The sequence below is a fragment of the Oceanobacillus limi genome, assembly GCF_900111445.1.
Lineage (GTDB): Bacteria > Bacillota > Bacilli > Bacillales > Amphibacillaceae > Ornithinibacillus > Ornithinibacillus limi.
This window is the reverse complement of record NZ_FOHE01000023.1, coordinates 1-57,296: the sequence shown is the minus strand read 5'-3', so window position 1 is coordinate 57,296 and position 57,296 is coordinate 1. Positions and strand designations below refer to the sequence as shown.

Sequence of the window (57,296 nt, the reverse complement as noted above, 5' to 3'; positions counted from 1 at the left end):
GAGGGAGCTTTCATCCATTCGGATCAAGGATTTCACTATACAAACCCTACCTATCAAAAAATGGTTAAGAAATATGGTTTAGGACAATCCATGTCAAGGCGAGGAAACTGTTGGGATAACGCCCCACAAGAATCATTTTTTGGGCATTTCAAAGATGAAGCATATATTAAACCTTGTGAAACACTAAATGAGTTAAAGCGTGAAATTAAGAGTTATATGACTTATTACAACAATTACAGATATCAATGGAATCTAAAAAAGATGACCCCTGTACAATACAGGAATCACCTTTCCAGTGTAGCATAGTCTTTTTTTTTAAAAGTCCTTTACAAAGGGTACATATTATTTAGGACGATTCTCTTTTTCATTAATTCTTCTTTTTTATTTTTGCTTAAAAAATGGATAGAAACGGTCATCCTCTTGTACACTAATCCACTTAACTGTTGTAAATTTCTCTATTGCCCATTCACCGCCGAATCTTCCTACTCCAGATCCCTTTTCACCACCAAAAGCAACATGTGCTTCTTCATTAACAGATTGATCGTTTACATGGATCATACCTGTTTCAATTTGTTTAGCAACCTTTACTCCATGATTTAAATCCTTGCTAAATACGGCACCACTTAAACCATATGGAGAATCATTGGCAATGCGAATCGCATCTTGTTCATCTTCCGCTTTAATAACAGAGGACACAGGACCAAACATTTCGTTTTGGGCAACAGGCATATCATTCGTAACATCACTTAGAATGGTAGGGTGTAATACATTCCCTTCAGCTTGTCCACCTATTACAACTTTGGCACCTTTTGCTTTGCTTGTTTCAATTTCTTTTTGAATCCTTTCTACTTCACTACTATTTATTAACGGGCCGACTGCAGTTTCAGGATCTGCTGGATCTCCCGCCTTCAACTGGCTAACTTTATCCTTAAATTTACCAACGAATTTGTCATAAACATTAGCATCTACTACAACCCGATTTAAAGACATACAAATTTGTCCTTGGTGTAAGTATGCACCAAACGCAGCGGCTTCAGCTGCACGGTCAAGATCAGCATCATTTAATACAATGAGAACATTATTTCCACCCAATTCTAATGCAACATCTTTTAATGTACGTCCAGCTATTTCCCCAATTCGACGTCCAACCTCTGTTGAGCCAGTAAATGAAACTAGCTTCGGAATCGGATGTTCTACAATATCATCGCCGATTTCAGAACCTTTCCCAACAATTACACTAAGTACTCCTTTAGGAAGTCCTGCTTGTTCAAAGATTTCAGCAATTAGAAACCCAGAAGTAACTGGTGTTGCAGATGCTGGCTTCAATAGTACGCTATTACCAGTTGCAAGTGCAGGCGCAACAGAACGCATCGTTAATATTAAAGGAAAGTTCCACGGACATATTACTGTTACGACACCTTTAGCAGAACGATAAATTCGATTTTCCTTACCAGGTACATTCGAAGGTAAGATTGATCCCGTCATTCGGTATGGAAAGGAAGAAGCTTCTTTTAGTGTATTAACAGTCCCTCCCCATTCAATTTCCGCTTTCACCCTTGTACTACCTGATTCTTTTATTAACCAATCAATTACATCCTCTTTTCTCTCAACAAAGATCTGTGCCGCCTTTTCCATTACTTCTCGTTTTTCTCCAGGCAGTTTATCCTCCCATGCTTTTTGAGCATCTTTTGAAGCCTCATACGCACGATTAAGATCTTCTTTTGATGCACCTTTTATTTCATTGATTATATCATTTGTATATGGATTTACATTTTTTATAACGCTATTACTAGAACCCTCTTCCCAATTACCTGCTATAAATTGTTTTGTATATGTTCCCAAAGCAAAATCGCTTCCTTTCTAAGCTGTTATTATCTTACAAATTAATGATAGTTTTAAAAACGTTTACATATCAAATTGTTTGCTTATATTATGTGACTATTATTAGATTTCATGTTCTTTCCTTGAAATAAATTTTGCTTTTCGGAGGTCATATGCGTATTGTAAAACAATATTATTACAGCGATTAAACATGCCATTCGAGGGGACTGAATATATTTTGAACTAGCGTTGATGATTTTCAAACATCAATTTATTAATATTTCCTCTCAAACATTTATGTTATCGTAATTTATAAAGGGTTGACTTTTAACATTACTTACTTGGGGAAGGATTGATTTGGTGAAGAATAATATTATTGAGTTCATTTTTAACGATAAAAAATTCAGAAAAACTAGGACCTTCCTATCAGTTATCCTTTTTGTTTCAATTTATTATTTAGCTTACAACCTAGTCGAGCCTTCTGTAGTAATTAAATTTTCATTTTTCCTGTTTTATATTATATCTATTAAAAATAACATGGTATAACAAAGTGAAAAATAATAAGACTAGTAAGAGGGACTGGGCAGCAGTTTTTGTTATTCTTTTCGCATTACTAGTCTGTATGGATTATTTAAACTAAAAGTAGATTACCGGAAAAGTTAGAACTGTAAATCGTTGAACTTTTGGAATTTCTTCAAAGAATCAGAGAATTGGATTCACTGATCCTTTGTATGTTTTTTAATATATATTCATACCATATTTCTCGAATCTAAATTATCTTATTTTCATTAAATACTTCTATAATCGTTAGATCTATATTCTGCATAGATCTTTTTTTGTGTCCATCATTTAGTCAGTAGTAAAAATACGTAAGCTTCTTAAGAAGACTACAATACACCGTTTCAGACACACACTTGCATCACTATTATTGGAATGGGGAGCAAATATTAAAAATGGTACAAGAGAATTAGGTTATTCTGAATTCAAATGACAATGAACAACTACACCCATATAATTTAACAGTAGAGAAATTTATTAAGTATATGGAGATGTAAAAGGATGTCAATTTCCGTACTAAAACGTGGTCAAAAGTGTTTCTCACACAAAAAAGACCCCCAACCAAATTGATTGAGAGTCTTTGAACGTAAATATATTAACGTTTTGAGAACTGTGGTGCACGACGAGCGCCTTTAAGACCGTATTTCTTACGTTCTTTCATACGAGCGTCACGAGTTAAGAATCCTTCGCGTTTTAAAGAAGCACGATATTCTGGATCTGCTTCTAAAAGAGCACGAGCAATTCCGTGGCGGATAGCACCAGCTTGGCCAGTAAAACCTCCACCATCAACGTTTACTAATACATCATACGTGCCATCTGTTTCTGTAGCCTTCAGTGGCTGATTTAGAATTAGAAGTTGAGTTTCATATGGGAAATAGTCTTTCGCGTCACGACCATTAATTGTTACATTACCAGTTCCTGGTACTAAACGTACACGTGCAGTTGAACTTTTACGACGTCCTGTGCCGTAGTATTGTACTTGTGCCAATTGATTAACCTCCTTTTAATTATCCACGAAGTTCGTAAACTTCTGGTTTTTGTGCTTGATGATTGTGTTCAGAACCTCTGAATACATGTAATTTCTTACCCATTTTACGTCCTAAAGAACCTTTTGGAAGCATTCCTTTGATCGCAAGCTCTAACATTTGCTCAGGGTATTTCGTACGCATTTCGTATGCATTACGTTCTTTTAATCCACCTGGATGTCCTGAATGACGGTAGTACATTTTGTCATTAATTTTGTTTCCTGTTAATTCGATTTTTTCAGCATTGATAATGATCACATTATCACCTGTGTCAGCGTGTGGTGTGTAAGTTGGTTTGTGCTTTCCACGAAGAATTGCAGCCACTTCACTAGCTAAACGACCTAAACGTTGGCCTTCAGCATCCACAACAAGCCATTTGCGTTCGATATTATTTTCATTCGCCATGAAAGTTGTACGCATGATTGGTTTCCCTCCATTATTCATAAATCATTTTTAAAATTAATTCGTTATTCCTATATCTTCAACACAATTAGTTCCGGGGCTAATCGCGGTTTTAGAAATAAAATGCCATAGATCATAATACATCATTATAGGGGGAAATGTCAAGGGGTCCCGATTACTTTATCAAAACCTAGCGATTAAATTTGATATGCTTTTATGATTCGACATAACTAGAAAATATATTGTCGACATTTCCCGGGAAATGATTCTTATTTCCATCATTCACTAGAATCTTTGTCTTCATACTTCACTTGCCATAAATATAATCCTTGGGGCGGAACAGTTTCCCCTACAAGTCTACGGTCTTTACTCTCTAATAGATCTTGTATTGCACTTGGTTCAAGTTTCCCTTGACCGACATCTAGTAATGTACCTACGATAATACGAACCATATTATATAAAAAACCACTTCCTCGAAATATGAACTCTATTTCATGACCATTTTTGTTACAAGTGACTTCATATAAGTTACGATTTTTACTTCCCCTTACAGTAGCCTTTGCTGAAGAAAAAGTTGTAAAGTCATGTAATCCTTCAAAGTATCTACACGCTTCTTGCATAGCTTTTATATCTAAAGGATATGGAAATAGGTAGGCATAATTTCGCTTGAATACATCTGTTTCTTTTGTGTTCCAAATGTAATAATGGTACTCCTTCTCAATCACATCATAACGAGAATGAAATCTGTCAGGAGCTTCTATTACATCTTTTATATAGATATCATCTGGTAGGAGTGTATTCATGGCCTTCTTCCAATTATAATTTGAAAGTTGATAATCTGTTTCAAAATGAATCGTTTGCCCTTGAGCATGGACACCAGTATCTGTTCTCCCAGAAGCATGGACACGTATTGGTCTTCCTTTATGAATTTTATATAAAGCTTTTTCTAACTCGCCTTGAATGGTACGCTTTTTAGGCTGGATTTGATACCCTGAGAAGTTGGTACCATCGTAGCTCAACACACATTTTATTTTTCGCATCTGATCCAGCCTTTCTATCTATTAATAGGTTCTCGTTAAAAATAATCCAATAATAACACAAGTAAATAATATATAAACAAATACATCTCTTGTTTCAATCTTTAACTGACGTAGCTTTGACCTTCCTTCTCCGCCCTGATATCCCCTTGCTTCCATCGCCATCGCAAGTTCCTCAGCACGTTTAAAGGCACTAACAAACAGTGGAACCAGTAAAGGAACAACTGCTTTAATCCGTTCCTTAAAAGGGCCTGTCCTAAAGTCCACACCACGAGATGCCTGAGCCTTTGAAATCTTTTCTGTCTCCTGCATCAATGTAGGAATAAACCGCAATGAAATGGACATCATTAATGCTAATTCATGTACAGGAAATTTCACTTTATTTAATGGATAAAGCATATCTTCAATAGCATCTGTTATTTCAATGGGAGTTGTCGTTAGCGTTAATAACGATGTAATTAAAATTAGCAAGAAAAAACGCAACGAAATGGCTAACCCTTGGATGACACCACCAGAATAGATTTCGAGTGTTAAAACCTCAAATAATACGGAACCTTCCTTCGTTACAAATATGTGTAATATAAATGTAAATACAATTAAAAACCAAACTGGTGTTAAGCCTTTTAAAATGTAACGCAACGGAATTCGAGTTACTAAGGTGGTTATAATCGCAAACAATGTCAGTATTCCATAACTTGGCACCGAATTTGCAAAAAAGACAAAGATCACGAAAGAAAATATGATCGTTATCTTTGTACGTGGGTCTAGACGATGTATAATTGAATTGCCTGGTACATACTGACCAATAATTAAGGAATTATTCATCTACTCCAGCCTCCTTTAGAGACTGGTAAACTTGATCTGCTAGCTGCTCGATCGATTGCCGTTTAAATGGTATTGCTTTTCCAAACCTCTGCTCAAATGCGTAAAGGAACTCGATCATTTCTGGTACATCTAACTGAACCTTATTTAAAGCCTCTTGTTGCGTAAAAACATCCTCTGGCTTACCTTCCATATATTTGCTTCCTTTATTTAAAATAATCACTTGGTCCGCATATTTAACGGCATCTTCCATACTGTGGGTAACAAGAACAGTTGTTAATTGTTCCTCTTGATGAAGACTATAAAACATCTCCATGATTTCCTTTTGACCACGGGGATCTAAACCAGCAGTAGGTTCATCTAACACTAATATTTCAGGTTTTACAGCTAAAACCCCTGCGATAGCAACACGGCGCATTTGTCCTCCACTTAGCTCAAAAGGTGACCGTTCTAATAGCTCCTCGGAAAGACCGACAGCAGGAATAACCTCTTGAATCCGCTTCCTAATTTCTCGATCCATTACACCAAAGTTTTTGGGACCAAACGAAATATCTTTTTCAACCGTCTCATCAAACAATTGATGTTCTGGATATTGAAAAACCACACCTACTCGACTACGGAGCTCCTTCAAGTTTTTTGGTTTATCAGCATGTGTAAGTCGATAATCACCAATTCGAACTTCCCCCTTAGTCGGTCTTATCAAACCATTTAAATGCTGAATTAATGTTGACTTACCAGATCCTGTGTGCCCAACAATTGCTACAAATGAACCTGAAGGGATATGAAAGGATAGGTTTTCTAGAGCTTTGTGTGCGAAGGGAGAGTTTTCTTGATAAATATAGTTTACATTGTTGAATGTAATGTCCATAAGTCCTCCAGTAATTCATTATGATTTAATGGTTCATTTTTCATTGAAATACCTTTTTTCTTTAATTCCTCTGCCAAAAGCGCAATAAATGGTACATCAAGCCCTATTTCCCTTAATTTATCCTTTTTAGCAAATATCTCCCTTGGATTAGCCTCATCCCATATGACACCTTCATTCATCACAATAACCCGTTCTGCTTGAACAACCTCTCTTAGGTCGTGGGTAATCGTAATTAATGAAATTTGATTCATTTCCTGAACATTAGAGACGGTATTCATGATTTCCATTCTACCTTTTGGATCAAGCATAGCTGTAGCTTCGTCCAAAATTAAAACCCGAGGAGAAATAGCTAATACACCAGCAATTGCCACACGTTGTTTTTGTCCACCCGATAATCGATGTGGTTCTGTTAAACGGTAATCATTCATTCCAACCGCTGTTAGAGAAGTATCAATACGCTTTATCATATCTTCTCTAGGTATACCCCTATTCTCCATGCCAAAGGCCACATCATCCTGAACAGTTGTGCCTACAAACTGGTTGTCTGGATTTTGAAATACCATTCCTACTTCTTTACGAACTTCCCAAATCGTCTCTTGATTAACGATTTTACCACTTATGTATATTTCCCCTTCTTGCGGAAATAATAATCCATTCATCAGCTTTGCGATTGTCGATTTTCCTGATCCATTATGTCCAATAATAGCTACCCATTCATCCTTGTAAATAGAAAATGAGCAATCTTTCAAAACCCAAGGTTCCTCTTCTCCATATCGAAACGATACGTTTCTAAACTCTATTAATTTCTCTCTCAATGATATTCCTCCTCTACTGCTCGGCTAACCCTGAGTTATTTGTAAGTATATTTCACGTTATAATTGTACAACTATTTGCGAGTAATGTTAACTATGTGGAATATATTTATACTTCAGAAGAATCTTAGTTCGTAGTTGATATATTATGATGCTATGTAACTGGTTCTAGTATTTAGTTGATGGTGGAATACATAATCCGTCAGTAGGGCAACATGACTTATCTGGCCAATTAACCGAACCACGACCTCATCAAAGCGATGTGGATCCTCATTCCGCTAAATGGTCGAAATAACTCGTCTAGAGCATGGTTTCGGTTCCTCGTTCCTTTATTTTCCTTTTTCCAGTACAATTTTTACTGTATTATGTCTAATAGCGGAATGAGGATCATCATATGCCTTGTTTGGACGGCTTTTCTATCATTTAACGGAACCACGATCCTCTCAAAAACGAAGTGGAACCTCTTTCCGCTAAATGACTGAATCCGTACCCACGAACAGCGGAAAGCGACTGCCTGCAACAGAAGCAACGTTGCTGTTACGTCACATATTAGGTAAATAGCAAAAAGCAATGTCTAAAGAAATATATAACAAAAAAAGGGCTGGGATTCACCTCGTGGAAGAGATTCAGTCCTGCCCCTTAACGCATATGGTCTCATTAAACTAATTCAATGATTGCCATCTTCGCTCCATCACCTTGGCGCTCACCAAGTTTTAGAACACGTGTATAACCACCTTGTCTGTCTTCATAGCGCTTCGCAACATCATTAAAAAGCTTTTGAAGTACAGTATCTTCTTCATTAGCTTCTTTTTCATATAAGAACGCTGCAGCTTGACGACGTGCATGAAGATCACCACGTTTACCTAGCGTAATCATTTTTTCAACAACTGACTTTAACTCTTTCGCTTTTGCTTCTGTTGTTTCGATCCGTTCATGAATAATCAAATCAGATGCAAGGTTGCGAAGTAGAGCTAGTCGTTGGTCTGTTGTACGTCCTAACTTTCTAGCCATGGACTATCCCTCCCTTTCTCGTGAATCTAAAGGTGTCTGTACCTATTATCAGTCATCTTTACGTAAGCCTAAGCCAAGATCCTCTAGTTTTACTTTTACTTCTTCTAGTGATTTACGGCCTAAATTACGTACTTTCATCATATCTTCTTCTGATTTATTTGAAAGCTCTTGAACTGTATTTATGCCAGCACGTTTTAGACAATTATAAGATCTTACAGAAAGATCTAATTCCTCAATTGTCATTTCCATTACTTTTTCTTTCTGGTCTTCTTCTTTCTCGACCATAATTTCAACATTTTGAGCTTCGTCTGTTAGTCCTACGAAAATATTTAAATGTTCCATATAAACCTTAGAACCTAAAGAAACTGCTTCTTCAGGGCGAATACTTCCGTCTGTCCAAACATCCAAAGTCAATTTGTCAAAGTTTGCGCTTTGTCCTACACGAGTATTCTCTACTTGGTACGTTACACGTGATACTGGTGTAAAGATCGAATCAACTGGAATGACGCCAATCGGTTGATCCTCTTGTTTATTCTCTTCAGCTGGACGATAGCCCCGACCACGCTCTGCGGTGATTTTCATATGCAAGTTACCTTTGCTATTTAGGGTTGCAATAGGTAGGTCTGGGTTAAGTACTTCTACATCACTATCATAAGTTAAATCAGCAGCAGTGACTTTTCCCTCTCCTTGCACATCAATTTCTAATGTCTTTGCTTCATCAGAATAAATTTTAAGAGCTAGCTTTTTCAAATTCAAGACGATAGTCGTAACATCCTCAACGACACCTTCTATTGTTGAAAATTCGTGTAACGCTCCATCAATTTGAACTGATGTAACAGCAGCACCTGGAAGTGAGGATAGTAGGATACGACGCAAGGAGTTACCAAGAGTAGTACCATAACCACGTTCTAACGGTTCTACTACAAATTTTCCAAACGTAGCATCTTCGCTAATTTCTACCGTTTCAATTTTTGGCTTTTCTATTTCGATCATTCCATAAAACCCTCCTTAAAAACGTCGAAACCCCGGTTAGACTTCAGTCTAACCGAAATTCCCCAAATAGGCAGTTGGCGTTTCTGCGCTACCTAAAGTTTATCGTACTTTTGTCTATGCGATGTTGTATATTGAGACTTTCACGTTATTGTAATTTAAAATCAAACCTTAGGTAAATTACAATTCGAAGAAATCCTCCTGAAATTTGTCAAAAACTTCTTTTTTATATACTTTTAGCCATCATAACCCATTATTGACAGGGTGACAAATTATATACGCTAAAAATTAAACACGACGACGTTTTGGTGGGCGACAACCGTTATGAGGTACTGGTGTTACATCTTTAATAGCTGTAACTTCTAAACCAGCTGCTTGAAGTGAACGAATTGCTGCTTCACGACCAGCTCCAGGACCTTTAACTGTAACTTCTAGAGTTTTCATACCATTATCAACTGCTGTTTTAGCTGCAGTTTCAGCAGCCATTTGTGCAGCAAAAGGTGTTGATTTACGAGAACCTTTAAAGCCTAAAGCTCCAGCTGAGCTCCAGCCAATAACATTCCCTTGCACATCTGTAATCGTAACAATAGTATTATTGAAAGTTGAACGAATATGTGCAACACCTGTTTCAATATTCTTTTTCACACGACGCTTACGTGTATTTTGTTTACGTGCCATGAATTAGCTTACCTCCTTTTTGTTATTTTTTCTTGTTAGCGATTGTACGACGTGGACCTTTACGAGTACGAGAATTGTTCTTCGTTTTTTGTCCGCGAACTGGTAAGCCGCGACGATGACGAAGTCCTCTATAGGATCCAATTTCAATCAAACGCTTGATGTTAAGAGAAACTTCACGACGAAGGTCTCCCTCGATTGTATATGCTTCAACAGCTTGACGAATCTTACTTAATTCATCCTCAGTAAGATCGCGAACTCGTGTGTCTTCTGAAACGCCTGCTTCTTTAAGGATGTTCTGTGCAGTTGTTTTTCCAACTCCATAAATATAAGTTAATGAAATTACTACACGTTTATCACGTGGAATATCAATACCTGCAATACGTGCCATATCTGTAGATGCACCTCCTTATTATTTAGCCTTGTTTTTGCTTGTGTTTAGGGTTTTCGCAAATCACCATTACTTTGCCTTTGCGTTTAATAACTTTACATTTTTCACAAATTGGTTTTACAGATGCTCTTACTTTCATCATCTTTACCTCCTTTTATATCGGAGCTCGCTTTATTTATAACGGTACGTGATTCGTCCTCTTGTTAAATCATACGGAGAGAGTTCTACCGTTACTTTATCACCTGGTAATATACGGATGAAATGCATACGGATCTTACCTGAAACATGTGCTAAGACCGTATGGCCGTTTTCAAGCTCTACATTAAACATTGCATTTGGCAATGTTTCCGTTACCGTTCCTTCCACTTCAATTACATCGTCTTTCGCCATCGTGTTGATCTCCCTTCTTCAAATCAGTCACAATCTCACCTACAAATTTTGTTAAGGCAAATCGTAATTTCCCATTTGTGACACGACCAGTTTCTAGAAGGCTGTTTTGGACTTCCGGAGAAGTAAAATCCATAACTTCAATATGATGTAAATTCTTTTTCTTTGGTCGATCATATTTACGTTTTTCCCCATCTGCTAGCAAGACATACCGATCGTCGATCACTTGGATGACGACCATATATTGCCCCGCTTCTCGCCCTTGCATAATACGAACAACTTGACCTATTCGTGGAATCGAATCATCTTCGCTCAACAACGATCACCTTCACTTAGGTATATTTACCTTATATCGCAATATAAGGCCTCATATATTCTCAAACCACCATGCGTCACGTTACGTAGCAAGCTTCTCACTTGCATACAATACATAATATCCTTATACAAATAGAAACTCATCTATTCGTGTTGGCCATACAGTTAATTGCTTATTTTTCAATGTGTTGTTGGATATCTTGGAAAACCTGATCAATTTCTTGGTCACCATTAACACTTACAAGATACCCTTTTTCTTCGTAAAAGTCGAGTAACGGTTTCGTTTGCTCGATATTAACAGCTAAACGATTCTTCACCGTATCAGCTGAATCATCATCCCGTTGAATTAACGTTGAGCCATCACGATCACATATACCCTCTTCTTTTGGAGGGTTATAGATCACATGATATGCTTTACCACATGTTGGACAAATACGACGCCCTGTTAAACGCTCCACTAAGATTTCTTCTGGTACATTCACATGTATTACATGGTCAATCGACTGATTCATTTCAGATAAAAGATTTTGTAAGCTCTCGGCTTGTGCAATAGTTCTCGGGAACCCATCTAACAAGAATCCATTTTCACAATCATCCTTGCTTAGACGTTCTTTCACAATACCAATTGTTACATCATCTGGAACTAGATCACCTTGGTCCATAAAACTTTTCGCTTTTTTTCCAAGTTCTGTTCCTTCTTTTATTGCTAAACGGAACATATCTCCTGTTGAAATATGAGGGATGTTATATTTTTCGTTTATCTTTTCTGCCTGTGTACCTTTTCCGGCACCAGGAAGACCCATTAAAATTAAATTCAACACTTTCCCCTCGCTCTCATTGGCAGCAGATTTTTATTTAATAAATCCTTTGTAGTGTCGCTTCACTAACTGACTTTCAAGTTGTTTCATTGTTTGTAACGCTACACCAACAACGATTAGTAAACTTGTGCCACCGATTTGTACTGCTTGAGGTAGATTTGCAAGACCACCTAGTAGAATAGGTAGTACAGACACGGCTGCTAAAAAGATAGAGCCTACAAATGTTAAACGATACATAACGCGAGTTAAATACGTTTCTGTATTCTTACCAGGACGAATTCCCGGTATATATCCACCTTGTTTTTGTAAGTTTTCAGCCATTTGTTCGGGGTTAACCTGAACAAATGTATAGAAATACGTAAACGCAATGATAAGCGCTACATAGATCACCATACCAGCAGGCTGTGTATAGTCAAAAATCATTTCGATAGTTGATGCTACATTACCTTCAAAGAATGTCGCAATCGTCCTCGGTGCAATAATAAATGCAATTGCAAAGATAACCGGAATAACTCCTGCAGCATTTACTTTTAACGGTAAATGGGTAGAGTGTCCGCCTACTGGGGAACGATTAACGAGTTTCTTAGCATATTGAATTGGAATTTTACGTAATGCTTGTTGAATGAAGATAACCCCAACTGTTACCGCAATAACAACTAATGCAATCAGCACAACAATTACAATGTTAAGGAACAGTTCATCACCTGGGTTCGTGAAGTACTGTGCAAATAATTGTTGTACACCATTTGGTACTGCCGCAACGATACCTGCGAAAATTAAGATGGAAATTCCGTTTCCAACTCCATGTGCAGTAATTTGTTCACCTAACCACATTAAAAATGTTGTTCCACTTGTTAATACGAGCGCAATGATTAGGAATTTAACTGGACCTGGATCTGCAATTAGCATACCATTTGCCATCGCATTAAACCCGATGGACATAGCAATTGCCTGAACAAATGCAAGAACAACTGTACCATATCGGGTAACTTGAGCAAGCTTTTTACGGCCCATTTCACCCTGTTTTTTCCACTCTGCAAACTTTGGTACAACATCCATCTGTAATAATTGCATGATAATCGATGCTGTAATGTAAGGCATAATCCCCATTGCAAAGATGGAGAAATTTTGTAATGCCCCACCACCAAATGTATTTAAAAAGCCAAAAACATTTTGTTGGTTCATAAAATCGATTGCTGATTTATCTGTGAACGGCACTGGAATAAATGTGCCTAGACGGAATACAATTAACATAAGCAATGTAAATATCAGCTTCCGTCTAATGTCACCTACGCGCATAAAATTGGAGATTGTACGGAACATTAGATCACCTCTACTTTACCGCCCGCTGCTTCGATAGCTTCTTTAGCTGAAGCAGAGAACTTATGAGCTTTTACTGTTACTTTTTTCTCGACAGAACCATTACCAAGTACTTTTAAACCAGCTTTTAGGTTCGATACGACACCTTCTTCAAGTAAGAGCTCAGGTGTGATTTCTGTGCCGTCTTCAAAACGATTTAGTGCATCTAAGTTAACAATAGCAAACTCTTTGCGGTGAATGTTGGTAAACCCACGCTTTGGTAAACGTTGGAATAATGGCATTTGGCCACCTTCGAAACCTGGACGTGTGCCTCCGCCTGAACGTGCGTTTTGTCCTTTATGTCCTCTACCTGATGTTTTACCGTTACCAGATGACATTCCACGACCTACACGATTACGATTTTTGCGTGTTCCTTCTGATGCCTTCAATTCATGAAGTTTCATGCGAGCACCTCCTCTTTTCGTTTAATATTTATTAAACTTCTTTAACCGATACTAGATGTGATACTTTGTCTACCATTCCGCGAATAGCAGCTGTATCATCAAGAACTACCGTTTGACGAATTTTCTTTAATCCTAGTGCCTGAACCGTTTTGATTTGTTTATCTTTTGATCCAATAACACTGCGAGTGAGGGTGATTTCTAATTTTTTAGACATAGTGTTTCCCTCCTTATCCTAACAGTTCTTCTACAGACTTTCCACGTAGTTTAGCTACGTCCTCTGCACGCTTTAAGTTTGTTAAACCATTAATTGTTGCACGAATCATGTTAATTGGTGTGTTTGCTCCAAGTGATTTTGTTAAGATATCACCAACACCTGCTAATTCAAGTACCGCACGAACTGGTCCACCTGAGATAACTCCAGTACCCTCTGTAGCTGGTTTCATTAATACGTTACCAGAACCGAATTGCCCATGAATTTCGTGTGGAATTGTAGTTCCAACAATTGGTACTTCAATTAAGTTTTTCTTTGCATCATCTACTGCTTTTTTAATCGCATCTGGTACTTCCTGTGCCTTACCAGTACCAAATCCAACGTGACCATTTTTATCGCCAACAACTACTAAAGCAGCGAAGCGGAAACGACGTCCACCTTTCACAACTTTTGCAACACGGTTGACAGCAACAACGCGTTCTTCAAGATCTAATTTGTTCGCATCAATCATAGTTTTCATGTAAGGTTTCCCTCCTTTATCGATTAAAATTCAAGACCTGCCTCGCGGGCAGCATCTGCTAATGCTTTTATACGTCCATGATAAAGGTACCCTCCGCGATCAAATACAACTGATTTGAAGCCTTTATCTAGGGCACGTTTTGCAACTAATTCGCCGACTTTTGTAGCAGCTTCCACACTACTAGTAGATTCAACGCTTAGTTCTTTATCTACAGTTGAAGCACTTACTAATGTAGTTCCATTAGTGTCATCAATTAATTGTGTGTAAATGTGTTTGTTTGAACGATACACGTTTAGACGAGGACGCTCCGCAGTTCCGAATAGGTTTTTACGAACACGTGCATGTCTTCTTTTACGTGCAACATTTTTGTCAGGTTTTGTGATCATCTAGGTCACTCCTTTCTCGCCTAACTAGCCTTACTTAGCAGTTTTACCTTCTTTACGTCGTACATATTCATCCGCATAACGAATACCTTTACCTTTATAAGGTTCTGGTGGTCTAATTGCTCTGATGTTTGCAGCAACGGCTCCAACTTTCTCTTTATCAATACCTTTAACCACAACGTTTGTATTTTTAGGTATTTCAATTTCAATTCCTTCAATTGGATCAATTTCAACTGGATGTGAGTAACCAGCATTAATTACAACTTTATTACCTTGTTTTTGTGCACGATAACCAACACCGATAATTTCAAGTTGCTTTTCAAATCCTTTCGAAACTCCCTCAACCATATTTGCGATCAGGCTGCGAGTAGTTCCATGTAATGAACGATGTTCCTTATGATCACTTGGACGTTCAATTGTCACAACATTCTCTTCGATAACAATGTTCATTTCGCTACTAAAGTTTCTAGTTAGTTCACCTTTAGGGCCTTTAACAGTAACTGTATTTCCATCAAGTTTCACTTCTACACCACTTGGAATTTCAATTGGTTTAAGTCCTATACGAGACATTCCATGCACCTCCTTCTAAAAAATGTTAATTACCAAACGTAAGCAAGAACTTCGCCACCAACAGCTTGAGAGCGTGCTTCTTTATCAGAAAGTACTCCTTTAGATGTTGATACGATTGCTATGCCTAAACCGTTAAGTACACGAGGTACCTCGTCAGCTTTAGCATAAACACGTAGTCCTGGTTTACTGATACGTTTAATTCCTGTAATTACTCGCTCTTCGTTTGCACCGTACTTAAGGAATATACGCAGAACGCCTTGTTTGTTATCTTCAATAATTTCATAATCACGTACAAAGCCTTCTCGTTTAAGGATATCTGCAACCTCTTTTTTCATTTTAGAAGCAGGAAGCTCCAATTTATCATGTTTAACCATGTTAGCATTACGAATACGAGTTAGCATATCTGCGATTGGATCTGTCATAACCATTACTTATTACCTCCTTCCCAAATCGGGGTTTACCAGCTTGCTTTTTTGACACCAGGAATTTGACCTTTATAGGCAAGTTCACGGAAACAAATACGGCAAAGTTTAAATTTACGAATTACAGAATGTGGACGACCACAACGCTCACAACGAGTATATTCCTGAACTTTATACTTAGGTGTGCGCTTTTGTTTCGCAACCATTGATTTTTTAGCCACAATTTTCCCTCCTTGTACTAGCTCTTAGCTTATTTTTGGAAAGGCATGCCTAGCTGAGCTAAAAGTTCACGTGCTTCTTCGTCAGTATTAGCTGTTGTTACAACAACAATATCCATACCACGAATTTTACTTACTTTATCATAATTAATTTCTGGGAAAATTAGTTGTTCTTTTACACCTAGTGTGTAGTTACCACGACCATCAAAAGCTTTCTTAGAGATACCACGGAAGTCACGTACACGTGGAAGTGATACCGCGATTAGCTTTTGCAAGAATTCATACATACGTTCACCACGAAGGGTAACTTTTGCACCGATCGGCATTCCTTCACGTAGACGGAATCCTGCAATTGATTTTTTTGCGCGAGTAACCATAGGTTTTTGACCAGAAATCAAAGATAGTTCTTCGACTGCATTATCTAGTGCCTTAGAGTTTTGAACAGCATCACCAACACCCATGTTGATAACGATTTTTTCAACTCCAGGAACTTGCATAACTGATTTATAGTTAAATTTATTCATTAAAGATGGTACGATTTCATCTTGGTATTTGTTTTTTAATTCATTCATCATGTCGCCCTCCTTTCGTCGCTAAATTATTTATCTAATGCTTCACCGGATTTTTTAGCGATGCGGACTTTCTTTCCATCACGTTCTTCATAGCCAACACGAGTTGGTTCACCGGATTTTGGATCTACTGGCATTACATTAGAAACATGAATCGGAGCTTCCTGGTTAAGAATTCCACCCTGTGGATTTTCTTGAGAAGGCTTAGCGTGTTTTTTAACCATGTTAATACCTTCTACAAGAACGCGATCCTTTTTTGGATATGCTTCTAAAATTGTACCTTCTTTTCCACGGTCTTTACCGGAGATTACTTTTACTTTATCACCTTTTTTTACATGCATGCTTTACGCACCTCCTTACAAGGCTTTTCATTACTGCTTATAGAAGTTTTACTTAATGTTATAGAACTTCTGGAGCTAGAGATACGATTTTCATGAATTTTGCATCACGTAATTCACGAGCAACTGGTCCGAAGATACGAGTACCTCTTGGACTTTTGTCATCACGGATGATTACGGCAGCATTTTCATCAAAACGAATATATGACCCATCTGCACGACGTGCACCTGATTTTGAACGTACAATAACAGCTTTTACTACTTCACCTTTTTTAACAACGCCTCCTGGTGTTGCTTGTTTTACAGAACAAACAATTACATCACCAATGTTAGCTGTTTTGCGTCCAGAACCACCTAATACTTTGATAGTCAATAGTTCACGAGCACCAGAGTTATCTGCAACTTTTAAACGAGTTTCTTGTTGAATCATATCGCTGTGACCTCCCTTCGGATACCTTCCGAGCGAACTTTATTATATAATTACCGCTTCTTCAACGACTTCAACTAGACGGAAACGCTTAGTTGCTGATAGCGGACGAGTTTCCATAATGCGAACAACATCACCAGTTTTAGCTTGGTTGTTTTCATCATGAGCTTTAAATTTCTTAGAATACTTAACACGTTTACCATATAATTTATGGAATTTATACGTTTCAACTAATACAGTGATAGTTTTATCCATTTTATCTGAAACGACACGGCCTGTGTATACTTTACGATCATTACGTTCTGTCATTTGAGGCTAACCTCCTCTCATTATCAGTTATTTACGCTAATTTCACGTTGACGTACAACTGTTTTCATTCGAGCAATTGTTTTTCTCACTTCACGAATGCGTGCAGTGTTTTCCAATTGACCAGTTGCAAGTTGAAAGCGCAAATTAAATAATTCTTCTTTCAATGATTTAACTTTTTGTTCAATTTCGGCAGTGGTTAGTTCTTTTATTTCATTAGCCTTCATTGCTTTCACCACCAATTTCTTCACGTTTTACAAATTTAGTTTTAACCGGCAATTTGTGTGAAGCAAGACGCAACGCTTCGCGCGCAACTTCTTCCGGTACACCTGCGATTTCAAACATAATTTTACCAGGTTTTACTACTGCAACCCATCCCTCAGGAGCACCTTTACCAGAACCCATGCGGACTTCTAGAGGTTTTGCAGTATATGGTTTGTCTGGGAATATTTTAATCCAAACTTTACCACCACGTTTCATATAACGAGTCATTGCAATACGAGCAGCCTCTATTTGACGACTAGTAATCCAAGAAGCTTCTGTTGCTTGAATTCCGTACTCACCAAATGCTACAGTTGTGCCACCTTTTGCTTGACCTCTCATTTTCCCACGATGTTGTCTACGATATTTAACACGTTTAGGCATTAACATAGAAATGTGCCCCCTTCCTTAATTGTTGTTTTTAGTTGGAAGGACTTCTCCACGATAAATCCACACTTTGACACCTAATTTACCATAAGTTGTGTCTGCTTCAGCATGTGCATAATCAATATCTGCACGTAAAGTGTGTAGTGGTACTGTTCCTTCACTATAATGTTCCGCACGAGCGATATCTGCTCCACCAAGACGTCCGGAAACTTGAGTTTTAATACCTTTCGCACCAGCGCGCATTGCACGTTGAATTGCTTGCTTTTGCGCACGACGGAATGAAATACGGTTTTCTAATTGACGAGCAATATTGTCTGCAACTAACGCTGCATCAAGATCAACTTTCTTGATTTCAACGATATTAATGTGAACACGTTTGCCAGTCAAGCTATTTAATGATTTACGTAGAGCTTCTACTTCAGAACCGCCTTTACCAATAACCATACCAGGTTTACCAGTATGAATAGTGATGTTTACACGGTTTGCTGCACGTTCAATTTCAATAGAAGAAACAGCAGCTGTTTTTAAACGGTTTTCAAGATATTCTCTGATTTTAATATCTTCGTGTAGTAAGTCTGCATAGTCTTTCCCAGCGTACCATTTTGACTCCCAGTCTTTAATGATACCAACTCGAAGACCTGTTGGATTTACTTTTTGACCCACTGACTATCCCTCCTTCTTTTCTGTTACCACTACTGTAATGTGGCTTGTGCGCTTGTTTATTCTGCTTGCACGTCCTTGAGCGCGTGGACGGAAACGTTTCAATGTAGCACCTTCATTTACATATGCTTCTGAAATCACTAGATTATCAGGATCCATTTCGTAGTTATGTTCTGCATTGGCAACAGCAGAATTTAATACTTTTTCTACGACTGGAGAAGCACCGCGTTGTGTGTGGCGTAAAATTGCAATTGCTTCACCAACATTTTTTCCTCGAATTAAATCAACGACTAATCGTACTTTACGAGGAGCAATGCGAACTGACTTCGCTACGGCTTTAGCTTGCATATTGAGTGCCTCCTCTCATTAGCGTTTTGTTTTCTTATCATCGGCAGCGTGCCCTTTGTACGTACGGGTTGGCGCGAACTCACCTAATTTATGTCCAACCATGTCTTCAGTAACATAAACCGGTACATGTTTACGACCATCATATACTGCGATTGTATGACCTACGAAAGTTGGGAAAATTGTTGAACGACGAGACCAAGTTTTAATAACTTGTTTCTTGTCAGTTTCGTTTAGTTGATCAATCTTTTTCATAAGATGATCATCAGCGAAAGGTCCTTTTTTCAAGCTACGACCCATGGATAAACCTCCTTTCAGAGTTAAGAGACAGGACTAAGCGTCCATTCGATATTTCGATTATTTTTTACGCTTACGAACAATAAATTTATCCGTAGATTTATTACGTTTACGCGTTTTGTAACCAAGAGTTGGTTTGCCCCATGGTGACATAGGTGATTTACGTCCGATTGGTGCACGTCCTTCACCACCACCGTGTGGGTGATCATTAGGGTTCATTACAGAACCACGAACAGTTGGGCGGATACCTTTCCAACGAGAACGTCCTGCTTTACCAACACGGATAAGTTCATGTTCGATATTACCTACTTGACCAATAGTTGCGCGGCAAGTTGATAAGATTAAACGAACTTCTCCAGACGCTAAACGTACAAGTGTATATTTTTCTTCACGACCAAGAATTTGTGCCTCTGCACCTGCAGAACGAGCAAGTTGTCCTCCATTACCAGGCTTTAATTCGATGTTGTGAATAATTGTACCTACCGGAATGTTTGCAAGTGGTAGTGTATTACCTAATTTAATATCTGCTTTTTCACCAGATTCGATTTCTTGACCAACTTTCAATCCTTTTGGTGCAAGAATGTAACGTTTTTCACCATCTACATAGTTAATTAACGCAATGTTAGCAGTACGGTTTGGATCGTATTCGATCGTAGCAACGCGTCCTGGTATTCCATCTTTATCGCGTTTAAAGTCAATAATGCGGTATTGACGTTTGTGACCGCCACCTTGATGACGAACCGTTAACTTCCCTTGGTTGTTACGTCCACCACGTTTAGAAAGTGGAGCTAAAAGGGATTTTTCCGGAGTGTCCGTAGTAATTTCAGCGAAATCAGATACAGACATATTACGTCTACCATTTGAGGTAGGTTTGAACTTTTTAATCGCCATCTTTTTTCCCTCCTTCACATAACTTTTTCTTAAGCTTCAAAGAAGTCTAGTTCTTTACTATCTTCTGAAAGCTGAACAATAGCTTTTTTGCGATTTGGGCGGAAACCTCCGTAACGACCCATTCGCTTGAATTTACCTTTTAGGTTCATCGTGTTAACTTTTTCAACTTTAACACCAAAGATTTCTTCAACAGCATCTTTGATTTGAGTTTTGTTTGCTTTTGTACTTACTTCGAACGTATATTTCTTCTCTGCCATTAAATCAGCAGAATTCTCTGTAATGACAGGGCGCTTAATGATATCACGTGCATCAGTCATTATGCAAGCACCTCCCCTGCTTTTTCAGCTGCATCTTTTGTTAAGATCAACTTGTCATGCGTAAGCAAATCTAATACGTTAACCTCTTCTACAGTGAGTACTTTAACTCCTTGAAGGTTATTAGCTGAACGTACAACATTCTCTTCAGCTTCAGCCGTAACGATTAATGCTTTTTCATTTACATTTAGTGCAGCAAGCATGTTAACTACTTCTTTTGTTTTAGGAGCTTCAAATGAAAGACCTTCTAAAACAACTAAGCTTTCCTCTTGTACTTTAGATGATAATGCAGATCTAAGTGCAAGACGACGTACTTTTTTAGGTAGTTTATAGCTATAACTACGTGGTGTTGGACCGAATACTGTTCCACCACCAACCCATTGTGGAGAGCGGATTGAACCTTGACGTGCACGACCAGTCCCTTTTTGACGCCATGGTTTACGTCCACCACCGCTTACTTCAGAACGGTTTTTCACAGCGTGTGTTCCTTGACGTAAAGATGCACGTTGCATAACTACCGCTTCATGTAATACATGTGTGTTTGGCTCAATACCGAAAACAGAGTCGTTAAGTACGACATCTCCAGCTTGAGAACCATCTTGTTTAAATAGTGCTACTTTAGGCATGACATATCCTCCCTTCGTGTTTATGATTAGTTAGCCTTAATTGCACTCGTAACTTTCACGAATGATTTTTTTGCACCAGGTACATTACCTTTGATTAGTAAAAGGTTACGCTCTGTATCTACACTTACAATTTCAAGGTTTTGAATTGTAACTTGTTCAGAACCCATATGACCTGGAAGTTTCTTACCTGGGAATACACGCATTGGGTCAATTACTCCCATAGCACCTGGGCCTCTGTGGTAGTGAGAACCGTGAGACATAGGTCCGCGTTGTTGGTTATGACGCTTTATCGAGCCTTGAAAACCTTTCCCTTTAGAAGTTCCTGTTACATCTACTTTATCGCCTGCTTGAAAAACATCAACGCTGATTTCTTGACCAACTTCATGCTCATCAAGATTCGCGTCACGGAATTCACGAACGTAGCGCTTAGGGTTTGTGTTTGCTTTTTCAGCATGACCTTTTTCCGCTTTGTTTGAACGTGATTCCTTTTCATCAGCAAAACCGATTTGTAATGCTTCGTAACCATCATTTTCTAATGTTTTCTTCTGCAATACTACGTTTGGCTCAGCTTGAATAACTGTCACAGGGACTAATTCTCCGTTATCAGAGAACAACTGAGTCATGCCGATTTTACGACCTAAGATTCCTTTCGTCATCCGTTACACCTCCTATTAATAAAACATTAATTATAGTTTAATTTCAATGTCCACACCAGATGGTAAGTCAAGACGCATTAACGAGTCAACTGTTTGTGGTGTTGGGTTAACAATATCGATTAGACGCTTATGAGTACGCATTTCGAATTGTTCACGTGAATCCTTGTACTTGTGCACCGCACGTAAAATAGTATAAACTGCTTTTTCTGTAGGCAATGGAATCGGACCAGACACACTAGCACCAGCACGTTTCGCAGTATCTACAATCTTTTCAGCGGATTGATCTAAAATGCGGTGATCATACGCTTTTAAACGGATTCTAATTTTCTCTTTTGCCATTATTTACCCTCCTTTTCGCCCATTTTTTAATAGACATACTCCATGAAAATTCCTTGACAACCCGCCATGGCAAAGGGGCCGGGTGTGCCAACAACCTTTCATTTCATCGCCTTAAATGACCAACATTAATATTATATAGAATATAACTGGTCAATGCAACCCTTTTTTTAATGGGAAATCTATTTGTTGCACATCTATGTATTATACTTGCTATTTCTAGTGATTGCAAGGGTTCATAGATTTTTTTTATTGGGAAACTTTGGTTCTAACCATTTTATCCAATAGTTTTCTTATCAAATGGGACACAGGCTAACAATTCTAACACTGTCATTTAGAAATTGATAGACAGCATGGTATAAAACTTACGTCATATGACTACATAGTACGAAGTAAAATTGCTATTCAAAAACAACATTCCATCTAAGGGATCTTCAATTAAAAATAAAAGACAAGCTGCTATTAAAGCAACTTGCCTTTCTATTTCAATACTATTATTTAGAGATTGAAGTTACAACACCAGATCCAACAGTACGTCCACCCTCACGGATAGAGAAACGAGTACCATCTTCAATAGCGATTTTTGAGATTAGCTCAACATCCATTTCGATGTTATCGCCAGGCATTACCATTTCTACTCCTTCTGGAAGTTGGATAACTCCAGTTACATCAGTAGTACGGAAGTAGAACTGAGGACGATAGTTTGCGAAGAATGGAGTATGACGTCCACCTTCTTCTTTTGATAATACATAAACTTCAGCTTTGAAGTTTGTATGTGGTGTAATTGAACCTGGTTTAGCTAATACTTGTCCGCGGTTGATATCTTCACGAGAAACACCACGAAGAAGTGCACCAATGTTGTCTCCAGCTTCTGCATAGTCAAGAAGCTTACGGAACATTTCAACACCTGTTACAGTTGTTTTAGAAGCTTCATCAGCAAGACCGATAATTTCTACTTCATCACCAACACGTACTTCTCCACGCTCAACACGTCCAGTAGCAACTGTACCACGTCCAGTGATTGAGAATACATCCTCTACTGGCATCATGAATGGTTTATCAGTATCACGTTCTGGAGTTGGAACATACTCATCTACTGCATCCATAAGTTCAAAGATTTTAGCTTCATAGTCAGCGTCACCTTCAAGAGCTTTAAGAGCAGAACCTTTGATTACTGGTACGTCATCACCAGGGAAGTCGTACTCAGATAGAAGGTCACGTACTTCCATTTCAACTAGTTCTAATAATTCTTCGTCATCAACCATATCTACTTTGTTTAGGAATACTACGATTGAAGGTACTCCAACGTTACGAGAAAGTAAGATATGCTCACGAGTTTGTGGCATTGGACCATCTGCAGCAGATACTACTAAGATAGCTCCATCCATTTGTGCAGCACCAGTGATCATGTTTTTAACATAGTCAGCGTGTCCTGGGCAGTCAACGTGTGCATAGTGACGAGTGTCAGTTTCATACTCAACGTGAGAAGTTGCAATTGTAATTCCACGTTCTTTTTCTTCTGGAGCACCATCGATTTGGTCATATGCCATCGCAGTACCTTTACCAGATTTTTTGTGCAATGTAGTTGTGATTGCAGCAGTTAGTGTAGTTTTACCATGGTCAACGTGTCCAATTGTTCCAATGTTCACGTGACTTTTCGAGCGATCAAACTTTTCTTTAGCCATTTATAGTTCCTCCTTAAATAGATCAAAGTGTATTTTTAAGTATATTTACAGCCAAGAAATAACTTTATCTCATATAGTTATTTCTTAGCCTACAATAAAAGTTATACTTTAGAATAACGAAAAAATCAATTATTCACCAGCATTTTTCTTAATAATTTCTTCTGAAACGCTTTTCGGTACTTCTGCATAGTGATCAAAATGCATTGTGTACTGTCCACGACCTTGCGTATTTGAACGTAATGAAGTCGCATACCCAAACATTTCTGCAAGTGGTACAAATGCTTTAACAACTTGAGCAGGTCCACGAGCTTCCATACCTTCAACGCGTCCACGGCGTGAAGTAACATCACCCATGATGTCTCCCATGTATTCTTCAGGGATAACAACTTCTACTCTCATCATTGGTTCTAAGATAACAGGATTACACTTGTTCTTAGCTGCTTTTAAAGCCATAGATGCAGCAACTTTAAACGCCATCTCATTGGAATCGACATCGTGGTAGCTTCCATCATATAGTGATGCTTTAAAGTCAATTAGTGGATAGCCAGCTAACACACCGTTTTCTGCAGCTTCTTTAATTCCAGCTTCAACAGATGGGATGTATTCACGTGGTACTACACCACCAACAATTTTATTTTCAAATTCAAAGCCAGCGCCTTCTTCGTTAGGCTCAAATTTAACCCAAACGTGACCGTATTGTCCACGACCACCTGACTGACGTACGAATTTACCTTCGACTTCAGCAGAGCCTCGGAATGTTTCACGATACGCAACCTGAGGAGCACCTACATTAGCTTCTACTTTGAATTCACGTTTTAGACGATCTACGATGATGTCTAAGTGCAACTCACCCATACCTGAAATGATCGTTTGACCAGTTTCAGCATTCGTTTCAGTTCTAAATGTTGGATCCTCTTCTGCAAGCTTACCTAAAGCAATTGCCATTTTGTCTTGGTCAGCTTTTGTTTTTGGTTCAATTGCTACCGAGATAACTGGCTCTGGGAATTCCATAGATTCTAGAATTACAAGATTCTTTTCATCACATAGTGTATCCCCAGTTGATGTGTCTTTCAAACCTACAGCAGCAGCAATTTCTCCAGAGTAAACTCTTGAAATTTCCTCACGAGAATTCGCGTGCATCTGTAAGATACGTCCAACACGTTCACGCTTATCCTTTACGGAGTTCCTAATGTACGAACCTGAATCTAATGTTCCAGAATAAACACGGAAGAAAGTTAACTTACCAACAAATGGGTCCGTCATAACTTTAAACGCTAATGCAGAGAATGGTTCGTCATCAGAAGATGGACGAGTAACTTCTTCCTCAGTACCAGGGACAATACCTTCAATTGGAGGTACATCTGTTGGTGCAGGTAAGTAGTCAATAACACCATCAAGCATTAATTGTACACCTTTGTTTTTAAAAGCTGATCCAGCAAATACCGGATAGAATTCAACATTTAGTGTAGCTTCACGAATCGCTTTTTTAAGTTCATCGTTAGAGATTTCTTCTCCTTCAAGATACTTCATCATTAGCTCTTCGTTTAATTCTGATACTGATTCAAGTAAGCCTGTACGAAGTTCTTCAGCTTTATCCTTGTACTCAGCTGGTATTTCACGAGCCTCAGCACGTGTACCTAAGTCATCTTCATAGTAGTAAGCTACCATGTCGATTAGGTCAATAATACCTTCAAATTCATCTTCAGCACCAATTGGTAACTGAACTGGGTGTGCATTAGCACCCAAGCGTTCTTTTAAAGTTCCTGTAGAATACAAGAAGTCTGCGCCAACTTTATCCATTTTATTAATAAATACAATTCGTGGCACACCATAAGTTGTTGCTTGACGCCATACAGTTTCTGTTTGTGGTTCCACACCAGATTGTGCATCAAGAACAGTTACCGCACCATCAAGTACACGTAATGAACGTTCAACTTCTACAGTGAAGTCTACGTGTCCTGGTGTATCAATGATGTTGATACGATGGTTTTTCCATTGAGCTGTTGTAGCAGCAGATGTGATCGTGATCCCACGTTCTTGCTCCTGCTCCATCCAGTCCATTTGTGAAGCACCTTCATGTGTTTCACCAATTTTGTGAATACGTCCTGTGTAGAAAAGAATACGCTCAGTAGTAGTGGTTTTACCTGCGTCGATATGAGCCATAATACCAATATTGCGCGTCTTTTCCAAGGAGAACTCTCTAGCCATGTATTCTTCTCCTTCCTGTTAATTGCTTTAGTTTGGTTATTATTACCAACGATAGTGAGCGAATGCTTTGTTCGCTTCAGCCATTTTATGCATTTCTTCACGTTTCTTAACAGAAGCTCCTGTATTGTTAGAAGCGTCTAGAATTTCATTAGCAAGACGTTCTTCCATTGTTTTTTCTCCGCGTAGACGTGAGTAGTTAACAATGTAACGTAATCCTAATGCTTGACGGCGTTCAGGGCGTACCTCAACAGGTACTTGGTAGTTTGATCCCCCAACACGTCTAGCACGAACTTCAAGAACAGGCATTACATTTTTCATTGCTTGTTCAAAAACTTCCATCGGATTTTGTCCGCTTCTTTCTCCAACAAGTTCAAATGCATTATAAAGAATTTTTTGTGCCTTACCTCGTTTACCATCAATCATAATTTGGTTGATCAAGCGAGTTACTAATTTTGATTTATAAAGTGGATCTGGCAAGACATCGCGCTTAGGTACTGGTCCTTTACGTGGCATATGTCCCCCTCCTTTCCTATCTATGATGTTAACCTAATAACTTATTTTTTAGGGCGTTTTGTTCCGTATTTAGAGCGTCCTTGCATACGTCCGTCTACTCCTGCAGTATCAAGAGCACCACGTACAATGTGATAACGAACCCCTGGTAAGTCTTTTACACGACCACCGCGAATCAAAACAACACTGTGTTCTTGTAGGTTGTGTCCAATTCCTGGGATATATGCAGTTACCTCCATGTTGTTAGACAAACGAACACGTGCATATTTACGAAGTGCAGAGTTCGGTTTCTTAGGTGTTAGTGTTCCAACACGAGTACATACTCCACGTTTTTGTGGTGAGCTTTCGTCAGTTAATGACTTCTTAAAGCTATTGTACCCTTTGTTAAGTGCTGGTGAATCTGATTTTTTCCCTTTACTTACGCGACCTTTGCGTACTAGTTGGTTAATTGTAGGCATTTTTATGTTCCTCCCTTCTCGTTGATAAACTATTAATTAGCAAGCCCTTGTTGTAAACCCACACATCCAGGCGGTTCATCTTTGGGCAAAAACAAAGCTTTCGCGAATCAATCGCCAAAACTATCTTTTTTTATTGCTACGGTTGATGCGCCAACATCTATACCACAAGCGTTACCTAACTTATCTTTGGAATCTACACGCCGATATGGTATATCAAGCGCTTCGGCTAAATCTTGCACTTTTTGTGTTATTTGCTGATCAGCATCTTCAGCAAGATACACTTCACTTATTTCGCCATCTTTCATGGCTTTAAGTGTTTGTTTTGTTCCGATAATCACTCGAGATTTTAATTGCGCTACTTTCTCATAAGACATTTTCTCATATCCTCCAAAGTAACAAGAATGAATCGGAAGCACCTAGAATATATTATCAAACTAACATTTTAATGTCAACTTAATTTTAAAGATTTTTGGTGCTCCCAATATATTACTTGTTGAACAAGCCCGTCATTCTATTGAACTGGTTGTTCTATATCCTCTACATCATTTTCTTCTACCTGATCTTCTGGTACTTGAATTTTACGATATCGTTGCATTCCAGTACCTGCAGGAACAAGCTTACCTATAATAACATTCTCTTTTAATCCAAGTAATTCATCGCGCTTACCTTTTATGGCTGCATCTGTTAAAACTCTAGTTGTTTCTTGGAAGGATGCTGCAGATAAGAATGAATCTGTTTCAAGTGATGCTTTTGTAATACCGAGTAGTACCGGTTTACCAACTGCTGGTTGCTCACCGTTAACCAATACAGATTTGTTTGCATCTTTAAATTGGTGAATTTCAAGTAGTGATCCCGGCAATACATCCGTATCTCCAGAGTCAATTACTCTGATTTTACGTAGCATTTGACGAACCATTACTTCTACGTGTTTATCGCCTATTTCAACACCTTGCATACGGTATACACGTTGTACTTCACGTAAAATGTAGTTTTGAACACCTTCAACACCTTGAACACGTATCAGTGCTTTCGGATCAATAGAACCTTCTGTTAGTTCTTGCCCAGCAATAACCTCATCGCCAACCGAAACTTTTAGACGGGCGTTATAAGGCACTGCATAAGACCTTGATTCTACATCACCTTGGATAACAATTTCTTGTTTATCTTTCACTTCAACTACCTCATGCACGGTTCCATGAATTTCACTAATAACCGCTTGCCCTTTTGGATTACGAGCCTCAAACAGTTCTTGAATACGTGGAAGACCTTGTGTAATATCGTCTCCTGCTACACCACCTGTGTGGAATGTACGCATTGTCAACTGTGTTCCTGGTTCACCAATTGATTGAGCAGCAATAATTCCAACCGCTTCTCCAACTTCAACTTCAGAACCTGTAGCTAAGTTGCGACCGTAACATTTTTTACATACACCATGTTTTGTATTACATGTGAACACCGAGCGAATTGTTACTTCTTCCACACCAGCTTCAACTACTTCTTTCGCCTGATCCTCAGAAATAACAGTATCACTATCAACAATCACTTCATTTGTTTCTGGATGAACAATTGTTTCAAACGATGTACGGCCAATTAATCGGTCAATTAAAGGCTCGATTATTTCGGTACCGTCCATTAATGCAGAGACAGTTAAACCACGATCAGTACCACAATCTGTTTCACGAACTATTACATCTTGTGCTACATCAACGAGTCGACGAGTCAAGTAACCTGAGTCAGCAGTTTTTAGTGCTGTATCGGCCAATCCTTTACGAGCACCATGTGTTGAAATAAAGTACTCTAATACAGTTAGACCTTCGCGGAAACTTGATTTAATCGGTAACTCAATAATTCGACCAGCTGGGTTCGCCATTAGACCACGCATACCAGCTAACTGAGTAAAGTTAGATGCGTTACCTCTTGCACCTGAGTCACTCATCATAAAGATTGGGTTGCGGATATCTAAGGACTGCATTAATTTATCTTGAATCGTATCCTTCGCCTGTGACCAAATTGCAATAACGCGATCATATCTTTCTTCTTCAGTTATTAAACCACGGCGGAATTGTTTCAACACTTTATCAACTTTAGATTGTGCTTCTTCTAAGATAGCCTCTTTCTCCGCTAATACAACAATATCTGATACCCCAACAGTCATACCTGCTTTTGTAGAGTAGCTAAATCCTAAGTCTTTCATACGGTCAAGCATTTTTGAGGTTTCACTGATCTGGAATCGTTTAAACACTTCGGCAATAATATCCCCTAGGAAACCTTTCTTAAATGGCTTGATTATTTCTCGGTTTTTGATTTCTTCCCTAATATTTGTTCCATCCTCAACGAAATATTTAGAAGGAGTGCTCACTTCTAAGTTTTCCTTGGTAGGTTCATTAATGTAAGGGAAGGAATCTGGTAATATTTCATTAAAAATCAATTTCCCTACCGTTGTCAGTAATAATTGATTTTGTTGTTTATCTGTAAAGGTTCTATTATTCAAGCTTGATGCTTGAACAGCAACGCGAGTATGCAGATGAACATATCCATTTTGGTATGCCAGCATAGCTTCGCTCGTATCTTTAAATACTGCACCTTCACCATATGCGTCCTCGCGCTCTAAGGTTAGATAATAGTTTCCTAATACCATATCCTGTGATGGAGTAACAACAGGCTTCCCATCTTTCGGATTCAAAATATTTTGAGCAGCTAACATCAAAATACGCGCCTCTGCTTGTGCCTCTGCTGATAATGGTACGTGTACAGCCATTTGGTCTCCGTCAAAGTCCGCGTTATACGCTGTACAAACAAGTGGATGCAAGCGAATTGCTCGACCTTCTACCAAAGTAGGCTCGAATGCTTGAATTCCTAATCTATGCAAGGTAGGTGCACGGTTTAGAAGTACTGGGTGTTCCTTGATTACTTCCTCCAACACACCCCACACATCAGGGTGAACACGTTCAATTTTACGTTTCGCGGACTTAATATTATGAGCTATACCGCGTTCTACTAATTCCTTCATGATAAACGGCTTAAATAATTCAAGTGCCATTTCTTTCGGCAATCCGCATTGGTACATTTTCAAATGTGGTCCAACAACGATTACAGAACGGCCAGAATAATCAACACGTTTACCTAATAGGTTTTGACGGAAACGTCCTTGCTTCCCTTTTAACATATGTGATAAGGATTTTAATGGACGATTTCCTGGACCAGTTACAGGACGACCGCGTCGGCCGTTATCAATTAGCGCATCAACCGCTTCTTGAAGCATACGCTTTTCATTTTGCACAATTATACTTGGTGCACCTAAATCTAATAATCGTTTTAGACGATTATTACGATTAATTACACGACGGTATAAATCATTCAAATCAGAAGTCGCAAAACGTCCACCATCTAGTTGAACCATAGGACGAATCTCCGGAGGAATTACCGGTAGAACATCTAAGATCATCCAAGAAGCGTCATTTCCCGAGTTACGAAAAGCTTCTAAAACTTCTAAGCGTTTAATTGCACGAGTTCTTCGCTGCCCTTGTGCTGTTTTTAATTCTTCTTTCAAGGCATCTACTTCATTATCAAGATCTACATCTTGTAATAATTTACGGATTGCCTCTGCACCCATTTGCGCCTTGAATGTTGCACCATACTTATCATAATAAGCACGATATTCTTTTTCTGATAATAGCTGTTTCTTTTCCAGAGGTGTGCTACCTGGATCGGTTACTACATAAGCAGCAAAATAAATAACCTCTTCTAGCGCACGTGGAGACATGTCTAAAACGAGCCCCATACGACTTGGTATTCCTTTGAAGTACCAAATATGAGATACAGGTGCTGCTAACTCTATGTGACCCATCCGTTCACGACGGACTTTTGCTTTGGTTACTTCTACACCACAACGATCACAGACTACTCCCTTGTAACGTACACGCTTATATTTACCACAATGACATTCCCAATCTTTTTGAGGCCCAAAAATTCGTTCACAAAACAAACCGTCTTTTTCAGGTTTTAACGTACGATAGTTAATTGTTTCTGGTTTTTTTACCTCGCCATATGACCAAGATCTAATTTTCTCCGGTGAAGATAAGCCTATTTTCATATACTCAAAGTTGTTTACATCTAGCAAGGGTATACCTCCCTTTTAATGTGCGTTTTTACTACCATTTATTTAATAGAGGGATGAAAATTAGTATGCTCTAACTTTCTGCTCCCTCTTCATTGAATAAAACTAGTTCCTTAGTTTTCTTCTACTTCGATATTTAACTTGCTCGCTGCCTGCGTTTCTTCATCTTCTAATTCACGCATCTCAATTTCTGTATCATCACTAGAAAGGATTTTCACATCCATTCCAAGACTTTGCAACTCTTTAATGAGTACTTTGAAGGATTCTGGAACACCTGGTTCTGGAACATTATCCCCTTTAACAATTGATTCATATGTTTTCACACGACCAACAACATCATCTGATTTAACTGTTAATATCTCTTGAAGGGTATATGCTGCACCATAGGCTTCTAATGCCCATACCTCCATTTCCCCGAAACGTTGCCCACCAAATTGAGCTTTACCACCGAGTGGTTGTTGCGTTACAAGTGAATAAGGTCCAGTTGAACGAGCGTGAAGTTTGTCATCAACCATATGCGCTAGCTTGATCATGTACATAACTCCAACTGATACACGGTTATCAAAAGGTTCGCCGGTTCTTCCATCATAAAGGACTGTTTTCGCATCTCGAGACAACCCGGCTTCTTCTAATGTACCCCAGACATCTTCTTCACGAGCACCATCAAATACAGGTGAAGCAACATGGATACCAAGCTCTCTAGCGGCCATACCTAAATGCAACTCAAGTACCTGTCCGATGTTCATACGAGAAGGTACCCCCAACGGGTTAAGCATAATGTCAATCGGTGTACCATCAGGTAAGAATGGCATATCCTCTTCAGGTAAGATTCTGGAGATAACACCTTTATTACCGTGACGTCCAGCCATCTTATCTCCTTCATGAATCTTACGCTTTTGCACAATATACACGCGGACAAGTTCATTTACGCCTGGAGGTAATTCATCTCCATCTTCACGGTTGAAGACTTTAACATCTAATACGATCCCACCAGCTCCATGCGGAACACGTAAGGATGTATCACGAACCTCTCGAGCTTTTTCACCAAAGATAGCATGTAACAGGCGTTCTTCAGCAGATAATTCAGTCACACCTTTTGGCGTTACTTTACCTACTAAAATGTCACCATCTGTTACTTCTGCCCCAACACGGATAATCCCTTGTTCGTTCAAATTCTTAAGTGCTTCTTCACCAACATTTGGGATATCTCGCGTAATTTCTTCTGGCCCTAATTTCGTGTCACGTGCTTCTGACTCGTATTCTTCGATGTGGATAGAGGTATAAACATCATCTTTTACCAATCGTTCACTCATGATGATGGCATCCTCATAGTTGTAACCTTCCCATGTCATGAAACCGACTAGAACATTTTGCCCAAGCGCTAATTCTCCGTCTTCCATGGAAGGACCGTCTGCTAATATTTCACCTTTCGTTACGCGATCACCTTCGCTCACGATCGGGCGTTGGTTATAACAAGTTCCTTGGTTAGAACGAATGAATTTCTGCAATTTATAACGATCAACATCGCCTTTCACTTCTTTACCATCAACTTCAGTAATACGACGAACGTGAACCTCTTTTGCTTCCACGCGTTCAACAACCCCTGCATTACGGCAAATAACCGCTGCACCAGAGTCTTTCCCTGATACATATTCCATACCCGTACCTACAATAGGTGATTTCGGACTTAACAACAGCACTGCTTGTCGCTGCATGTTCGCACCCATCAATGCACGGTTGGAGTCATCATTTTCCAAGAATGGGATACATGCTGTCGCTGCAGAAACTACCTGTTTCGGTGATACATCCATATAATCGATGCGATCTCTTGCTACCGCAGTATTTTCACCACGGAAACGAGCGATTACTTCCTCATCTGAGAAACTACCATCATCATCCAACCTCGCGTTCGCCTGTGCCACTACGTAATTATCTTCCTCGTCAGCAGTAAGGTAATCAATTTGCGCGGTAACTTTACCGGTTTCTGGGTCGACTCGACGGTAAGGCGTTTCAATAAAACCAAATTTATTCACTTTTGCATAACTTGATAACGAGTTTATCAATCCAATGTTTGGTCCCTCTGGTGTTTCAATCGGACACATACGACCATAGTGAGAGTAGTGAACGTCACGAACTTCAAATCCTGCACGTTCACGAGTCAATCCACCTGGTCCAAGTGCGGACAAACGACGCTTATGCGTTAACTCGGCTAATGGGTTTGTTTGATCCATGAACTGAGATAACTGGGAGCTACCAAAGAATTCTTTGATAGAAGCAATCACTGGACGAATATTTATTAGCTGCTGAGGTGTCACACTAGATGTATCTTGAATGGACATTCTTTCTCTTACTACTCGCTCCATACGAGATAACCCAATGCGGAATTGATTTTGTAGTAATTCCCCAACAGAACGTAGTCTACGATTCCCAAGATGATCGATGTCATCTGTATCTCCAACTTGATGAAGTAAGTTAAAGAAATAACTAATCGACGACAAAATATCGGCAGGTGTTATGTTCTTAACACTTGTATCAATATTTGCATTCCCGATAACGTTTAGCTCTCGTTCACCACTTGGGTCAGTGGGATCCACAATCTTAATCGATTGAAGTCGAACAGGGTCATCTAACACACCTTCTTGTGGTTCAAGAACTTTTTCGCCAAGCATATCATCTTTGTTATCCAAATAAGGGATTATCTTATCTAAAAGCTTTCTTTCCAATTTATCGCCTTTTTGGGCTAATACTTCACCTGTTTCAGGATCAACAATAGTTTCCGCTAAAACCTGGTTAAATAAGCGATTCTTTATGTGTAGCTTCTTATTCATTTTATAGCGTCCAACATGCGCTAAATCATATCGTTTTGGATCAAAAAATCGAGAAACTAATAGACTTTTTGCATTTTCTACTGTTGGCGGCTCACCAGGACGCAATCGCTCATAAATTTCTAATAATGCTTTTTCTGTTGTTTCGGTATTATCTTTTTCTAATGTATTAATTAGGTATTCGTTATCGCCAATAAGATCAATTATCTCTTGATCTGTACCAAAACCAAGTGCACGTAATAGTACCGTGATTGGTAATTTTCGTGTGCGGTCAATACGAACATGAGCGACATCTTTAGCATCTGTTTCAAATTCTAACCATGCACCACGGTTAGGTATAACAGTTGCCGCAACGCCTCTTTTACCGTTTTTGTCTATCTTTTCGTTATAGTAGACACTCGGAGAACGCACAAGTTGTGAAACGATAACTCGTTCCGCACCATTAATAACAAACGTTCCCGTGTCTGTCATTAGAGGGAAATCTCCCATGAATACTTCTTGTTCTTTTACTTCGCCAGTTTCGTTATTAATCAAACGGACTTTCACGCGAAGTGGAGCATTGTATGTCACATCTCTTTCCTTTGATTCACCTACAGGATATTTAGGATCACCTAAACTATAATCCACAAACTCTAAGGATAGATTTCCTGTAAAATCCTCAATCGGAGAAATGTCTTGAAACATTTCTCGCAAACCTTCTTCTAGAAACCATTGATAGGAAGCGGTTTGGATTTCGATAAGATTGGGTAATTCTAATACTTCACTAATACGCGCATAACTTCTGCGCTGCCGGTGCCGTCCATATTGAACTAGTTGACCTGTCAACTGCTTCACCTCTCAAATCATGCGTTTTTTGTTCTGTGAATAATAGTATGTTCACATATATATTTTTCAGAGAACCACACCCGATTTCACCTTTATCATAATGGTGTTGAATCCTCCGATTATTAACACTATAAGTAAAAAAGTAGTTACTAACATCGTTCATCCCCATTCCACGAATGGCTTTAGTTCAATCGTTTATTGGGGATAGGTACAGGATTCTTAAATAGGAATTTTACACAGAGATTTTCAGCAAGCTATTAAATCATACTTGCCAACCCTAGAATAATGGGGTATCATTTTAAAAAGAAATAGATTTTCAAAAACATCACTTTCGAAACAATATGTATAGGGAAATACTAGAAATACGAACGATCTCGATTTTATTAGTGTTTCCGAATACAAATGATTTATACATTTCATAAAAATTCCTCTTGACAAAAGAAGTCCCATGTTAGCATTTTATTATGTTACCATATCAATTCTTATTAAGTCAATCATTTATAGCGTGTAAAATAAAATATCCCTTATCACGAGCAATAACGTCTACCTCACCAAACAAAGATTCTAGTTTGTCTTTAGCAGATGGCGCTCCTTGTTTTTTTTGGATGACAACCCACAACTCTCCACCAGTGACAAGCGATACTTTACTCTCTTCAAAAATTCCATGCACAACTTTTTTCCCAGCTCGAATCGGTGGATTTGTCACGATAGCTGCGTATTTCTGTTCTTTTAGTTCTGAAAATTGATTACTATGCACAAACAATGTATTGTTCACACCATTACGTTTTGCATTTTCCTCAGCCAGTTCTAAAGCTCTTTCATTAATATCGGCCATAATAACTTTCCGATCCGTGTAGTGGTCCGCTAATACGACTCCTATCGGTCCATAACCACATCCCATGTCAAGTATATCCCCTGAAACATTAGGGTGCCGAAAGTTCTCAATAAGCAATCTTGAGCCAAAGTCTACCTCATTTTTCGAAAATACACCAATATCACTCGTAAATATATATTGTTTTCCTTTTAGTTGGTAATTCCATGTCTTGGGTGAACGTTTTGATTGGGGTTTTTGTGAAAAGTAATGCTCAGACATTTGGGCACCTACTTTACTCTGTTTTTTTATGAAGAAAGGAATTTAACTTCTATAGCGAAGGTTCTCTCCTCCCTTCACTTATTAAAGATCAAGATCAATAGACAACACACAACCTCCTAATAATAGACATAGTTATATGCATCTATTCCAAGTTGTGGTGTTTTTTCTTCTTATTTCACGACCCTTTAAAACTATTATCAAAAATTGTTAAATGTCAGGGTATGCAGGTCGAGAATTGACTGAAGAAACCAGTTAATTGCGGGATCGTATATGTAAGTGTAGAGCTCGCCGAAAATACGACGAGCTCTCATTAAAAGATTAATTATTTAACTTCAACTGTTGCTCCAGCTTCTTCTAGTTGACCTTTAAGCTCTTCAGCTTCTTCTTTAGATACGCCTTCTTTAACAGGTTTTGGAGCGTTATCTACTAATTCTTTAGCATCTTTCAAGCCAAGACCAGTGATTTCACGTACTGCTTTAACAACTTTAATTTTTGATGATCCAGCACTTTCTAGTACAACATCAAACTCAGTTTGTTCTGCACCAGCGTCTCCGCCAGCAGCTCCACCAGCAACAGCAACAGGTGCTGCAGCAGTTACTCCGAATTCTTCTTCAATTGCTTTTACTAAATCGTTTAAGTCTAATACAGACATTTCTTTAATAGCATCGATAATTTGCTCTTTAGTCATTTTTGTTTCCTCCTAGTTTTTTAATTTATATAGTCATACATAAAATTTCGCGTTTAACTTACGCACCTTGTTCTTCTTTTTGCTCGGCAACAGCTTTTGTAGCATAAGCAAAGTTGCGTACTGGTGCTTGTAACACGCTTAGTAGCATAGAAATCATACCCTCGTAGTTTGGTAGATCTGCAAGCTCTTTGATTTGGTCAAGACTTGCCATCTCGCCTTCAATAACACCAGCTTTGATTTCTAACGCCTCATGATCTTTTGCGAAGTTGTTTAGAATTTTAGCAGGTGCTACCACATCATCTTTACTGAATGCAATTGCAGTAGGTCCAACTAATAATTCATTCAACTCACTTAAATTAGCATCTTCAGCAGCACGACGAGCCATTGTGTTTTTGTAAACTTTAAACTCAACGCCAGCTTCACGAAGTTCCTTACGTAGTTGTGTCACTTCAGCAACATCAAGTCCACGGTAATCAACTAGTACAGTAGATTGGCTATCGCGTAATTTATCAGCGATTTCTTGAACCACTTGTTTCTTCTGTTCGATAACTTTAGACATTATTCCACCTCCTGTAAATTCATCCATCATACCGTTTTATGAACTCAAGTATTATAAAAGCCTCCATGTAGACATGGAGGCTTAACTAAACACAAGTGTAGTTGTATTTAATATTAAACACCTCGGCAGGATATTAAGCGTTATTCGCACCTACTGTCTACGGTACAACGTATTCGATTTTATTAGAAAATCCGGCATTTGCCTAGATTTTTTGACGAGTAGATTGTTTATAACTTTCCCTTTCGCCAACAAAAATTAGTATACCGAATTGATCCCATAAAGTCAATTACCAATTAACGGTAATTAGCAGTATCGATTTTAATTCCAGGTCCCATTGTAGAAGTAACAGAGATATTACGTAAATAGGTACCTTTTGAAGCTTGTGGCTTAGCTTTTACAATCGTATCAGCAAGTGCTTCGAAGTTTTCAACTAACTTTTCATTATCAAATGATATTTTTCCAATTGGCACATGGATGTTAGATTGTTTGTCAACGCGATATTCTACTTTACCCGCTTTGATTTCTTGTACAGCTTTTTCCACTTCGAAAGTAACCGTTCCTGTTTTAGGGTTTGGCATTAATCCTTTTGGCCCTAAAACACGTCCAAGTTTACCAACTTCAGCCATCATGTCTGGAGTTGCAACAATAACATCAAACTCAAACCAACCTTGGTTGATTTTATTGATTAACTCTTGATCTCCAACATAATCTGCTCCAGCCGCTTCTGCTTCTTTTACTTTATCGCCTTTAGCGAATACTAAAACGCGTTGTGTTTTACCAGTACCATGTGGTAATACCATCGCGCCACGGATTTGTTGATCCGCTTTTTTAGGATCTACTCCTAAACGGAATGCGACTTCTACCGTTTCATCAAATTTTGCTTTAGCTGTTTCTTTTAACAATGTAACAGCTTCTTTTATATCATATGCTTTTGAACGATCAACAAGCTTTGCAGCTTCTTGATAGTTTTTACCTCTTTTAGCCATTGTAAATTTCCTCCTCTATTGTGGTTATAACGGTAATACCTCCCACTTATAAAAGCTCCAATGAACCTTTATAAAGCTTACGGAATGATCTTTAACTTTTTAAGTTACATCACATTCATGAAAAAGGTTGCGCGAACGAAGAAGACCTCATTGCCGCAACCTTGTCTATTAAAATTTTTTATGGTTATTAGTCTTCAATGACAATACCCATACTACGCGCAGTTCCTTCAACCATGCGCATCGCTGCTTCTACGTCAGCGGCGTTTAAATCTTGCATTTTAGTTTCTGCAATTTCTTTTACTTTATCACGTTTTAAAGTCGCAACTTTATTACGGTTTGGCTCACCTGAAGCAGTTTCGATACCAGCTGCTTTCTTAAGCAATATCGCTGCCGGTGGAGTTTTTGTAATAAAAGTAAATGAACGGTCTTCAAACACTGTAATTTCAACCGGAATAATCATACCCGCTTGATCTTGCGTACGTGCGTTAAATTCCTTACAGAATCCCATGATATTAACACCTGCTTGACCTAAAGCTGGTCCTACTGGTGGTGCTGGGTTAGCTTTACCAGCTGGAATTTGCAATTTAACTAATTTGATTACTTTTTTAGCCACGAGACACACCTCCTTAAAGTCCGTGATGTGGTAATAGGGGTTTAGATTTGTCCCCTCCCACTCCTATTTAGCCATGTCCCCCTCAAAGGAAAGAGAGCATGAATAACAAAAGAATTTTAGCATGAATCTACAAATAATGCAAGTCTGTCTCCGTAAATATTTGGACTATAGCTTCTCAATTTGTGAAAAGTCTAGTTCAACCGGGGTTTCTCTACCAAACATGTTTACGTGAACTTTAATTTTTTGCTTATCCATGTCTATGTGTTCAATTGTGCCAGTGAAATTCGAAAATGGCCCATCTGTAACTCGAACACTTTCTTTTAATTCGAAGTCAATCTGCATAACCGGCTCGTCCATACCCATTCGTTTTAAGATGGTATCAACTTCATCCGGCAATAACGGTGTTGGCTTTGTTCCTCCACCACTCGAACCAATAAAACCCGTCACACCAGGAGTGTTACGTACCACATACCAAGAGTCATCGGTCATGATCATTTCAGCTAGCACGTACCCAGGGAATACTTTTTTCTTTACAATCTTTTTCTTCCCATTTTTCATTTCCGCTTCTTCGTCTTCGGGTACTATAACGCGAAAGATCTTGTCCTCCATACCCATTGTTTCTACACGTTTTTCTAAATTCGTTTTGACTTTATTTTCATACCCAGAATATGTATGAACAACATACCAGTTCTTTTCCATTGTATCAGGACAATCTAGTTGTCCTTCCCTCCCTTTGGATATAATAAAATAAAAATTACCACTCAGACCGATTAGAACCACCACCAAGACTTGAAAGCGGTGGTCTACATTGCACTTTTACTTGGCAAAAATATATTTTCTAACTACACAAAAAAACAATACTAAAAAAACCCGTTTTCTCTCCCGGGTTTTTTATTTTACTATATTTATTTACATTATAACATAATCTTAATCTATTTATTCAATAAATCCTTTAAAACAGATTTAATACCAATGTTATGAGTTGATCAATAATCGCGAAGAAAACTGCAACAAATACAACCGTTGAAATAACTGTAATTGTATAACTTGTTAGCTCTTTCCCTTTCGGCCAGCTAACCTTTTTCATTTCACGAGATACATTTTTTAGGAATTTAAACATTTTGTACCCTCCCCAAATTCTACCCGAAGAATGCGCTTATTTCGTTTCGCGATGCAATGTATGTTTTCCACATGTTTTACAGTATTTACGTACTTCTAAACGTGTAGATTGTGTGGATACATTTTTATTCGTAGTATAATTTCTGCTTGAACAAATTGCACACGCTAAAGTAATTTTTTTCGTCATCACTTCACCCCACTAAGGGTTTTCTTTTATAAATGTAGCATGGTTGTCCGACCGTGTCAATGCGACTTTCGGCAACCACATACTCGCCGCTATACTTTTTAAGTATTCACTTCATTGGATGCGAGTAACTGCTCTAATTTCCGTTTTACACGCTGCAGTGCATTATCAACTGATTTTACATGCCTCTTCAATTCATCAGAGATTTCCTGGTAGGATCTACCATCTAAGTATAACTGAAGAACATCCCTTTCGAATTCGCTCAATAATTCAGATAATTTTATTTCCATATCTCCGAACTTTTCTCTGTTTACGAGCAATTCTTGTGGGTCAATTGCTTTTGATCCTGCAATGACATCCAATAATGTACGGTCTGACTCTTCATCATATATAGGCTTGTCCAACGATACATATGAATTTAATGGAATGTGCTTTTGCCTTGTGGCTGTTTTAATGGCTGTAATGATCTGTCTTGTAATACACAACTCAGCAAATGCTTTAAAGGAAGATAGTTTTTCTCCATCATAATCACGTATAGCCTTATAAAGACCAATCATACCTTCCTGAATAATATCTTCTTTATCAGCACCTATTAGAAAATAGGTTCTTGCTTTAGCGCGGACAAAATTTTTGTATTTATCTATCAAAAAATCCAATGCTTGATTATCCCCTTGATGGATCAAGCAAATTATATCATCGTCATCAAGCGTTTGTATTTTTTTATTTTGAAGTATCTTTTGCTTGATGTTCACCTATACTGCCCCCTGACCACACAACTGTAAATATATATTATTATACAGTAAGCGTTTTAATAACTCAACCAAAAGTTTGTACTACAACAGAAGAACACCTTTTTATAAACGTTTTTTCGTTGATGTAGATGTTAAAAGTGAATCTTTACAACGTAATGACCGTTCCAAAAAAAGAAATGCTTTTCTGGAACGGAATTGGAACGAACATCACAATCTATAACAAAGTATTTCGTTTATGAATCCCCTCGACGCCATTTTTCAAATTTTTCTAGAATATCTTTTTCCAAGGCAATCTTAGTTTGTGGACGATTATTTTTGTGTACTTCCACTTTCTCTTCAATTTCCCGTTCAATATTATCCATCTCAATCTGAAGTTCTCTTGCAGATTTACGCAATGCGCCTTGACCAAAAATCGTTCGTTGCTCTGCATAATCAGACGTGGCAACATAAACTTGTGTTTTTATATTTTTGATTTTTCTTACCAACCGTTCGATGCATTCATCAGCAGTTTCTTTTTCTCTCGTATAAATAACCTCTACTTTATATTGTTTCAATTTGCTTTGGAGGCCTCTTACATAATACGCATCAAAAACGATGATAACACGGTGTCCTGAATAAGCCTGGTACTCTGCCATCCATTCAATGAGACGGTCTCTTGCTTGTCCAATATCTTTTTCTTTTAGCCTTCTTAATTCTTCCCAGTCCCCGATTATGTTATATCCATCTACCACTAATACAACCATAATTACTCACCAATTGGATGCCTTTTTCGAAACACCTCATAGAGTAAAAGACCGCAAGCAACTGAAGCATTTAAAGAGGAAACTTTTCCACTCATCGGAAGATTAACAGTCCAATCACATTTATCCCGAACTAACCTACTCATACCTTTCCCTTCATTTCCAATCACAAGTGCGAGCGGCATTGTTCCATCTAATTTTCGATAATCTTCTGTAGCTTCCGCTTCTGTCCCTACGACCCACACATTACGCTGCTTTAGTTCATCAATTGTATTGGCTATATTCGTTACTCGTGCAACTGGTATGTGTTCCATTGCACCAGCTGCTGTTTTAGCTACCGTGGCAGTCAACCCCACCGATCTCCGTTTTGGTATTATCACTCCATGAACGCCTGTTGCATCTGCTGTACGTAAAATAGACCCTAGATTATGCGGATCCTCTAGTTCATCCAATATTATAAAAAACGGATCTTCTTCTCTTTCAGAAGCACGTAAAAACAAATCCTCTACTTCCGCATATTGATAGGAGGCAACATAGGCAATTACTCCTTGATGATTCCCATTTGACAATCGATCTAGCTTATTTTTCGGTACTTTTTGTACAATCGTTCCAGCAGATTTTCCAAGTGAAATCAACTTACCTTGTACATTTGCATTTAATTGTTCTGAAAGCAAAACTTTATTAACAGATCGGCCTGATTTTAATGCTTCCATTACAGGATTTTTTCCGATTATCATCTCTTGATCCACTATTGCTTACTCCCTTCTGTTTGTTGTACCGCTTTATCTAGCAATTCAGCTAATCTTTCCTCATTATTTGATAAGTAGTGGTATCCAATTAGCGCTTCAAATGCCGTACTATAACGATAAGTTTGTACACTTGTGTTCTTGGGAATCGAACCCGATTTTGCATTTCTACCACGTTTAACGATACTTTGTTCCTCATCTGTAAGTATATCCGCTTCTAACCAGTTTAATATAACGCTTGATTGCGCTTTTGCAGATACGAAGGTAACAGCATGCTTGTGCAATTGTTGGGGCTTCACTTGTCCTGTTTTCAATAGGTACTCCCTAACATAAACTTCATAAATTGCATCGCCCATGTAGGCGAGGGCTAGACTTTTCATTTGTTTAACATTCAAATCCATGTTCTAGCCCCTTTTCCAGCGTACACCTTGAGGAGTATCTTCCAAGATAATATTTCGTTCCTTTAAGCTATCTCGAATTTCATCTGCACGAGCAAAATTACGTTCTTTTCGTGCCTCATTCCGTTCTTTAATCAATGCTTCAATTTCTTCATCCAATAATTCATTTTCATCTTGAATTGTAATGCCAAGCACTTGAAGTAGGCTGGCAATTGCTTCTTGAAATGCCTCAATAACTTGTGTAGAGGTTTGATTCGCTTGCAAGTAAACATTCGCTTCCTTCGTTAAATCGAATAATACAGAAATGGCATTGGCAGTGTTAAAGTCATCATCCATTTCCGCTTCAAAGCGGCTTTTAAATGCATTTATTTTCTCTAACCACTCATCTTTATTTTTATCCATATCTGTACTAGTTTCTTTTCGATGCTCTAAATTAGAATAGGCTGTTCTCATTCGCTCTAAACTATTTTTTGCTGATCCTAAGAGCTCCTCGGAAAAATTAATAGGGTTGCGATAATGAACGCTTAGCATAAAGAATCGAACAACTTGCGGGTCATGCTTCTCTATAAGATCTCTCGTTAGAACAAAATTTCCAAGCGACTTCGACATTTTTTCATTATCAATATTAATATATCCATTATGCATCCAATAGTTAGCAAAGGTTTTATCGTTCAAAGCCTCGGATTGAGCTATTTCATTTTCATGGTGAGGGAATGTTAAATCCTGACCACCTGCATGAATGTCAATTGTTTCGCCCAAATATCTTTTCGCCATGGCAGAGCATTCAATATGCCATCCCGGCCTTCCTTTTCCCCAAGGTGAATCCCAGGCAATTTCCCCCTCCTTTGCACCTTTCCATAGAGCAAAGTCCAAAGGGTCTTCCTTCTTCTCACCAACCTGTATTCGAGCACCAGATCGCAATTCATCAATGGATTGATGGGATAGTTTTCCATAAGCATCAAAAGCACGCGGTTTGAAATAAACGTCTCCATCCGCTTCATATGCATATCCCTTTTCTACTAATCCTTCAATAAAAGAAATGATGTCTCCCATCGTTTCTGTAACACGCGGATTATACGTTGCTTTTTTTACTCCCAAGGATTCTACATCCTCTAAATAGGCATCAATAAAACGATTGGCCACTTGAAGGACATCTTCTCCACGTTCATTTGCTGCCTTAATGATTTTATCATCCACATCGGTAAAATTTAATACATAATCGACATGGTAGCCTTTGTATTCAAAATGTCTGCGTACTGTATCAAAAACAATGGCAGGACGGGCATTTCCAATATGAATATAGTTATATACAGTTGGACCACATACATACATACGTACTTTTCCATCTACAATTGGGTTAAATGGTTCCTTCTCACGGGTAACCGTGTTATAAATTGATATTGTCATTTGAATTCCCTTCCTTTAACTTAGCAATTTCCGATTTTAGTGAATTAATTTCCTCTTGTAGTTGTGAACATCTATCTTCAATTGGATCAGGTAGTTTATGGTGATCTAAATCCCTACGAACTTTATAGCCATTTTGTACAACGACTCTACCTGGAATACCAACAACCGTTGAGTGGTCTGGTACATCTTTTAACACGACAGAACCAGCACCTATCTTAGCGCTTGCTCCAATAGTAATAGAACCGAGCACCTTTGCTCCTGATGCGATCAAGGCATTATCCTTAACGGTGGGGTGACGTTTTCCTTTCTCCTTACCTGTTCCACCTAAGGTAACCCCTTGAAAGATCGTGACATTATTTCCTATATTACACGTTTCCCCTATAACTACTCCCATCCCATGATCGATGAAAAGGCGCTTACCAATCGTTGCACCTGGATGAATTTCTATCCCGGTAAAGAACCGACTAATCTGTGATATGGAACGTGCAATAAAGAATAGATTACGTTTATAAAAAGCATGTGCCACCCGATGTGCCCAGACAGCATGCAATCCTGAGTAGGTTAAAATGACTTCTGTATATGTTCTTGCCGCTGGATCCTGTTCAAACACCACATCCATATCTTCTTTCATTCGCTTAAAAAGCCCCATCTCGAACCTCAACCTCCTCCCTAAATAAAAAACGTCTCTGTGTATATGTATACACAGAGACGCCTCTCGCGCGGTTCCACTCTGTTTGAAAGCACAATCCTAGTTCGCACCTTCCAACTTATACTCTGATAACGGTAGAGCGCACAACCGCTGTTATGTACTAAAGGCAATTGCCAACGGTTCCATAACAGACTCCAAGGGGCACTTCAAAGCGGTAGCCTAAAATCACTCTCAGCCGGTGGTGATTCTCTCTGGATAAGCCAATCCGCTTTTACTTTCCCTCTTCAACGTTCCATATTGTATTACTACTATATTATAAATAGAAGATAATGTGAATAAATTAAGCTCCAAGTTCTTTTAAAACGTTATCCAAGCGAGTTAATATAACATCTTTACCTAATAATTCAATGGCAAACGGTAGCTCCGGACCATGTGTTTGTCCAGTGGTCGCAACACGAATAGGCATAAAAAGCTTCTTCCCACGATGCCCAGTTTCTTTCTGTGTTGCTTTTATCTGTGCTTTTATCGTGTCTTTATTAAAGTCGTCCAAATGAATCAGTTTGTCCGTGAATACTTGCAATACTTCTGGCACCTGCTCTTCGGCCAATACTTCTTTTGCGGCTTCATCATACTCAATTTCCTGATTAAAGAACAACTCTGTTAACTCCACGATTTCCTGACCGTAACGTAATTGCTCTTTGTATAAGGAGATCACATTTTCAGCCCAGTTTCGTTTTTCCTCATCCATATCCTCTGAAAGCTTACCCGCTTCAATTAAATGAGGTAAAGTTAATTCAATAACTTTATCTAAGTCAGCAGCTTTAATATACTCATTGTTCATCCACTTCAATTTATGCGCATCAAAAATAGCAGGGGATGTTGATAAACGTTCTGGGTCAAAGATTTTTACAAGTGTGTCTTGGTCAAAAATCTCTTCCTCTCCAACCGGAGACCAACCAAGTAAAGCGATAAAATTAAACAAAGCTTCTGGTAAATAACCTAAGTTATGGTATTGCTCGATAAATTGTAAAATATGTTGATCACGTTTACTTAGTTTTTTCCGCTCTTCGTTTAAGATTAACGTCATATGACCAAATTGCGGTGGTGTCCAATCAAACGCTTCGTAAACCATCATTTGTTTTGGCGTGTTAGAGATATGTTCTTCCCCGCGAAGAACATGTGAAATTTGCATCATATAATCATCAATTGCTACTGCAAAGTTGTACGTCGGAATACCATTTTGCTTTACGATAACCCAATCTCCGAAGTCTTCGGATTCAAACGTAATATTTCCTCGAACAATATCGTTGAAAACGTATGTCTTATTTTCAGGAACGCGGAAACGAATGCTTGGTTTTCTTCCTTCTGCTTCAAATGCTTCAATTTGTTCCGTTGTTAAATCCCGGTGTGCTCCCGAATATTTAGGTGTCTTACCATTTGCTAGCTGTTCTTCACGTTCTTTTTCTAGTTCTTCAGAAGTCATATAGCACTTATAAGCGAGGCCTCGTTCTAGTAGCTCATCAATATACTTCTGGTATATATCCAGACGTTCCATTTGACGATAAGGTCCATAATCACCACCAACATCAGCACCTTCATCCCAATCAACACCAAGCCATTTCAAAAATTTTAACTGACTTTCTTCTCCACCTTCAACATTTCGTTTATCATCGGTATCTTCAATACGAATAATAAATTTACCATCAAAATGCTTTGCATATAAATAATTAAATAATGCTGTACGCGCATTCCCTATATGTAAATGACCTGTGGGGCTTGGCGCATAACGCACACGAACTTCAGTTGACATAAGTCTAATCCTTCCTTTCAAACAACATCATAACATTTATTTCAAGCCTATTAGAGCTAGTTTTACACGCTCTATTATGTACTAATTTAACTAAAATAAAAAGCGATAACAACATGTTATCACTTTTTATATCTATCATTATAAGTTATACCTTTTTTATAGTGCTTTTTCAAGTAATTTTGGTTTTGCAAAAATCATCCGACCAGCAGAAGTTTGTAATACACTCGTTATAAGAACCTCAATTGTTTTACCAATATAGTTTCTTCCCTCTTCTACTACGATCATCGTTCCATCATCCAAATAAGCGATTCCCTGATTTTGCTCTTTTCCGTCTTTAATAACTTGAACCATTAATTCTTCACCTGGTAGTACAACTGGTTTTACGGCATTTGCCAAATCATTAATATTCAATACGGGAACACTTTGCAAATCGCAAACTTTATTTAAATTAAAATCGTTTGTAACAACGATACCATTAATTACTTTTGCTAATTTAATTAGTTTGCTATCAACTTCAGGAATGTCTTCAAAGTCACCCTCGTAAATCTCTACTTTTACAGGAAGTTCCTTTTGAATTCGATTAAGCACATCTAAGCCTCGGCGTCCTCTATTCCTTTTCAGAACATCTGAAGAATCCGCTATATGCTGTAATTCTCCCAACACAAACTGCGGAATAATAATGGTTCCTTCCAGAAAACTTGTTTGACAAATATCTGCAATACGACCATCTATAATAACACTGGTATCTAGAATCTTCGGTTTAGGAACTAAAGTATCATTGCTTTCTTGGTCATTACTCACGCGTTTTTTATCTCGTTCCTTCTTATTGATATTCAGTAAACTAACAAATTCATCACGGCGTCTAAAGCCAACTTGGAAACCAAAATACCCTAATAAAATAGTAATAAATAGCGGAATCACCTGTGATACAAACTCAATATTAATATACTGCAAAGGGATATTCATTAAGTAAGCTATCACAAGACCCATGATTAGTCCTAAACTACCAAAAAACAAATCACCAACCGGTAGTTTTACCAACCCTTCTTCGATCCATCGCAGAAAATCTACAATGTAATCTACCAACCAATACGAAACGAAAAATAATATAATTGCACCTAAAATTGTTCCTAAATATGGGGATGCTACCCATGCTGCATCAGTAAAATCCAATAAATGAATGATGTCTGGTACATATAAATATCCAATGGTACCGCCTGTTATAATAAAAAACAGATGTACAATTTTTTTCAGCACCACCCTCACCTCCTATCCATTATTATTACCTATTCCATAAAATAATAACCATTATTTTCAAATTAAAAACTAGTACAATCTAAATAATAGCACAGCTGATCGTAACAATCAATTGAGTAAACAAAAAATTTTACCACACTGAAATGACAATGTCAATTAAATTTGGCCAAATTTCGACATTTTTCTAGCAAATGAATCTCAAAGCTTCCTTTTATCTAGCTAAACCTACTTCTAATGCCTCTTTCACAGTATTCACACCAATTACTTGAATTCCTGTTGGTGTCGTCCATCCATCTAGGTTATTTTGTGGACAAATCACGCGTTTGAACCCAAGTTTTGCCGCTTCTTGCACTCGTTGTTCAATTCGTGATACACGACGGATCTCCCCCGTCAATCCTACTTCACCAATAAAAATATCCTCAGGCCTTGTCGGTTGATCACGAAAACTTGACGTAATACTAACTGCAATAGCTAGATCAATAGCTGGCTCATCTAATTTTACTCCACCAGCTACTTTAATATATGCATCTGATGTTTGTAACATTAATCCAACTCGTTTTTCTAGTACAGCCATTAATAACGGGACACGATTATGATCAATTCCCGTTGCCATTCTACGTGGATTACCAAAGCTTGTTGGTGATATTAACGCTTGAATTTCAACTAGTACAGGTCTTGTTCCTTCCATGGAAGCAACAACGGTAGAACCAGAAGCCCCCTCTGAACGCTCTTCTAAAAAGATTTCGGAAGGATTCATTACTTCTCGTAATCCTTCTTCTTTCATTTCAAAAATACCCATTTCATTAGTACTACCAAACCTATTTTTTACACCCCGTAAAATACGATAGGTGTGGTGTCTTTCCCCTTCAAAGTATAAGACAGCATCAACCATATGCTCCAATAATCTTGGTCCAGCAATTGCTCCTTCTTTCGTCACATGTCCAACTATAAATATTGGAATACCACTTGTTTTAGCAATTCGCATTAACTCACTTGTACACTCTCTAACTTGAGATACACTTCCTGGTGCACTAGAAATCTCTTCACGAAAAATCGTTTGTATCGAGTCAATGACTACGAAGGAAGGCTTTAATTGTTCAATATGATTGGTAATATCCAATAAATTCGTTTCCGATAATACATAGAGCGAATCCGATTTAATTCCTAACCGATCTGCTCTTAGCTTGGTTTGCTTAGGTGACTCCTCTCCAGAAATATATAAAACATTTAACTGTTTATTTGCTAGTTGAGAAGATACTTGAAGCAGCAATGTAGATTTTCCGATCCCAGGGTCCCCACCAATCAGAGCTAAAGACCCTGCAACGATTCCGCCACCAAGCACACGATTGAATTCTTTTAGATCAGTTGTTACCCTTGGTTCCTTTTTTGATTCTATCGCCGATATTTTTTCTGGTTTACTCCCTGAAGTTGTAACACCACTGAATGTTTGTCTGCCTTTCGTAGTGGACACTTCCAATTCCTCTACTAACGTATTCCAATTATTGCAGCCCGGGCATTTTCCCATCCACTTAGCTGATTCATATCCACAATCTTGACAAACATATTTTGTTTTTCGCTTTGCCATCTTCCCACCTCTTTCAGTCATGTAAACCCAGTTGTTGCTGCTTCGCTAAACTGTATATCAGTTTCAACAAATTGTCTATCTTGTCTTGATAATGCTAAAATATTTTCATCGATCAGCGTTTTACCTTCTAACTCTATTATATACGATCGAGATAACATATAGGTTACAGACTTCTATCAATTCATTTTATTTTTCCCTTATTTTTGCCACATACTGCAATTGTAGCATGGGATCTTTGCATGTTGACGATAGAATGACTTCCACTAGGAACAGAACAAACTATTCATTAGCAATACCTATTGAAAAAACTAGAAAGGTGGTTCCTTTCTAGTTTTTCAGAAAATAGAATGCTGATTTTTTACGGAAGAATGATAAATTCTCCCTTATTATTTAGACCAATTTTAACTTTTTGTCCTATTGAAATTGTTCCTTTTAACAGTTCTTCCGACATCAAGTCCTCTACATTCTTTTGTATGGATCGACGTAATGGTCTTGCTCCATATTCAGGGTCAAACCCTTCGTTTGCAATTTTTTCAATTGCTTTATCCGTTAAGGTAAACTCAACATCTTGACCTTTCAATCGTTTTTGTAGCTGTTGAATCATTAACGTTACAATATCTTTCATATGTTCTTTTTCAAGTGAGTGGAAGACGATGGTTTCATCGATACGGTTCAAAAACTCAGGACGGAATGCTTTTTTCAATTCACCCATAACTTTTGACTTCATATCACTATAGGCTTTTCCTTCCTCTTCTAAGTTAAAGCCGACATGCTTGTTACGTTTCAATTCACTTGCTCCAACATTGGAGGTCATAATTAATACCGTATTGCGAAAATCAACAACTCTACCTTTCGAATCCGTTAACCGTCCATCCTCTAATACTTGCAGAAGAATGTTAAACACTTCTGGATGGGCTTTCTCCACTTCATCTAATAGTACAACAGAATATGGTTTCCTACGTACTTTTTCCGTTAATTGGCCACCTTCATCATACCCTACATAGCCTGGAGGCGATCCAACCAAACGGGAAGTCGAGTGTTTCTCCATGTATTCAGACATATCTATTCGAATCATTGCCTCTTCATCAGCAAACATCGCTTCGGCTAATGCACGGGCTAACTCGGTTTTCCCTACCCCTGTTGGTCCTAAGAAGATAAAGGAACCAATTGGACGCTTAGGATCTTTTAGTCCGGCACGTGCTCTTCGAATCGCCTTGGACACGGCTTTAACTGCCTCTTCTTGACCAATCACCCGGTCATGTAATACATTTTCCAAGTTTAATAGTCGTTCACTTTCATCTTTGGTTAATTTAGATACAGGTACTCCAGTCCATGTAGAAACAACACTAGCAATATCCTCTACATGTACCTGCGAATCCTCTTGACCTTGTTTCTCTTTCCAAGCATTTTTGGTTGTATCTAATTGTTCCCGTAATCTTTGCTCAGAATCACGTAATGACGCAGCTTTCTCAAACTCTTGTGATTGAACGGCAGCATCTTTTTCTTTACGTACTTCCTCAAGCTTTTCTTCTAATTCTTTCAGATTAGGTGGTACTGTATACGAGCGTAATCGAACCTTTGATCCAGCCTCATCGATTAAATCAATTGCTTTATCTGGTAAGAATCGATCCGTTATATAACGATCAGATAAAGTTGCCGCAGCTTCCATTGCCTCATCTGTAATCGTTACACGATGATGTGCCTCATATCGATCCCGTAACCCACTTAAAATTTGAATGGTTTCTTCTACAGTCGGCTCATCTACTTGAATTGGTTGAAAACGACGTTCTAATGCTGCATCCTTCTCAATATACTTGCGGTACTCATCCAACGTTGTTGCACCAATACATTGCAATTCTCCACGTGCAAGTGATGGTTTTAAAATATTGGACGCATCAATTGCACCCTCTGCTCCACCTGCTCCGATAAGTGTGTGCAACTCGTCAATAAATAAGATGATATTACCCGCTTGGCGAATTTCCTCCATGACTTTTTTCAACCGATCCTCAAACTCGCCACGGTATTTTGTTCCTGCAACAACCGTTCCCATATCCAGTGTCATGACACGCTTTTCTCGTAACGTTTCAGGAACTTCATTTTGTACAATCTGCTGTGCCAGTCCTTCTGCAACAGCCGTTTTACCAACACCCGGTTCACCAATTAAGACAGGGTTATTTTTCGTACGTCTACTTAAAACTTGGATCACTCGTTCAATTTCCTGACTGCGACCAATAACAGGATCCACATTGCCTTCCTTCGCACTTGCCGTTAAATCTCTTGCCAAGGAATCTAATGTAGGCGTATTAGCACTGGATGTTTGCCCACGTCCTTGTCTTCCTGCTTGTGATTCATTACTTCCTAAAAGCTGTAATACTTGTTGTCTTGCTTTATTTAAGCTTACACCGAGATTATTTAGTACCCGTGCAGCAACTCCTTCTCCTTCGCGAATTAACCCTAATAATATATGCTCCGTACCAACATAGGAATGTCCTAATTTTCTAGCTTCATCCTGTGATAACTCCACTACCTTTTTCGCTCTTGGGGTATAATGGATCGTTTGCATCGGCTGTTTTCCAACACCGATTAGCTTTTCCACTTCCTCTTGAATTTTAGATACTTCTAATCCAAGCGACTCAAGAGCTTTTGCAGCTATTCCTTCTCCTTCACGGACAAGACCTAGAAGTATATGTTCTGTACCAATATTATTATGCCCCAGTCGTACAGCTTCTTCTTGAGACAATGCTAATACTTTTTGTGCTCTTTCTGTAAAACGTCCAAACATCATATAGCTTTTCCTCCTATTTTTCCTCTAATAGTAGCCTTTCCCTAATTAATGTTGCTCGTAACACATCACGTTCATTTGCTGACAATGTTTTTTTGGCATAATGTTGGAGAAAGCCTGGTTGTGTTAATACCATTAATTCATTAAGTATATTACGTGAAATGTTTTTTATGATTTCTAAATCAATCCCTAGTCGAACATTAGACAAACAACTAGCTGCTTCTTTTGATTCAATAATTCTACTATATTTCAATACACCTAAAGACCGGAAGATACGATCTTCTAACTTTGTGCTTGATTGTTCCATTAATCTAGTACGCGCTTTACGCTCGTGTTCAATTAATTGTTTAACGACACTCTCGAGATCTTCAATAATATCCTCTTCCGTTTTCCCTAACGTAATTTGGTTGGAAATTTGAAACAGATTGCCTACTGCTTCACTCCCCTCCCCATAAATCCCTCTCACAACAAGACCGAATTGGTTAATCGCCGGCATCATTCGATTAATTTGCTTCGTTAAGGCAAGCGCTGGTAGATGCATCATTACAGAAGCTCTCATACCTGTTCCAACATTCGTCGGGCAACTTGTCAAAAAGCCTCTCGTTTCATCAAAAGCATAATTTATCTTTTCTTCTAACCAGTCATCAAATTCAAATGCCTTCGTTAGTGCCTTTGATAGTTGTAGCCCTGGAAAATAAAGCTGCATACGTATGTGATCTTCTTCATTAATCATTACGGACACTTGTTCATCCTTCGAAATCATGGTAGCGGCTGCATCTGCATTCTTTGCAAGCAAAGGACTAATTAAATGCTTCTCTACAAGTACACGCTTTTCTACCGAGGATAATTCTTTAATCGGAAAAAATTCAAATTCATCTAAGTCTTGAAAAGTTGCATGTTCATATTCCTTCTTAAAAAAGTCCCGAATCTCCTCTAAATCCTTCACATCAGCTATAATTGGAAACTTACTATCTGCTAAGTTCCGAGCCAAACGAATTCTACTACTTAAGACAATATCACTATCAGGCCCTTCTTCTCTCATCCAAGGACTAATTGCTTCATTCATAAAGTGCTGGAGTGTCATTGATTATCACCCGCTTCTTTATTTTGGATTTGCTTTTCTAAATCCTTAATCTTATCCCTAACCGTTGCAGCTTCTTCAAAAGCTTCATTAACGATTAAATTTTGTAGTTCCTGTTTATAGGTTTCTACTTGTTTTTTTAAATGTAAGTCTCCACCTTTTCGTTTCGGAATTTTTCCATGATGCTTAGAGTTACCGCTATGAACACGACGAAAAATCGGATCAAGATGTGTCGCAAATGTATGGTAGCACTCTGCACATCCAAATTTACCTACCCGTTTAAATTCCGAAAAGGTCATATTACATTTTGAACACTGTAATTCCTTGACCTGTTGAAATTGAGAACCTTGAGGGGTTTTCATCTGTGATGAATCAAAATTAAATAATCCCGTTAATAAGTTATGAAGTGAATAACCATCTTCTGGATATGACATATAGCCTTTTTCTTTCGCACAAACCTCACACAGCTGAACCTCCGTTTTATTGCCATTGATTACTTGTGTGAAATGAAGGGTAGCTTGGCGCTTTTGGCATTCTTGACATTGCATCTATGTTCTCCCCCTTTTATATAAAAATAGGACAACTGCCTCTTCTTCCTAAAACAGTATTGTACATTTTACGATCTAAAAATAAGAACTACTTATTTAAATATTTTAAGGTTGTTAGCATGCTTGTTAGCACTCGTGCTCTAACCTCGTCTCGAATCGGAAGCTTTAACCCTATCGTATTTCGATCAATTGCACTGACCATAATTTTCGCTTCTCTTTCTGTTACTAATTTTTCCTCTAATAACCGTTCCAAAACATCTATAGATGCCTGTTGTGTTACCGTGGGGTTTATTAACTTAATAATTTCATCAATTAATTCTGATTTATCTTGGTGTTTGATCCGAATAATCCGAATATATCCGCCACCACCACGTTTGCTTTCAACAATATATCCTTTTTCCATTGTAAAACGTGTATTAATCACATAGTTAATTTGTGATGGTACACATTTAAATTGATCAGCAATTTCGCTTCGCTTTATTTCTATTACATCTTGTCCTTTTGATTGTAGGACGTTTTTTAAATACTGTTCAATAATGTCAGATATATTACTCATCATCTAACCTCCCTATTCCCAAAAAACCATATGAACTAACCCATTTTACTTACTATCCTTTGACTTTGACTATCTTTGACTATGCACTTATTATACGTTAAAAAAGTATTAATGCCAAATATCTTACCCGTAATATTCTTGACAAATAATTAAAAATAAAAACACTTTATTGATGGAATCATGAAAAAACCGCACTTAAACAGTAACGGTCCCTTCCATATTACTATGTTCTTTCACTTATATTCTTTACATTATTTACTTGAGATAATGCTTCAAAAAACGAAATTTGATCTAAATTTTTATCGCGCTCAATTTTTATAAAAATACTACGTAAATCATTTTCTACTTTTACGATTTCAACCTTTTTAATAGTTACATGGAACGTTTCAATTACAGATACAATTTCATGGATTGCTAAATTGGGTAAGGCAACTATTTCAATAACTGTTGACTTATGACCTTTCCTAAATAGGTTTTCAAAATTATTAAGAAAAACTAGGCTCAATAAGATTAATATAGTTGTAAATAAGGCGGTTGCATACATTCCAACTCCGACTACTAACCCTAACCCCGCAACTGCCCATATTGAAGCTGCTGTTGTTAGACCACGTATTGTTCCACCATAAACGATAATTGTACCTGCACCTAAAAAGCCTATCCCGCTAATAACATAGGATGGAATTCTAGCAGGGTCAAATCTTACATTATCATGTTCATCGATAAAGGCATCGAAGCCAAATATAGACAATACCATCATTAAACAAGAACCTACACCGACTAAAATATGTGTTCGAAACCCCGCGGAGTGGTTTTTTAACTCTCTTTCAAACCCTATAAGTCCGGATAAAACCAATGCAATAAGAACACGAACGATTATAAGAAGAAAGTTATCATCAATCATGTCATTAAAAAATCCTTCCAATGTGCAACCTCCTTCTCCTTGATAAGTTTACAATAATTCGAACAATTTAAATAGTATATTACTAAATTTCTAATTGAATTAAAAGTGATACTATGTAATACTATGAAAAATCATTTAATTTAGAATGGCAATTCAAAGTTAATCTACAATAAGTGGAGGTTTTCTTCATCCACCACTTAACCTCCTGGTTTTATTTCCTAGGTTTGAAGTAGGATTAATGCCAGTTATATGCAAGATAAAATAATCTACTAAAAAATTTCATTAGTATAAGTAATTCCGACCTATATAGAGTATCACTACATTTAAAGAAATACACGATGATTAAAGGAGTTGTTGTATGATATGAGTGATCAATGGTTACATTGGGCAAGAAGAATCCAGGCCCTTGCACAGTCAGGTATGGCATTCTCCAAAGATGAATTTGATAAAGAACGATACCAAGAGCTAAGAGATATCAGTGTAGAGATAATGTCTAACTACTCAGATTTAGAAATTTGTTCCGTGAAAAATCTATTTGCATCTGAAGAAGGTTACCAAACTCCAAAGCTTGATGTTCGTGGCGTGGTTTTTAGTAATGATCAACTATTACTTGTAAAAGAAAAATTAGACAACAAATGGTCATTACCTGGAGGGTTTTGTGAAGTGGGTTTATCACCTGCTGAGAATTGTGTAAAGGAAATCAAAGAAGAAGCTGGATTCGACGTTACCCCAATAAAACTACTCGCACTGCATGATAATAACAAGCAATCCCACCCACCAGATGCTTATCATTACTATAAGTGTTTTATTCAGTGCAAGATTAATAATGGAAAAGCTTCAGGAGGATTAGAAACAAATGAAGCTAAGTTCTTTAGTCGAAATAATTTACCTCCATTGTCTACTAGAAGAAATACAGAAACGCAAATTTTAGAGATGTTTTCCTTTTTAAAAGAAAACCGTAAGGAGAGCTTGTTTGATTAATACTAGAACAGAAGGTTAGGCCCGTATTTACTATACTATGTACTTTAATATAAGAACAGAGTAGCCGGTAATTAAGTAGCCTATCGATGTTTTTCTCAGAGGATCAATTAGTTTACTGTCTTAACTCCTAAAGTTGGTGGTTACTATCACGATAAGGTATACCTACAACTATACCTTTGGCAAGTCTAGTAGTCCATATATATTCTTTAGCTTACGGAGGCTTTGGGAGGCTTTGGAAGGCTTTAAGATTACTTTTCACAAAAAAGATAAAGTTTTAATAATGAATTTTCCTACCAATGATTTATGGTTCTACGTCAAATGTTGGGATAGGAGTGCACACTCCTATCCCTTATCCTACTTGAAGGTCTAAATCTTTATATTGATGGTGTAGTAATACACGTAACCTTAATCGATCATATCGTTTAAAGCCAAATGCATTTCATTTAATAACTTTAGTTTGAATATTCATCCCTTCCACAAATCCATTGTTATAGCCAAAGGCAAAGCTATTCAAAACCTCTGGTTGCCAATTTTTAAGTGTGCCGATTGCTTGGATAAACTCATCCATTCCTGACTTTTCTACTTGGTTGTAAAAGTGGTATAGATCTTGTTTTATCTCACCTAAATCTTTTGTTCCATTCTTTGCTTCATCAGACCAGGAGCGAAATGCCTCTTTCAAACCATATGCTGTTCGTAGGTCCTCTGATAAACCTAAATACCTTTCTAAATACCAATGTTGCTTATCGGTTAGCTCTTCGTATCGTTTGTAGAAAATATGTTTCATTCGCTTGCACTTCTTAC

At 38.1% G+C, this 57,296-nt stretch carries 69 protein-coding genes, 1 pseudogene and 2 other annotated features; of the genes and pseudogenes, 2 read left to right on the top strand and 68 right to left on the bottom strand.

The genetic code is table 11. The annotated features are described in order from the left end of the window. The coding region (locus BMX40_RS17610) for an IS3 family transposase (RefSeq protein ID WP_139177900.1) at positions 1 to 306 on the top strand (306 nt) is incomplete at its 5' end. A 75-nt stretch (positions 307 to 381) separates the two neighbouring features. On the opposite strand, the gene BMX40_RS17605 is transcribed toward BMX40_RS17610, so the two are convergent. The 67 genes from BMX40_RS17605 to BMX40_RS17280 all read right to left on the bottom strand — a co-directional run bounded on the left by BMX40_RS17605 (position 382) and on the right by BMX40_RS17280 (position 55,514). Then, a complete protein-coding gene (locus tag BMX40_RS17605; protein ID WP_090872416.1) occupies positions 382 to 1,842 on the bottom strand; it encodes an aldehyde dehydrogenase family protein in 1,461 nt (486 codons plus the stop codon). 1,132 nt (positions 1,843 to 2,974) lie between these two features. Further along, complete coding sequence (gene rpsI, locus BMX40_RS17600) at positions 2,975 to 3,367, bottom strand: 30S ribosomal protein S9 (RefSeq protein WP_090872414.1); 393 nt, start codon at positions 3,365 to 3,367, stop codon at positions 2,975 to 2,977. 19 nt (positions 3,368 to 3,386) lie between these two features. Further along, the gene (gene rplM / locus BMX40_RS17595) at positions 3,387 to 3,824 is read right to left on the bottom strand and encodes a 50S ribosomal protein L13 (protein WP_090872412.1); all 438 of its coding nucleotides are present in this window, start codon (positions 3,822 to 3,824) and stop codon (positions 3,387 to 3,389) included. Positions 3,825 to 4,084: 260 nt separating this feature from the next. Further along, the gene (truA, locus tag BMX40_RS17590) at positions 4,085 to 4,846 is read right to left on the bottom strand and encodes a tRNA pseudouridine(38-40) synthase TruA (protein WP_090872410.1); all 762 of its coding nucleotides are present in this window, start codon (positions 4,844 to 4,846) and stop codon (positions 4,085 to 4,087) included. 21 nt (positions 4,847 to 4,867) lie between these two features. Continuing rightward, positions 4,868 to 5,668 (bottom strand): energy-coupling factor transporter transmembrane component T family protein, encoded by an 801-nt coding sequence (locus BMX40_RS17585; protein ID WP_090872408.1) that lies wholly within the window; start codon positions 5,666 to 5,668, stop codon positions 4,868 to 4,870. Beyond that, positions 5,661 to 6,533 carry an energy-coupling factor ABC transporter ATP-binding protein gene (locus tag BMX40_RS17580; protein ID WP_090872406.1) on the bottom strand — a complete coding sequence of 291 codons (873 nt, stop codon included), beginning with the start codon at positions 6,531 to 6,533 and terminating at the stop codon, positions 5,661 to 5,663. The genes BMX40_RS17585 and BMX40_RS17580 overlap by 8 nt, the downstream gene beginning before the upstream one ends. Next, on the bottom strand, positions 6,509 to 7,348 hold the full coding sequence (locus tag BMX40_RS17575) for an energy-coupling factor ABC transporter ATP-binding protein (protein ID WP_090872405.1): 840 nt from the start codon (positions 7,346 to 7,348) through the stop codon (positions 6,509 to 6,511). The genes BMX40_RS17580 and BMX40_RS17575 overlap by 25 nt, the downstream gene beginning before the upstream one ends. 654 nt (positions 7,349 to 8,002) lie before the next feature. Then, positions 8,003 to 8,356: a 50S ribosomal protein L17 gene (gene rplQ / locus BMX40_RS17570; RefSeq protein WP_090872403.1), complete on the bottom strand. Its 354-nt coding sequence runs from the start codon at positions 8,354 to 8,356 to the stop codon at positions 8,003 to 8,005. Between the two features lie 48 nt (positions 8,357 to 8,404). Then, positions 8,405 to 9,349, bottom strand: a complete 945-nt coding sequence (locus BMX40_RS17565; RefSeq protein WP_090872401.1) for a DNA-directed RNA polymerase subunit alpha — start codon at positions 9,347 to 9,349, stop codon at positions 8,405 to 8,407. A 285-nt stretch (positions 9,350 to 9,634) separates the two neighbouring features. Next, positions 9,635 to 10,024 carry a 30S ribosomal protein S11 gene (gene rpsK, locus BMX40_RS17560; protein ID WP_090872399.1) on the bottom strand — a complete coding sequence of 130 codons (390 nt, stop codon included), beginning with the start codon at positions 10,022 to 10,024 and terminating at the stop codon, positions 9,635 to 9,637. A gap of 22 nt (positions 10,025 to 10,046) precedes the next feature. Beyond that, positions 10,047 to 10,412 carry a 30S ribosomal protein S13 gene (gene rpsM / locus BMX40_RS17555; protein WP_090872396.1) on the bottom strand — a complete coding sequence of 122 codons (366 nt, stop codon included), beginning with the start codon at positions 10,410 to 10,412 and terminating at the stop codon, positions 10,047 to 10,049. A gap of 25 nt (positions 10,413 to 10,437) precedes the next feature. Then, the gene (gene rpmJ / locus BMX40_RS17550) at positions 10,438 to 10,551 is read right to left on the bottom strand and encodes a 50S ribosomal protein L36 (protein ID WP_010095733.1); all 114 of its coding nucleotides are present in this window, start codon (positions 10,549 to 10,551) and stop codon (positions 10,438 to 10,440) included. Positions 10,552 to 10,583: 32 nt separating this feature from the next. After that, positions 10,584 to 10,802, bottom strand: a complete 219-nt coding sequence (gene infA / locus BMX40_RS17545) for a translation initiation factor IF-1 (RefSeq protein ID WP_010095735.1) — start codon at positions 10,800 to 10,802, stop codon at positions 10,584 to 10,586. Continuing rightward, on the bottom strand, positions 10,780 to 11,115 hold the full coding sequence (locus tag BMX40_RS17540; protein ID WP_090872394.1) for a KOW domain-containing RNA-binding protein: 336 nt from the start codon (positions 11,113 to 11,115) through the stop codon (positions 10,780 to 10,782). Before BMX40_RS17540 ends, infA begins: the two co-directional genes overlap by 23 nt. Positions 11,116 to 11,287: 172 nt before the next feature. Then, a complete protein-coding gene (locus tag BMX40_RS17535; RefSeq protein WP_090872392.1) occupies positions 11,288 to 11,932 on the bottom strand; it encodes an adenylate kinase in 645 nt (214 codons plus the stop codon). Between the two features lie 33 nt (positions 11,933 to 11,965). Then, positions 11,966 to 13,255 (bottom strand): preprotein translocase subunit SecY, encoded by a 1,290-nt coding sequence (gene secY / locus BMX40_RS17530; protein WP_090872390.1) that lies wholly within the window; start codon positions 13,253 to 13,255, stop codon positions 11,966 to 11,968. After that, positions 13,255 to 13,695, bottom strand: coding sequence for a 50S ribosomal protein L15 (gene rplO, locus BMX40_RS17525; RefSeq protein ID WP_090872388.1), 441 nt, complete (start codon positions 13,693 to 13,695; stop codon positions 13,255 to 13,257). The genes secY and rplO overlap by 1 nt, the downstream gene beginning before the upstream one ends. Positions 13,696 to 13,726: 31 nt before the next feature. Beyond that, a complete protein-coding gene (gene rpmD / locus BMX40_RS17520; protein ID WP_090872386.1) occupies positions 13,727 to 13,909 on the bottom strand; it encodes a 50S ribosomal protein L30 in 183 nt (60 codons plus the stop codon). A gap of 13 nt (positions 13,910 to 13,922) precedes the next feature. Beyond that, a complete protein-coding gene (gene rpsE / locus BMX40_RS17515) occupies positions 13,923 to 14,426 on the bottom strand; it encodes a 30S ribosomal protein S5 (RefSeq protein ID WP_090872383.1) in 504 nt (167 codons plus the stop codon). 23 nt (positions 14,427 to 14,449) lie between these two features. Then, complete coding sequence (rplR, locus tag BMX40_RS17510) at positions 14,450 to 14,812, bottom strand: 50S ribosomal protein L18 (RefSeq protein ID WP_090872382.1); 363 nt, start codon at positions 14,810 to 14,812, stop codon at positions 14,450 to 14,452. A 30-nt stretch (positions 14,813 to 14,842) separates the two neighbouring features. Beyond that, complete coding sequence (gene rplF / locus BMX40_RS17505) at positions 14,843 to 15,379, bottom strand: 50S ribosomal protein L6 (protein WP_090872380.1); 537 nt, start codon at positions 15,377 to 15,379, stop codon at positions 14,843 to 14,845. Between the two features lie 29 nt (positions 15,380 to 15,408). Then, a complete protein-coding gene (rpsH, locus tag BMX40_RS17500; RefSeq protein ID WP_090872378.1) occupies positions 15,409 to 15,807 on the bottom strand; it encodes a 30S ribosomal protein S8 in 399 nt (132 codons plus the stop codon). A 29-nt stretch (positions 15,808 to 15,836) separates the two neighbouring features. Further along, positions 15,837 to 16,022: a 30S ribosomal protein S14 gene (rpsN, locus tag BMX40_RS17495; protein WP_017473651.1), complete on the bottom strand. Its 186-nt coding sequence runs from the start codon at positions 16,020 to 16,022 to the stop codon at positions 15,837 to 15,839. A gap of 29 nt (positions 16,023 to 16,051) precedes the next feature. Then, entirely contained in the window at positions 16,052 to 16,591 is a 540-nt protein-coding gene (gene rplE, locus BMX40_RS17490) for a 50S ribosomal protein L5 (protein WP_090872376.1), read from the bottom strand. Positions 16,592 to 16,617: 26 nt separating this feature from the next. Next, positions 16,618 to 16,929: a 50S ribosomal protein L24 gene (gene rplX, locus BMX40_RS17485; RefSeq protein WP_090872374.1), complete on the bottom strand. Its 312-nt coding sequence runs from the start codon at positions 16,927 to 16,929 to the stop codon at positions 16,618 to 16,620. A gap of 58 nt (positions 16,930 to 16,987) precedes the next feature. Continuing rightward, a complete protein-coding gene (rplN, locus tag BMX40_RS17480; protein ID WP_090872372.1) occupies positions 16,988 to 17,356 on the bottom strand; it encodes a 50S ribosomal protein L14 in 369 nt (122 codons plus the stop codon). A 42-nt stretch (positions 17,357 to 17,398) separates the two neighbouring features. After that, positions 17,399 to 17,662: a 30S ribosomal protein S17 gene (gene rpsQ / locus BMX40_RS17475; protein WP_090872370.1), complete on the bottom strand. Its 264-nt coding sequence runs from the start codon at positions 17,660 to 17,662 to the stop codon at positions 17,399 to 17,401. Between the two features lie 23 nt (positions 17,663 to 17,685). After that, positions 17,686 to 17,886, bottom strand: coding sequence for a 50S ribosomal protein L29 (gene rpmC, locus BMX40_RS17470; protein ID WP_090872368.1), 201 nt, complete (start codon positions 17,884 to 17,886; stop codon positions 17,686 to 17,688). After that, a complete protein-coding gene (gene rplP, locus BMX40_RS17465) occupies positions 17,876 to 18,310 on the bottom strand; it encodes a 50S ribosomal protein L16 (protein WP_090872366.1) in 435 nt (144 codons plus the stop codon). The genes rpmC and rplP overlap by 11 nt, the downstream gene beginning before the upstream one ends. 18 nt (positions 18,311 to 18,328) lie before the next feature. After that, positions 18,329 to 18,970 (bottom strand): 30S ribosomal protein S3, encoded by a 642-nt coding sequence (gene rpsC / locus BMX40_RS17460; RefSeq protein ID WP_090872364.1) that lies wholly within the window; start codon positions 18,968 to 18,970, stop codon positions 18,329 to 18,331. Positions 18,971 to 18,973: 3 nt separating this feature from the next. Further along, complete coding sequence (rplV, locus tag BMX40_RS17455) at positions 18,974 to 19,315, bottom strand: 50S ribosomal protein L22 (protein WP_090872362.1); 342 nt, start codon at positions 19,313 to 19,315, stop codon at positions 18,974 to 18,976. Positions 19,316 to 19,333: 18 nt separating this feature from the next. Next, positions 19,334 to 19,612, bottom strand: coding sequence for a 30S ribosomal protein S19 (rpsS, locus tag BMX40_RS17450; protein ID WP_090872360.1), 279 nt, complete (start codon positions 19,610 to 19,612; stop codon positions 19,334 to 19,336). Positions 19,613 to 19,669: 57 nt separating this feature from the next. Next, complete coding sequence (gene rplB / locus BMX40_RS17445; protein WP_090872358.1) at positions 19,670 to 20,500, bottom strand: 50S ribosomal protein L2; 831 nt, start codon at positions 20,498 to 20,500, stop codon at positions 19,670 to 19,672. Positions 20,501 to 20,529: 29 nt separating this feature from the next. Further along, positions 20,530 to 20,817 carry a 50S ribosomal protein L23 gene (gene rplW, locus BMX40_RS17440; protein ID WP_090872356.1) on the bottom strand — a complete coding sequence of 96 codons (288 nt, stop codon included), beginning with the start codon at positions 20,815 to 20,817 and terminating at the stop codon, positions 20,530 to 20,532. Beyond that, positions 20,817 to 21,440, bottom strand: coding sequence for a 50S ribosomal protein L4 (gene rplD / locus BMX40_RS17435; protein WP_090872354.1), 624 nt, complete (start codon positions 21,438 to 21,440; stop codon positions 20,817 to 20,819). The genes rplW and rplD overlap by 1 nt, the downstream gene beginning before the upstream one ends. Before the next feature lie 26 nt (positions 21,441 to 21,466). Continuing rightward, positions 21,467 to 22,096, bottom strand: a complete 630-nt coding sequence (rplC, locus tag BMX40_RS17430; RefSeq protein ID WP_090872352.1) for a 50S ribosomal protein L3 — start codon at positions 22,094 to 22,096, stop codon at positions 21,467 to 21,469. 30 nt (positions 22,097 to 22,126) lie between these two features. Then, positions 22,127 to 22,435 carry a 30S ribosomal protein S10 gene (rpsJ, locus tag BMX40_RS17425; RefSeq protein WP_090872350.1) on the bottom strand — a complete coding sequence of 103 codons (309 nt, stop codon included), beginning with the start codon at positions 22,433 to 22,435 and terminating at the stop codon, positions 22,127 to 22,129. Between the two features lie 491 nt (positions 22,436 to 22,926). Then, the gene (gene tuf / locus BMX40_RS17420) at positions 22,927 to 24,117 is read right to left on the bottom strand and encodes an elongation factor Tu (protein WP_090872348.1); all 1,191 of its coding nucleotides are present in this window, start codon (positions 24,115 to 24,117) and stop codon (positions 22,927 to 22,929) included. Between the two features lie 129 nt (positions 24,118 to 24,246). Continuing rightward, complete coding sequence (fusA, locus tag BMX40_RS17415) at positions 24,247 to 26,325, bottom strand: elongation factor G (protein WP_090872346.1); 2,079 nt, start codon at positions 26,323 to 26,325, stop codon at positions 24,247 to 24,249. Between the two features lie 42 nt (positions 26,326 to 26,367). Continuing rightward, on the bottom strand, positions 26,368 to 26,838 hold the full coding sequence (rpsG, locus tag BMX40_RS17410; RefSeq protein WP_090872344.1) for a 30S ribosomal protein S7: 471 nt from the start codon (positions 26,836 to 26,838) through the stop codon (positions 26,368 to 26,370). Positions 26,839 to 26,879: 41 nt separating this feature from the next. Next, the gene (gene rpsL / locus BMX40_RS17405; RefSeq protein ID WP_090872342.1) at positions 26,880 to 27,293 is read right to left on the bottom strand and encodes a 30S ribosomal protein S12; all 414 of its coding nucleotides are present in this window, start codon (positions 27,291 to 27,293) and stop codon (positions 26,880 to 26,882) included. A 107-nt stretch (positions 27,294 to 27,400) separates the two neighbouring features. Next, the gene (locus tag BMX40_RS17400; RefSeq protein WP_090872340.1) at positions 27,401 to 27,667 is read right to left on the bottom strand and encodes a ribosomal L7Ae/L30e/S12e/Gadd45 family protein; all 267 of its coding nucleotides are present in this window, start codon (positions 27,665 to 27,667) and stop codon (positions 27,401 to 27,403) included. 137 nt (positions 27,668 to 27,804) lie between these two features. Further along, a complete protein-coding gene (rpoC, locus tag BMX40_RS17395; protein ID WP_090872338.1) occupies positions 27,805 to 31,413 on the bottom strand; it encodes a DNA-directed RNA polymerase subunit beta' in 3,609 nt (1,202 codons plus the stop codon). A gap of 110 nt (positions 31,414 to 31,523) precedes the next feature. Further along, the gene (gene rpoB / locus BMX40_RS17390; RefSeq protein WP_090872335.1) at positions 31,524 to 35,060 is read right to left on the bottom strand and encodes a DNA-directed RNA polymerase subunit beta; all 3,537 of its coding nucleotides are present in this window, start codon (positions 35,058 to 35,060) and stop codon (positions 31,524 to 31,526) included. Positions 35,061 to 35,550: 490 nt separating this feature from the next. Then, positions 35,551 to 36,153 (bottom strand): class I SAM-dependent methyltransferase, encoded by a 603-nt coding sequence (locus BMX40_RS17385; RefSeq protein WP_090872333.1) that lies wholly within the window; start codon positions 36,151 to 36,153, stop codon positions 35,551 to 35,553. A gap of 322 nt (positions 36,154 to 36,475) precedes the next feature. Next, complete coding sequence (rplL, locus tag BMX40_RS17380) at positions 36,476 to 36,841, bottom strand: 50S ribosomal protein L7/L12 (RefSeq protein WP_090872331.1); 366 nt, start codon at positions 36,839 to 36,841, stop codon at positions 36,476 to 36,478. A gap of 58 nt (positions 36,842 to 36,899) precedes the next feature. Next, positions 36,900 to 37,400, bottom strand: a complete 501-nt coding sequence (rplJ, locus tag BMX40_RS17375) for a 50S ribosomal protein L10 (RefSeq protein ID WP_090872329.1) — start codon at positions 37,398 to 37,400, stop codon at positions 36,900 to 36,902. A gap of 44 nt (positions 37,401 to 37,444) precedes the next feature. Further along, positions 37,445 to 37,581, bottom strand: a sequence feature (ribosomal protein L10 leader region). A gap of 112 nt (positions 37,582 to 37,693) precedes the next feature. Further along, on the bottom strand, positions 37,694 to 38,386 hold the full coding sequence (rplA, locus tag BMX40_RS17370) for a 50S ribosomal protein L1 (protein ID WP_090872327.1): 693 nt from the start codon (positions 38,384 to 38,386) through the stop codon (positions 37,694 to 37,696). 187 nt (positions 38,387 to 38,573) lie between these two features. Then, positions 38,574 to 38,999, bottom strand: a complete 426-nt coding sequence (gene rplK / locus BMX40_RS17365) for a 50S ribosomal protein L11 (RefSeq protein ID WP_139177966.1) — start codon at positions 38,997 to 38,999, stop codon at positions 38,574 to 38,576. Positions 39,000 to 39,164: 165 nt separating this feature from the next. Next, entirely contained in the window at positions 39,165 to 39,698 is a 534-nt protein-coding gene (nusG, locus tag BMX40_RS17360) for a transcription termination/antitermination protein NusG (RefSeq protein ID WP_090872322.1), read from the bottom strand. Positions 39,699 to 39,951: 253 nt separating this feature from the next. After that, positions 39,952 to 40,119 carry a preprotein translocase subunit SecE gene (gene secE / locus BMX40_RS17355; protein WP_090872320.1) on the bottom strand — a complete coding sequence of 56 codons (168 nt, stop codon included), beginning with the start codon at positions 40,117 to 40,119 and terminating at the stop codon, positions 39,952 to 39,954. 36 nt (positions 40,120 to 40,155) lie between these two features. After that, entirely contained in the window at positions 40,156 to 40,305 is a 150-nt protein-coding gene (rpmG, locus tag BMX40_RS17350; RefSeq protein WP_090872317.1) for a 50S ribosomal protein L33, read from the bottom strand. 98 nt (positions 40,306 to 40,403) lie between these two features. Then, on the bottom strand, positions 40,404 to 41,054 hold the full coding sequence (sigH, locus tag BMX40_RS17345) for an RNA polymerase sporulation sigma factor SigH (RefSeq protein WP_090872315.1): 651 nt from the start codon (positions 41,052 to 41,054) through the stop codon (positions 40,404 to 40,406). Between the two features lie 233 nt (positions 41,055 to 41,287). Further along, entirely contained in the window at positions 41,288 to 41,797 is a 510-nt protein-coding gene (locus BMX40_RS17340) for an NYN domain-containing protein (RefSeq protein WP_090872313.1), read from the bottom strand. Between the two features lie 2 nt (positions 41,798 to 41,799). Beyond that, positions 41,800 to 42,543, bottom strand: coding sequence for a 23S rRNA (guanosine(2251)-2'-O)-methyltransferase RlmB (gene rlmB / locus BMX40_RS17335; RefSeq protein WP_090872311.1), 744 nt, complete (start codon positions 42,541 to 42,543; stop codon positions 41,800 to 41,802). Next, complete coding sequence (locus BMX40_RS17330; RefSeq protein ID WP_090872309.1) at positions 42,543 to 42,941, bottom strand: Mini-ribonuclease 3; 399 nt, start codon at positions 42,939 to 42,941, stop codon at positions 42,543 to 42,545. Before BMX40_RS17330 ends, rlmB begins: the two co-directional genes overlap by 1 nt. Before the next feature lie 3 nt (positions 42,942 to 42,944). After that, positions 42,945 to 44,345, bottom strand: coding sequence for a cysteine--tRNA ligase (cysS, locus tag BMX40_RS17325; protein WP_090872307.1), 1,401 nt, complete (start codon positions 44,343 to 44,345; stop codon positions 42,945 to 42,947). Beyond that, positions 44,326 to 44,994 (bottom strand): serine O-acetyltransferase, encoded by a 669-nt coding sequence (gene cysE, locus BMX40_RS17320; protein WP_090872305.1) that lies wholly within the window; start codon positions 44,992 to 44,994, stop codon positions 44,326 to 44,328. Before cysE ends, cysS begins: the two co-directional genes overlap by 20 nt. Positions 44,995 to 45,046: 52 nt before the next feature. Next, positions 45,047 to 45,291, bottom strand: a binding site (T-box leader). A 43-nt stretch (positions 45,292 to 45,334) separates the two neighbouring features. Continuing rightward, complete coding sequence (gltX, locus tag BMX40_RS17315) at positions 45,335 to 46,804, bottom strand: glutamate--tRNA ligase (protein ID WP_090872303.1); 1,470 nt, start codon at positions 46,802 to 46,804, stop codon at positions 45,335 to 45,337. Between the two features lie 156 nt (positions 46,805 to 46,960). Further along, on the bottom strand, positions 46,961 to 48,061 hold the full coding sequence (locus BMX40_RS17310; protein ID WP_090872300.1) for a PIN/TRAM domain-containing protein: 1,101 nt from the start codon (positions 48,059 to 48,061) through the stop codon (positions 46,961 to 46,963). Between the two features lie 211 nt (positions 48,062 to 48,272). After that, positions 48,273 to 49,646 (bottom strand): DNA repair protein RadA, encoded by a 1,374-nt coding sequence (radA, locus tag BMX40_RS17305; RefSeq protein WP_090872298.1) that lies wholly within the window; start codon positions 49,644 to 49,646, stop codon positions 48,273 to 48,275. A gap of 17 nt (positions 49,647 to 49,663) precedes the next feature. After that, on the bottom strand, positions 49,664 to 49,804 hold the full coding sequence (locus BMX40_RS20425) for a hypothetical protein (RefSeq protein WP_170840840.1): 141 nt from the start codon (positions 49,802 to 49,804) through the stop codon (positions 49,664 to 49,666). 200 nt (positions 49,805 to 50,004) lie between these two features. After that, the gene (gene clpC, locus BMX40_RS17300) at positions 50,005 to 52,431 is read right to left on the bottom strand and encodes an ATP-dependent protease ATP-binding subunit ClpC (RefSeq protein ID WP_090872297.1); all 2,427 of its coding nucleotides are present in this window, start codon (positions 52,429 to 52,431) and stop codon (positions 50,005 to 50,007) included. Between the two features lie 13 nt (positions 52,432 to 52,444). Continuing rightward, a complete protein-coding gene (mcsB, locus tag BMX40_RS17295; RefSeq protein ID WP_090872295.1) occupies positions 52,445 to 53,512 on the bottom strand; it encodes a protein-arginine kinase McsB in 1,068 nt (355 codons plus the stop codon). Continuing rightward, positions 53,509 to 54,057 carry a protein-arginine kinase activator protein McsA gene (mcsA, locus tag BMX40_RS17290; protein ID WP_090872293.1) on the bottom strand — a complete coding sequence of 183 codons (549 nt, stop codon included), beginning with the start codon at positions 54,055 to 54,057 and terminating at the stop codon, positions 53,509 to 53,511. Before mcsA ends, mcsB begins: the two co-directional genes overlap by 4 nt. 88 nt (positions 54,058 to 54,145) lie before the next feature. Continuing rightward, positions 54,146 to 54,613 (bottom strand): CtsR family transcriptional regulator, encoded by a 468-nt coding sequence (locus tag BMX40_RS17285; protein ID WP_090872290.1) that lies wholly within the window; start codon positions 54,611 to 54,613, stop codon positions 54,146 to 54,148. Positions 54,614 to 54,836: 223 nt separating this feature from the next. Next, positions 54,837 to 55,514 carry an MgtC/SapB family protein gene (locus BMX40_RS17280; protein WP_090872418.1) on the bottom strand — a complete coding sequence of 226 codons (678 nt, stop codon included), beginning with the start codon at positions 55,512 to 55,514 and terminating at the stop codon, positions 54,837 to 54,839. Positions 55,515 to 55,877: 363 nt separating this feature from the next. On the opposite strand from BMX40_RS17280, the gene BMX40_RS17275 reads away from it, so the two are divergent. Then, on the top strand, positions 55,878 to 56,495 hold the full coding sequence (locus tag BMX40_RS17275) for an NUDIX hydrolase (RefSeq protein ID WP_090872288.1): 618 nt from the start codon (positions 55,878 to 55,880) through the stop codon (positions 56,493 to 56,495). A gap of 349 nt (positions 56,496 to 56,844) precedes the next feature. Here BMX40_RS17275 and BMX40_RS17270 read toward each other — a convergent pair. Beyond that, positions 56,845 to 57,296, bottom strand: a pseudogene (locus BMX40_RS17270) (ISL3 family transposase); the annotation flags it as partial.

Bases quoted from the DNA above. Each gene is read 5' to 3' on its own strand.
- rplM (WP_090872412.1), bottom strand. From the start codon at position 3,824: ATGCGTACAACTTTCATGGCGAATGAAAATAATATCGAACGCAAATGG.
- truA (WP_090872410.1), bottom strand. From the start codon at position 4,846: ATGCGAAAAATAAAATGTGTGTTGAGCTACGATGGTACCAACTTCTCA.
- BMX40_RS17585 (WP_090872408.1), bottom strand. From the start codon at position 5,668: ATGAATAATTCCTTAATTATTGGTCAGTATGTACCAGGCAATTCAATT.
- BMX40_RS17580 (WP_090872406.1), bottom strand. From the start codon at position 6,533: ATGGACATTACATTCAACAATGTAAACTATATTTATCAAGAAAACTCT.
- rplQ (WP_090872403.1), bottom strand. From the start codon at position 8,356: ATGGCTAGAAAGTTAGGACGTACAACAGACCAACGACTAGCTCTACTT.
- BMX40_RS17565 (WP_090872401.1), bottom strand. From the start codon at position 9,349: ATGATCGAAATAGAAAAGCCAAAAATTGAAACGGTAGAAATTAGCGAA.
- rpsK (WP_090872399.1), bottom strand. From the start codon at position 10,024: ATGGCACGTAAACAAAATACACGTAAGCGTCGTGTGAAAAAGAATATT.
- rpsM (WP_090872396.1), bottom strand. From the start codon at position 10,412: ATGGCACGTATTGCAGGTATTGATATTCCACGTGATAAACGTGTAGTA.
- rpmJ (WP_010095733.1), bottom strand. From the start codon at position 10,551: ATGAAAGTAAGAGCATCTGTAAAACCAATTTGTGAAAAATGTAAAGTT.
- infA (WP_010095735.1), bottom strand. From the start codon at position 10,802: ATGGCGAAAGACGATGTAATTGAAGTGGAAGGAACGGTAACGGAAACA.
- secY (WP_090872390.1), bottom strand. From the start codon at position 13,255: ATGTTCCGTACAATCTCCAATTTTATGCGCGTAGGTGACATTAGACGG.
- rplO (WP_090872388.1), bottom strand. From the start codon at position 13,695: ATGAAACTTCATGAATTGAAGGCATCAGAAGGAACACGCAAAAATCGT.
- rpmD (WP_090872386.1), bottom strand. From the start codon at position 13,909: ATGTCTAAAAAATTAGAAATCACCCTCACTCGCAGTGTTATTGGATCA.
- rpsE (WP_090872383.1), bottom strand. From the start codon at position 14,426: ATGAAAACTATGATTGATGCGAACAAATTAGATCTTGAAGAACGCGTT.
- rplR (WP_090872382.1), bottom strand. From the start codon at position 14,812: ATGATCACAAAACCTGACAAAAATGTTGCACGTAAAAGAAGACATGCA.
- rplF (WP_090872380.1), bottom strand. From the start codon at position 15,379: ATGTCTCGTATAGGACTTAAACCAATTGAAATTCCAAGTGGTGTAGAA.
- rpsH (WP_090872378.1), bottom strand. From the start codon at position 15,807: ATGGTTATGACAGATCCAATCGCAGATATGCTAACTCGTATTCGTAAT.
- rplE (WP_090872376.1), bottom strand. From the start codon at position 16,591: ATGAATGAATTAAAAAACAAATACCAAGATGAAATCGTACCATCTTTA.
- rplX (WP_090872374.1), bottom strand. From the start codon at position 16,929: ATGCATGTAAAAAAAGGTGATAAAGTAAAAGTAATCTCCGGTAAAGAC.
- rplN (WP_090872372.1), bottom strand. From the start codon at position 17,356: ATGATTCAACAAGAAACTCGTTTAAAAGTTGCAGATAACTCTGGTGCT.
- rpsQ (WP_090872370.1), bottom strand. From the start codon at position 17,662: ATGACAGAACGTAATGATCGTAAAGTATACACAGGCCGTGTCGTTTCA.
- rpmC (WP_090872368.1), bottom strand. From the start codon at position 17,886: ATGAAGGCTAATGAAATAAAAGAACTAACCACTGCCGAAATTGAACAA.
- rplP (WP_090872366.1), bottom strand. From the start codon at position 18,310: ATGTTAATGCCTAAACGTGTTAAATATCGTAGACAACATCGTGGGAAA.
- rplV (WP_090872362.1), bottom strand. From the start codon at position 19,315: ATGCAAGCTAAAGCCGTAGCGAAGTCAGTTCGCATTGCTCCTCGTAAA.
- rpsS (WP_090872360.1), bottom strand. From the start codon at position 19,612: ATGGGTCGTAGCTTGAAAAAAGGACCTTTCGCTGATGATCATCTTATG.
- rplB (WP_090872358.1), bottom strand. From the start codon at position 20,500: ATGGCGATTAAAAAGTTCAAACCTACCTCAAATGGTAGACGTAATATG.
- rplW (WP_090872356.1), bottom strand. From the start codon at position 20,817: ATGACTGATGCACGTGATATCATTAAGCGCCCTGTCATTACAGAGAAT.
- rplD (WP_090872354.1), bottom strand. From the start codon at position 21,440: ATGCCTAAAGTAGCACTATTTAAACAAGATGGTTCTCAAGCTGGAGAT.
- rplC (WP_090872352.1), bottom strand. From the start codon at position 22,096: ATGACGAAAGGAATCTTAGGTCGTAAAATCGGCATGACTCAGTTGTTC.
- rpsJ (WP_090872350.1), bottom strand. From the start codon at position 22,435: ATGGCAAAAGAGAAAATTAGAATCCGTTTAAAAGCGTATGATCACCGC.
- tuf (WP_090872348.1), bottom strand. From the start codon at position 24,117: ATGGCTAAAGAAAAGTTTGATCGCTCGAAAAGTCACGTGAACATTGGA.
- fusA (WP_090872346.1), bottom strand. From the start codon at position 26,325: ATGGCTAGAGAGTTCTCCTTGGAAAAGACGCGCAATATTGGTATTATG.
- rpsG (WP_090872344.1), bottom strand. From the start codon at position 26,838: ATGCCACGTAAAGGACCAGTACCTAAGCGCGATGTCTTGCCAGATCCA.
- rpsL (WP_090872342.1), bottom strand. From the start codon at position 27,293: ATGCCTACAATTAACCAACTAGTACGCAAAGGTCGCGTAAGTAAAGGG.
- BMX40_RS17400 (WP_090872340.1), bottom strand. From the start codon at position 27,667: ATGTCTTATGAGAAAGTAGCGCAATTAAAATCTCGAGTGATTATCGGA.
- BMX40_RS17385 (WP_090872333.1), bottom strand. From the start codon at position 36,153: ATGTCTGAGCATTACTTTTCACAAAAACCCCAATCAAAACGTTCACCC.
- rplL (WP_090872331.1), bottom strand. From the start codon at position 36,841: ATGACTAAAGAGCAAATTATCGATGCTATTAAAGAAATGTCTGTATTA.
- rplJ (WP_090872329.1), bottom strand. From the start codon at position 37,400: ATGTCTAAAGTTATCGAACAGAAGAAACAAGTGGTTCAAGAAATCGCT.
- rplA (WP_090872327.1), bottom strand. From the start codon at position 38,386: ATGGCTAAAAGAGGTAAAAACTATCAAGAAGCTGCAAAGCTTGTTGAT.
- nusG (WP_090872322.1), bottom strand. From the start codon at position 39,698: ATGGAAAAGAACTGGTATGTTGTTCATACATATTCTGGGTATGAAAAT.
- secE (WP_090872320.1), bottom strand. From the start codon at position 40,119: ATGTTTAAATTCCTAAAAAATGTATCTCGTGAAATGAAAAAGGTTAGC.
- rpmG (WP_090872317.1), bottom strand. From the start codon at position 40,305: ATGACGAAAAAAATTACTTTAGCGTGTGCAATTTGTTCAAGCAGAAAT.
- BMX40_RS17340 (WP_090872313.1), bottom strand. From the start codon at position 41,797: ATGGTTGTATTAGTGGTAGATGGATATAACATAATCGGGGACTGGGAA.
- BMX40_RS17330 (WP_090872309.1), bottom strand. From the start codon at position 42,941: ATGGATTTGAATGTTAAACAAATGAAAAGTCTAGCCCTCGCCTACATG.
- cysS (WP_090872307.1), bottom strand. From the start codon at position 44,345: ATGACAATATCAATTTATAACACGGTTACCCGTGAGAAGGAACCATTT.
- cysE (WP_090872305.1), bottom strand. From the start codon at position 44,994: ATGGGGCTTTTTAAGCGAATGAAAGAAGATATGGATGTGGTGTTTGAA.
- gltX (WP_090872303.1), bottom strand. From the start codon at position 46,804: ATGTCAACTGAAGTTCGTGTGCGTTATGCGCCAAGCCCCACAGGTCAT.
- radA (WP_090872298.1), bottom strand. From the start codon at position 49,646: ATGGCAAAGCGAAAAACAAAATATGTTTGTCAAGATTGTGGATATGAA.
- BMX40_RS20425 (WP_170840840.1), bottom strand. From the start codon at position 49,804: ATGTTATCTCGATCGTATATAATAGAGTTAGAAGGTAAAACGCTGATC.
- clpC (WP_090872297.1), bottom strand. From the start codon at position 52,431: ATGATGTTTGGACGTTTTACAGAAAGAGCACAAAAAGTATTAGCATTG.
- mcsB (WP_090872295.1), bottom strand. From the start codon at position 53,512: ATGACACTCCAGCACTTTATGAATGAAGCAATTAGTCCTTGGATGAGA.
- mcsA (WP_090872293.1), bottom strand. From the start codon at position 54,057: ATGCAATGTCAAGAATGCCAAAAGCGCCAAGCTACCCTTCATTTCACA.
- BMX40_RS17285 (WP_090872290.1), bottom strand. From the start codon at position 54,613: ATGAGTAATATATCTGACATTATTGAACAGTATTTAAAAAACGTCCTA.
- BMX40_RS17280 (WP_090872418.1), bottom strand. From the start codon at position 55,514: ATGATTGATGATAACTTTCTTCTTATAATCGTTCGTGTTCTTATTGCA.
- BMX40_RS17275 (WP_090872288.1), top strand. From the start codon at position 55,878: ATGAGTGATCAATGGTTACATTGGGCAAGAAGAATCCAGGCCCTTGCA.